Annotated in this window: 53 protein-coding genes, 3 tRNA genes and 2 pseudogenes (2 of these 58 cut by a window edge); 37 read left to right on the forward strand and 21 right to left on the reverse strand. The window is 59.6% G+C overall.

Annotated elements, in window-relative coordinates; genetic code table 11:
- Positions 1–278: the 3' portion of a 3-phosphoshikimate 1-carboxyvinyltransferase gene (aroA, locus tag AC0L37_RS07570; protein ID WP_282221551.1), read on the forward strand. Its footprint begins 1,000 nt before the window's first position; only the last 278 of its 1,278 coding nucleotides appear in the window; its start codon lies beyond the left edge, outside the window; the stop codon is at positions 276–278.
- 1 nt (position 279) lies between these two features.
- Here the strand turns inward: aroA and AC0L37_RS07575 are convergent, their stop codons facing one another.
- From AC0L37_RS07575 to parE, 3 genes are all read right to left on the reverse strand, one after another.
- Positions 280–1,350 carry a GGDEF domain-containing protein gene (locus AC0L37_RS07575; RefSeq protein WP_269368604.1) on the reverse strand — a complete coding sequence of 357 codons (1,071 nt, stop codon included), beginning with the start codon at positions 1,348–1,350 and terminating at the stop codon, positions 280–282.
- 151 nt (positions 1,351–1,501) lie between these two features.
- Complete coding sequence (locus tag AC0L37_RS07580) at positions 1,502–3,079, reverse strand: DEAD/DEAH box helicase (protein ID WP_282221550.1); 1,578 nt, start codon at positions 3,077–3,079, stop codon at positions 1,502–1,504.
- A gap of 363 nt (positions 3,080–3,442) precedes the next feature.
- On the reverse strand, positions 3,443–5,476 hold the full coding sequence (gene parE, locus AC0L37_RS07585; protein WP_282221549.1) for a DNA topoisomerase IV subunit B: 2,034 nt from the start codon (positions 5,474–5,476) through the stop codon (positions 3,443–3,445).
- A 215-nt stretch (positions 5,477–5,691) separates the two neighbouring features.
- Here parE and AC0L37_RS07590 point away from each other — a divergent pair, with 215 nt between their 5' ends.
- The 5 genes from AC0L37_RS07590 (at position 5,692) to AC0L37_RS07610 (ending at position 10,186) form a co-directional block, all read left to right on the forward strand.
- Positions 5,692–6,177 carry a hypothetical protein gene (locus tag AC0L37_RS07590; protein ID WP_282221548.1) on the forward strand — a complete coding sequence of 162 codons (486 nt, stop codon included), beginning with the start codon at positions 5,692–5,694 and terminating at the stop codon, positions 6,175–6,177.
- Between the two features lie 33 nt (positions 6,178–6,210).
- Positions 6,211–6,528, forward strand: a complete 318-nt coding sequence (locus AC0L37_RS07595; RefSeq protein ID WP_282221547.1) for a hypothetical protein — start codon at positions 6,211–6,213, stop codon at positions 6,526–6,528.
- A 571-nt stretch (positions 6,529–7,099) separates the two neighbouring features.
- Complete coding sequence (locus tag AC0L37_RS07600; protein WP_282221546.1) at positions 7,100–8,620, forward strand: ATP-binding cassette domain-containing protein; 1,521 nt, start codon at positions 7,100–7,102, stop codon at positions 8,618–8,620.
- Between the two features lie 191 nt (positions 8,621–8,811).
- Positions 8,812–9,387, forward strand: a complete 576-nt coding sequence (locus AC0L37_RS07605; RefSeq protein WP_282221545.1) for a PilZ domain-containing protein — start codon at positions 8,812–8,814, stop codon at positions 9,385–9,387.
- Between the two features lie 118 nt (positions 9,388–9,505).
- Positions 9,506–10,186, forward strand: coding sequence for a PilZ domain-containing protein (locus AC0L37_RS07610; protein WP_212657791.1), 681 nt, complete (start codon positions 9,506–9,508; stop codon positions 10,184–10,186).
- A gap of 16 nt (positions 10,187–10,202) precedes the next feature.
- Here AC0L37_RS07610 and AC0L37_RS07615 read toward each other — a convergent pair whose 3' ends face one another.
- The 3 genes from AC0L37_RS07615 to AC0L37_RS07625 form a co-directional block, all read right to left on the reverse strand.
- Positions 10,203–10,562, reverse strand: a complete 360-nt coding sequence (locus tag AC0L37_RS07615; protein ID WP_282221544.1) for a YciI family protein — start codon at positions 10,560–10,562, stop codon at positions 10,203–10,205.
- Between the two features lie 250 nt (positions 10,563–10,812).
- Complete coding sequence (gene glnA, locus AC0L37_RS07620; RefSeq protein ID WP_212657793.1) at positions 10,813–12,222, reverse strand: type I glutamate--ammonia ligase; 1,410 nt, start codon at positions 12,220–12,222, stop codon at positions 10,813–10,815.
- A 91-nt stretch (positions 12,223–12,313) separates the two neighbouring features.
- Entirely contained in the window at positions 12,314–12,652 is a 339-nt protein-coding gene (locus tag AC0L37_RS07625) for a P-II family nitrogen regulator (RefSeq protein WP_035079039.1), read from the reverse strand.
- 374 nt (positions 12,653–13,026) lie between these two features.
- On the opposite strand from AC0L37_RS07625, the gene AC0L37_RS07630 reads away from it, so the two are divergent.
- From AC0L37_RS07630 to AC0L37_RS07640, 3 genes are all read left to right on the forward strand, one after another.
- Positions 13,027–13,111: transfer RNA gene (locus AC0L37_RS07630), tRNA-Leu, on the forward strand.
- A gap of 48 nt (positions 13,112–13,159) precedes the next feature.
- Positions 13,160–14,539 (forward strand): trigger factor, encoded by a 1,380-nt coding sequence (gene tig / locus AC0L37_RS07635; RefSeq protein WP_212657794.1) that lies wholly within the window; start codon positions 13,160–13,162, stop codon positions 14,537–14,539.
- A 97-nt stretch (positions 14,540–14,636) separates the two neighbouring features.
- Positions 14,637–16,109, forward strand: a complete 1,473-nt coding sequence (locus AC0L37_RS07640; protein ID WP_282221543.1) for an NAD(P)H-hydrate epimerase — start codon at positions 14,637–14,639, stop codon at positions 16,107–16,109.
- Between the two features lie 20 nt (positions 16,110–16,129).
- On the opposite strand, the gene AC0L37_RS07645 is transcribed toward AC0L37_RS07640, so the two are convergent.
- Complete coding sequence (locus AC0L37_RS07645; RefSeq protein ID WP_282221542.1) at positions 16,130–17,386, reverse strand: cytochrome P450; 1,257 nt, start codon at positions 17,384–17,386, stop codon at positions 16,130–16,132.
- A gap of 130 nt (positions 17,387–17,516) precedes the next feature.
- Between AC0L37_RS07645 and AC0L37_RS07650 the strand changes: the two genes are divergently transcribed.
- Complete coding sequence (locus AC0L37_RS07650; RefSeq protein ID WP_269368593.1) at positions 17,517–17,747, forward strand: hypothetical protein; 231 nt, start codon at positions 17,517–17,519, stop codon at positions 17,745–17,747.
- Here the strand turns inward: AC0L37_RS07650 and AC0L37_RS07655 are convergent.
- Complete coding sequence (locus tag AC0L37_RS07655; RefSeq protein ID WP_269368592.1) at positions 17,744–18,133, reverse strand: hypothetical protein; 390 nt, start codon at positions 18,131–18,133, stop codon at positions 17,744–17,746. The two genes, AC0L37_RS07650 and AC0L37_RS07655, sit on opposite strands and share 4 nt — an antisense overlap.
- Before the next feature lie 123 nt (positions 18,134–18,256).
- Between AC0L37_RS07655 and AC0L37_RS07660 the strand changes: the two genes are divergently transcribed.
- From AC0L37_RS07660 to clpX, 3 genes are all read left to right on the forward strand, one after another.
- Positions 18,257–18,562, forward strand: a complete 306-nt coding sequence (locus AC0L37_RS07660) for a winged helix-turn-helix transcriptional regulator (RefSeq protein ID WP_282221541.1) — start codon at positions 18,257–18,259, stop codon at positions 18,560–18,562.
- Between the two features lie 220 nt (positions 18,563–18,782).
- Positions 18,783–19,412 carry an ATP-dependent Clp protease proteolytic subunit gene (locus tag AC0L37_RS07665; protein ID WP_212657800.1) on the forward strand — a complete coding sequence of 210 codons (630 nt, stop codon included), beginning with the start codon at positions 18,783–18,785 and terminating at the stop codon, positions 19,410–19,412.
- Between the two features lie 172 nt (positions 19,413–19,584).
- Positions 19,585–20,862, forward strand: a complete 1,278-nt coding sequence (gene clpX / locus AC0L37_RS07670; RefSeq protein ID WP_212657801.1) for an ATP-dependent Clp protease ATP-binding subunit ClpX — start codon at positions 19,585–19,587, stop codon at positions 20,860–20,862.
- 64 nt (positions 20,863–20,926) lie between these two features.
- On the opposite strand, the pseudogene AC0L37_RS07675 reads toward clpX, so the two are convergent.
- Positions 20,927–22,008 (reverse strand): annotated as a pseudogene (locus AC0L37_RS07675) (citrate synthase/methylcitrate synthase).
- An 83-nt stretch (positions 22,009–22,091) separates the two neighbouring features.
- On the opposite strand from AC0L37_RS07675, the gene AC0L37_RS07680 reads away from it, so the two are divergent.
- On the forward strand, positions 22,092–23,225 hold the full coding sequence (locus AC0L37_RS07680; protein WP_269368590.1) for a citrate/2-methylcitrate synthase: 1,134 nt from the start codon (positions 22,092–22,094) through the stop codon (positions 23,223–23,225).
- Between the two features lie 5 nt (positions 23,226–23,230).
- Here the strand turns inward: AC0L37_RS07680 and rocF are convergent, their stop codons facing one another.
- The gene (gene rocF / locus AC0L37_RS07685; protein WP_282221539.1) at positions 23,231–24,202 is read right to left on the reverse strand and encodes an arginase; all 972 of its coding nucleotides are present in this window, start codon (positions 24,200–24,202) and stop codon (positions 23,231–23,233) included.
- A 422-nt stretch (positions 24,203–24,624) separates the two neighbouring features.
- Between rocF and lon the strand changes: the two genes are divergently transcribed.
- The 5 genes from lon (at position 24,625) to AC0L37_RS07710 (ending at position 29,519) form a co-directional block, all read left to right on the forward strand.
- On the forward strand, positions 24,625–27,060 hold the full coding sequence (gene lon, locus AC0L37_RS07690) for an endopeptidase La (RefSeq protein WP_282221538.1): 2,436 nt from the start codon (positions 24,625–24,627) through the stop codon (positions 27,058–27,060).
- 174 nt (positions 27,061–27,234) lie between these two features.
- Positions 27,235–28,491, forward strand: coding sequence for a Tet(A)/Tet(B)/Tet(C) family tetracycline efflux MFS transporter (gene tet / locus AC0L37_RS07695; protein WP_473314964.1), 1,257 nt, complete (start codon positions 27,235–27,237; stop codon positions 28,489–28,491).
- 209 nt (positions 28,492–28,700) lie between these two features.
- Positions 28,701–28,973, forward strand: a complete 273-nt coding sequence (locus tag AC0L37_RS07700; protein ID WP_212657807.1) for an HU family DNA-binding protein — start codon at positions 28,701–28,703, stop codon at positions 28,971–28,973.
- 131 nt (positions 28,974–29,104) lie between these two features.
- Positions 29,105–29,180, forward strand: a tRNA-Val gene (locus tag AC0L37_RS07705).
- A 262-nt stretch (positions 29,181–29,442) separates the two neighbouring features.
- Positions 29,443–29,519: transfer RNA gene (locus tag AC0L37_RS07710), tRNA-Asp, on the forward strand.
- 392 nt (positions 29,520–29,911) lie between these two features.
- Here AC0L37_RS07710 and AC0L37_RS07715 read toward each other — a convergent pair.
- Positions 29,912–30,601: a DUF4386 family protein gene (locus tag AC0L37_RS07715; RefSeq protein WP_282221536.1), complete on the reverse strand. Its 690-nt coding sequence runs from the start codon at positions 30,599–30,601 to the stop codon at positions 29,912–29,914.
- Positions 30,602–30,730: 129 nt separating this feature from the next.
- On the opposite strand from AC0L37_RS07715, the gene AC0L37_RS07720 reads away from it, so the two are divergent.
- The gene (locus AC0L37_RS07720) at positions 30,731–31,762 is read left to right on the forward strand and encodes an AraC family transcriptional regulator (protein WP_282221535.1); all 1,032 of its coding nucleotides are present in this window, start codon (positions 30,731–30,733) and stop codon (positions 31,760–31,762) included.
- Positions 31,763–31,982: 220 nt separating this feature from the next.
- Here AC0L37_RS07720 and AC0L37_RS07725 read toward each other — a convergent pair whose 3' ends face one another.
- The 3 genes from AC0L37_RS07725 to AC0L37_RS07735 form a co-directional block, all read right to left on the reverse strand.
- A complete protein-coding gene (locus tag AC0L37_RS07725; protein ID WP_282221534.1) occupies positions 31,983–32,465 on the reverse strand; it encodes a DUF3237 domain-containing protein in 483 nt (160 codons plus the stop codon).
- Entirely contained in the window at positions 32,462–33,397 is a 936-nt protein-coding gene (locus AC0L37_RS07730) for an alpha/beta hydrolase (RefSeq protein WP_282221533.1), read from the reverse strand. Before AC0L37_RS07730 ends, AC0L37_RS07725 begins: the two co-directional genes overlap by 4 nt.
- A 371-nt stretch (positions 33,398–33,768) precedes the next feature.
- Complete coding sequence (locus AC0L37_RS07735) at positions 33,769–34,437, reverse strand: TetR/AcrR family transcriptional regulator (protein WP_348984707.1); 669 nt, start codon at positions 34,435–34,437, stop codon at positions 33,769–33,771.
- Positions 34,438–34,611: 174 nt separating this feature from the next.
- Between AC0L37_RS07735 and AC0L37_RS07740 the strand changes: the two genes are divergently transcribed.
- The 13 genes and pseudogenes from AC0L37_RS07740 to AC0L37_RS07800 all read left to right on the forward strand — a co-directional run bounded on the left by AC0L37_RS07740 (position 34,612) and on the right by AC0L37_RS07800 (position 46,097).
- Positions 34,612–35,517: a shikimate dehydrogenase gene (locus AC0L37_RS07740; RefSeq protein ID WP_345790749.1), complete on the forward strand. Its 906-nt coding sequence runs from the start codon at positions 34,612–34,614 to the stop codon at positions 35,515–35,517.
- Between the two features lie 66 nt (positions 35,518–35,583).
- The gene (dctP, locus tag AC0L37_RS07745) at positions 35,584–36,576 is read left to right on the forward strand and encodes a TRAP transporter substrate-binding protein DctP (protein WP_212657813.1); all 993 of its coding nucleotides are present in this window, start codon (positions 35,584–35,586) and stop codon (positions 36,574–36,576) included.
- A gap of 57 nt (positions 36,577–36,633) precedes the next feature.
- Complete coding sequence (locus AC0L37_RS07750) at positions 36,634–37,149, forward strand: TRAP transporter small permease (RefSeq protein WP_282221532.1); 516 nt, start codon at positions 36,634–36,636, stop codon at positions 37,147–37,149.
- The gene (locus AC0L37_RS07755; protein ID WP_269368580.1) at positions 37,142–38,437 is read left to right on the forward strand and encodes a TRAP transporter large permease; all 1,296 of its coding nucleotides are present in this window, start codon (positions 37,142–37,144) and stop codon (positions 38,435–38,437) included. The genes AC0L37_RS07750 and AC0L37_RS07755 overlap by 8 nt, the downstream gene beginning before the upstream one ends.
- Positions 38,438–38,448: 11 nt before the next feature.
- Positions 38,449–40,342: pseudogene (locus tag AC0L37_RS07760) on the forward strand (bifunctional sugar phosphate isomerase/epimerase/4-hydroxyphenylpyruvate dioxygenase family protein).
- A gap of 160 nt (positions 40,343–40,502) precedes the next feature.
- Positions 40,503–40,976, forward strand: coding sequence for a MarR family winged helix-turn-helix transcriptional regulator (locus AC0L37_RS07765; RefSeq protein ID WP_269368578.1), 474 nt, complete (start codon positions 40,503–40,505; stop codon positions 40,974–40,976).
- 128 nt (positions 40,977–41,104) lie between these two features.
- Complete coding sequence (locus AC0L37_RS07770; protein WP_282221531.1) at positions 41,105–42,100, forward strand: HlyD family secretion protein; 996 nt, start codon at positions 41,105–41,107, stop codon at positions 42,098–42,100.
- 48 nt (positions 42,101–42,148) lie between these two features.
- The gene (locus tag AC0L37_RS07775; protein WP_348984706.1) at positions 42,149–43,432 is read left to right on the forward strand and encodes a DHA2 family efflux MFS transporter permease subunit; all 1,284 of its coding nucleotides are present in this window, start codon (positions 42,149–42,151) and stop codon (positions 43,430–43,432) included.
- A complete protein-coding gene (locus AC0L37_RS07780) occupies positions 43,360–43,722 on the forward strand; it encodes a hypothetical protein (RefSeq protein WP_348984705.1) in 363 nt (120 codons plus the stop codon). Before AC0L37_RS07775 ends, AC0L37_RS07780 begins: the two co-directional genes overlap by 73 nt.
- Positions 43,723–43,767: 45 nt before the next feature.
- Positions 43,768–43,956 carry a CoA transferase gene (locus AC0L37_RS07785; protein ID WP_282221530.1) on the forward strand — a complete coding sequence of 63 codons (189 nt, stop codon included), beginning with the start codon at positions 43,768–43,770 and terminating at the stop codon, positions 43,954–43,956.
- A gap of 279 nt (positions 43,957–44,235) precedes the next feature.
- Complete coding sequence (locus AC0L37_RS07790) at positions 44,236–45,714, forward strand: sensor histidine kinase (protein WP_473314984.1); 1,479 nt, start codon at positions 44,236–44,238, stop codon at positions 45,712–45,714.
- A 6-nt stretch (positions 45,715–45,720) separates the two neighbouring features.
- On the forward strand, positions 45,721–45,918 hold the full coding sequence (locus tag AC0L37_RS07795; protein WP_282221528.1) for a response regulator: 198 nt from the start codon (positions 45,721–45,723) through the stop codon (positions 45,916–45,918).
- Positions 45,903–46,097 (forward strand): hypothetical protein, encoded by a 195-nt coding sequence (locus tag AC0L37_RS07800; protein WP_282223004.1) that lies wholly within the window; start codon positions 45,903–45,905, stop codon positions 46,095–46,097. Before AC0L37_RS07795 ends, AC0L37_RS07800 begins: the two co-directional genes overlap by 16 nt.
- Before the next feature lie 92 nt (positions 46,098–46,189).
- On the opposite strand, the gene AC0L37_RS07805 is transcribed toward AC0L37_RS07800, so the two are convergent.
- Positions 46,190–47,011, reverse strand: coding sequence for a hypothetical protein (locus AC0L37_RS07805; RefSeq protein ID WP_282221527.1), 822 nt, complete (start codon positions 47,009–47,011; stop codon positions 46,190–46,192).
- A 168-nt stretch (positions 47,012–47,179) separates the two neighbouring features.
- On the opposite strand from AC0L37_RS07805, the gene AC0L37_RS07810 reads away from it, so the two are divergent.
- Together AC0L37_RS07810 and AC0L37_RS07815 are read left to right on the forward strand one after the other, a co-directional pair.
- The gene (locus AC0L37_RS07810) at positions 47,180–48,763 is read left to right on the forward strand and encodes a hypothetical protein (RefSeq protein ID WP_282221526.1); all 1,584 of its coding nucleotides are present in this window, start codon (positions 47,180–47,182) and stop codon (positions 48,761–48,763) included.
- A 320-nt stretch (positions 48,764–49,083) separates the two neighbouring features.
- Positions 49,084–49,701 carry a hypothetical protein gene (locus tag AC0L37_RS07815; protein WP_282221525.1) on the forward strand — a complete coding sequence of 206 codons (618 nt, stop codon included), beginning with the start codon at positions 49,084–49,086 and terminating at the stop codon, positions 49,699–49,701.
- Between the two features lie 13 nt (positions 49,702–49,714).
- Here AC0L37_RS07815 and AC0L37_RS07820 read toward each other — a convergent pair whose 3' ends face one another.
- Genes AC0L37_RS07820 through AC0L37_RS07830 form a run of 3 tightly spaced genes read right to left on the reverse strand, consistent with a single transcriptional unit; the run spans position 49,715 to position 52,423 of the window.
- On the reverse strand, positions 49,715–49,948 hold the full coding sequence (locus AC0L37_RS07820; RefSeq protein WP_282221524.1) for a response regulator transcription factor: 234 nt from the start codon (positions 49,946–49,948) through the stop codon (positions 49,715–49,717).
- A complete protein-coding gene (locus AC0L37_RS07825; RefSeq protein ID WP_282221523.1) occupies positions 49,917–50,351 on the reverse strand; it encodes a response regulator in 435 nt (144 codons plus the stop codon). Before AC0L37_RS07825 ends, AC0L37_RS07820 begins: the two co-directional genes overlap by 32 nt.
- Positions 50,348–52,423, reverse strand: coding sequence for a sensor histidine kinase (locus tag AC0L37_RS07830; protein ID WP_282221522.1), 2,076 nt, complete (start codon positions 52,421–52,423; stop codon positions 50,348–50,350). The genes AC0L37_RS07825 and AC0L37_RS07830 overlap by 4 nt, the downstream gene beginning before the upstream one ends.
- A gap of 282 nt (positions 52,424–52,705) precedes the next feature.
- Between AC0L37_RS07830 and AC0L37_RS07835 the strand changes: the two genes are divergently transcribed.
- Positions 52,706–53,134 (forward strand): YbjN domain-containing protein, encoded by a 429-nt coding sequence (locus AC0L37_RS07835; RefSeq protein WP_282221521.1) that lies wholly within the window; start codon positions 52,706–52,708, stop codon positions 53,132–53,134.
- Between the two features lie 168 nt (positions 53,135–53,302).
- A complete protein-coding gene (locus tag AC0L37_RS07840) occupies positions 53,303–53,569 on the forward strand; it encodes a hypothetical protein (protein ID WP_282221520.1) in 267 nt (88 codons plus the stop codon).
- A 297-nt stretch (positions 53,570–53,866) separates the two neighbouring features.
- Here AC0L37_RS07840 and AC0L37_RS07845 read toward each other — a convergent pair whose 3' ends face one another.
- From AC0L37_RS07845 to AC0L37_RS07855, 3 genes are all read right to left on the reverse strand, one after another.
- Positions 53,867–54,844, reverse strand: coding sequence for a Gfo/Idh/MocA family protein (locus AC0L37_RS07845; protein ID WP_282221519.1), 978 nt, complete (start codon positions 54,842–54,844; stop codon positions 53,867–53,869).
- A 188-nt stretch (positions 54,845–55,032) separates the two neighbouring features.
- Positions 55,033–56,271: an MFS transporter gene (locus AC0L37_RS07850; RefSeq protein ID WP_282221518.1), complete on the reverse strand. Its 1,239-nt coding sequence runs from the start codon at positions 56,269–56,271 to the stop codon at positions 55,033–55,035.
- Between the two features lie 104 nt (positions 56,272–56,375).
- Positions 56,376–56,392: the end of a GreA/GreB family elongation factor gene (locus tag AC0L37_RS07855; protein WP_282221517.1), read on the reverse strand. It continues 430 nt past the right edge of the window; only the last 17 of its 447 coding nucleotides appear in the window; the start codon falls outside the window, past its right edge; it ends in the stop codon at positions 56,376–56,378.

Below are 56,392 nucleotides of genomic sequence, written 5' to 3' on the forward strand. Positions count from 1 at the left end.
CGACGGAGCTGTCGCGCATTCTGCCGGGGCTGGGGATCGAGGAGGGCGATGATCTGCTGGTCGCGTCCGATCCCGACCTCGCCAGCAAGCTGGCGGACCGCAACAGCCGGGTGAAAATCGAGACCTATCATGATCACCGGATTGCCATGAGCTTCGCCCTGGCGGGGCTGCGTGTGCCCGGGATCGTCATCCTGGACCCCGCATGCACGGGCAAGACCTATCCGGCCTATTGGGACATGCTGGCGGGTCTTGGTGTGCAACTGACGGCGGCAGACTAGATCAGGCCGCCGAGGCCTTGCCTTTGCCGGTCGCGGGAATGGCGTTGACCAGTTCCTGTTCGTTGATCACCCGGTTGCGGCCTGCATGCTTGGCGGCGTACAGGCAGCGATCGGCGCGTTCGATCAGCGAGGCGGCCGTGTCTGAGCGCCGGAACGTGGCGACACCGAACGAGGCGGTGATGCGACCAAGCTTCTCATTGGTGGAGCGCTTGAGCAGTTCCTTGGCCTGAATGGCCCGGCGGATGTTCTCGGCTGTGGTGATGGCGCCTTCGATATCGGTGAACGGCAATACGGCAACGAACTCCTCGCCACCGTAGCGCGCGGCAAGATCCTTGCCCCTGATATTGGACTTCAACGTCATGGCGACGAGGCGCAGCACCTGGTCGCCGGTCTGGTGACCATAGGTGTCGTTAAAGTTCTTGAAGTGATCGATATCAACCAGCATCAGGCTCAAAGGCTCTTTGCTGCTGCTGGCTTCGGCGATCGCAGTATCGAGGCCTTCGTCAAAGCTCTTGCGATTGGCTATCTTGGTGAGCGGGTCGAGCATGGACTCGCGGCGCACATCGTCCAGATCGCGCTGCAGGGCGGCGATATCGTCGCGCGAATCCTGCAGTTTCTGTTCCAGAGACCGGTTGGTTTCCTGCATCATGCGGGTTTCAGCCAGCAGTTTGGCGGAAAGCGCCTTGATTGCTGCAGCGGAAATCTCGCGTTCCAGGTCGCCACCGGCGGACTGCAACGAGCCAGAATAGGCATTGGCCGTGGTCATGGCGCTGTCGATGGCGTCGTGCACGGCCTCGATGCGGTCGTGCATGCGCTTGGAGACAGCAGTCATGCGGTCGTTGACGTTGGATTTGAGGAATTCGTTGTAGAGCGCCTCGGCAAGTCCCTCGGTCGGGGACCCGCCATTGCGAAACATTTCGTTGATGCGGCTGTTCAACGTCGGGTTTACACCCGTGGCATAGGTATACAGCAGTTCATAAAACTGAGGGTAGGGCGGAATGCCGCTACGCTTCAGCAGTTCAAATGCTGAGTTGGCGTAACCAAGTGCCCGTTTGAATTCCTGATCCGACAACTCTTCCCTCTTGCGCCGTGGTGCCGCAACCGGTAGCGCCAAAGCAAGCGCCCCCCGAGTCATTGTCGATAACTACCTCAATGCCCCTAATAAACACAACAGCACTGGGTCAATAAAACCCAATAACTGCGCAGTCTTGCGTATAGATAGACTAGGGGTCGATGCGCGCAGAGCGAAGCAGGAAGGCTGGAATAGGACCGTCATTGCCAAAAGGCGAACTGCTGTCGGTCACGGTTTCAGTCTCGCGCTTTTCAGCAGGACGCCGATTGCGACCCCGTGTGGGGCGGGACTCGGCGGCTTCCTCTGCCTTGGCTTCCTGTGCCGGAGCCGGTTCGGAAGCTGCCTCGACGGCCTTGGGCTCGGCAGCTTCGGCGGGCGGCCGGGTGCGCGAACCACCGCGGCGCGAACGCGCTGGACGGGTTTCGGAGGTATCGGTTTCGCTGGCTTCCGGTGCAGCTGCCGGCGTGGTGGCTGCGGCTTCAGATGCGGCCGCTTCGGCCTGTGCGCGGGTACGTGGGCCGCCCCGGCGTGTACGGGCCGGACGGGCAGGGCGATCCTCGGTTGCATCGGCGGATGCAGCGGGCGCTGCCGGGCGCTTGCCGGCATCATCGAGATACTCGATGGGTTTTTCGATCAGCTTGAGGATGGCGTCCAGGTGCTTGCTGTCGGCAGGACCAACCAGCGTATAGGCAACACCCGAGCGACCGGCACGACCGGTACGACCGATGCGGTGCACATAGTCTTCGGCGTGCACGGGCACGTCGAAATTGAAGACGTGGCTCACGGCCGGAATATCGAGACCGCGGGCCGCAACGTCGCTGGCCACCAGAAGGGTCAAACGATCGTTCTTGAACGCATCAAGCGTTTCGGTGCGGCTCTTCTGGTCCATATCGCCGTGCAGGGCGCCAGCGCTGAAACCATGGCGCTCCAGCGAGCGGGCCAGGGTGGCCACATCGCGCTTGCGATTGCAGAAGATGATGGCATTGGTCAGACCGTCGGCAGCCTTGATGCGATCGCGCAAAGCGGCGCGCTTTTCATCGGGCTTGGAGCCAACACGGATCAGTTTCTGATCAATGGTGTCAGCGGTCGAGCTCTGGCGCGAGGCCTGAATCTGAACCGGGTCCTTGAGGAATTTCTTGGTCAGCCGCTCGATCTCTTTGGACATGGTGGCCGAGAACAGCATGGTCTGACGGCGTGGCGGCAGGCGGCCACAGATCTTTTCGATGTCGTCGATAAAGCCCATGTCGAGCATGCGGTCGGCTTCGTCGATCACCAGGATCTCGACGCCGTTGAGCATGATCTTGCCCCGCTCGATCTGGTCAAGCAGGCGCCCGGGCGTTGCGATCAGCACGTCCACGCCACGATCGAGCTTCTTGTTCTGCTCTTCGAAGGAAACGCCGCCAATGATCAGGGCCATCGAGATGCGATGGTTCTTGCCGTATTTCTCAAAGTTCTCGGCAACCTGCGCAGCGAGTTCGCGCGTCGGCTCCAGAATAAGCGTACGGGGCATGCGGGCACGGGCACGGCCGTTTTCGAGCAGCGTCAGCATGGGCAGAACGAACGAAGCCGTCTTGCCGGTGCCGGTCTGAGCGATGCCGATAATGTCCTTTTTCTGAAGGACATGGGGAATAGCCTGAGCCTGGATTTCGGTCGGCTTGGTGTAGCCCGCCGCGGTGACCGCATCGGTTACTTTGGTTGATAGGCCGAGCTCGGAAAAATCGTCAGTCAAATTGGGTAATCCACGTGTGAGGCGAAGCCCGGGGCCAAGTCCAGTCCGAGACATTCGAACGGTGCGCCGGGATGGTCAGTTGTGGCGCGAAACCGCGGCTGCAAAAAGCATCCACAACTGGGATGGCCACCGAACGGGATGCACCTAGTGCAGGTACGACGGAGTGGCCCTGAGGCACTGTAGCAAAGGCGGGCACAGTCAATGTGACAGGCCGTCAAGCAGAATGCCCCAGCGGCGCGGACCATAGCGCAAAGGCCTTATCTGTCAACGGTCTTGCGCCGTTTAGCCTTAATAGGCGTTCCTTGCAGGTCAGTTGTTCTGGCGCCTGTCGCGAACCATGAGTGGGTCGCAACACTATTGACGCTAGATATCGAGGTCGGTGACGAAGGCAGCATTCTCCTGAATGAAGTCGAAGCGCGCTTCGGGTTTGGTCCCCATCAGACGATCCACGCTGACGCGGGTGGCGTCCAAATCATCGCGCACCTTTACCTGCAACAGTGTGCGGCTTTTGACCGACATGGTGGTTTCGCGCAGATGGGCGAATGGCATCTCGCCCAGGCCCTTGAAGCGGGTGGTGTCGATCTTGCCCTTGCCGGTGAACTCGGTGGCCATCAGTTCGGCCCGGTGCTCATCATCGCGGGCATAAAGGGTCTTGCCGCCCTGGCTGATGCGATAGAGCGGCGGCATGGCCAGGAACAGGTGACCGCCATCAATGAGCTTTGGCATCTCCTGGAAGAAGAAGGTCATCAGCAGGGCTGCAATATGGGCGCCGTCGACGTCGGCATCGGTCATGATGATGATCTTGTCGTAGCGCAGGTCTTCCTCGCGATAGCGATCGCGGGTGCCACAGCCCAGCGCCTGGATCATGTCGGAAATCAACTGGCTGGCCGCCATCTTCTCGCGACTGGCGCCGGCGACATTGAGGATCTTGCCGCGCAGCGGCAGCACGGCCTGGCTGGCGCGGCTGCGGGCCTGCTTGGCGCTGCCACCAGCCGAGTCACCCTCGACGATGAACAGTTCAGCGCCCTGGGCGGCCGTCTGTGTGCAATCGGCCAGCTTGCCGGGCAGGCGCAGCTTGCGCGTGGCGCTGGCGCGATCGATCTCTTTTTCCTTGCGGCGGCGCAGCCGTTCCTCGGCGCGCTCCACGGCCCAGTCGAGCAGTTTGCCCGCCTGGTTGGGGGAGGCGGCGAGCCAATGATCAAAAGCGTCGCGCACGGCGCTGTCGACAATGCGGGTGGCTTCGCCAGAGGCCAGCTTGTCCTTGGTCTGGCCGACAAATTCGGGTTCACGCACAAACACCGAGAGCATGGTGTTGCAGTGGGCGAAGATGTCTTCGGCGGTCAGATTGGCGGCCGCCTTGTTCTTGGTGAGTTCGGCATAGCCCTTGAGGCCGCGCAGCAGGGCCGTCCGCAGACCTGCTTCATGGGTGCCGCCATCGCGGGTTGGCACGGTGTTGCAGTAGGATGACATGCCGCCATCGCCCAGCGTCCAGGAGATGGCCCATTCGACCGCGCCGTGCGTGCCAGGCTTGCCGTGGCTGCCGGCGAACAGATCATCGACGATGCGGGTCTCGCCCTCGATGCGGGCAAGCATGAAGTCCTTGAGGCCATTGGGATAATGGAACACGGCCTTGGCGGGAGCGTCGTCGGATGCCAGTTCCTCGTCGCAGCTCCAGCGCAGCTCGACACCGGCAAACAGATAGGCCTTGGCCCGGGTCATGCGGAACAGACGGGCTGCCGAGAAGTGGGCGGCGTCGCCGAAAATCTGGGCGTCGGGATGGAAGCGGGTGGTGGTGCCGCGACGGTTATTGACCCGACCAACGGTTTCCAGCGCCGTCACGGGTTTGCCACGCGAATAGCTCTGGCGATAGAGCATCTGGTCGCGGGCGACCTCGACTGTGAGGTCGTCAGAGAGCGCGTTGACCACCGAGACGCCGACGCCGTGCAGGCCGCCGGAGGTTTCATAGGCCTTGGAGTCGAACTTGCCGCCGGCATGGAGCTTGGTCAGCACCAGTTCCAGGGTGGAAATTTCGGGCTGCTTGGGATGCGGTTCGACGGGGATGCCGCGGCCGTTATCGGTCACCGTGACATAACCATCGGTGCCCAGATGCACCTCAATGCGGGTGGCGTGGCCGGCAATGGCCTCGTCCATGGAGTTGTCGATGACTTCGGCAAACAGGTGGTGCAGCGCGTTGGTGTCGGTCCCGCCAATATACATGCCGGGGCGCCGACGAACGGGCTCAAGTCCTTCAAGGACTTCAATATCGGAGGCCGAGTAAGAGCCCGCCGCAGCCGCCGCGCTTGGCGTTTTGGCTGCAGGTGTGGCAGGCTGAGGCTGGCTGACTTGCGGCTGAGTTGAGGGTTCAGCTGCGCCGAAAAGATCTTCTGCTTGCGACATGCACGTTCCGTCTCTCGTGCCCGAATCAGGCGTTTTCGAGTTCTATCATATAAGAGGGCCTTGCCGGCGCGGGGCACGCCAGAGCCGGACACAACTGGTTTCCCCACAAAGCTGAACCCGCGATGAATGAGCGGTTCCGGGGCGGTTCAAGGGGATGGAACTAGACCGGGATCAATCACGTCAATGCGTCAGACACCTTGAAAGGAATTTTCCACATGGCTTTTACTGCCGCCGCCTTCAAGACCATCACCCGTAGCGCGCTTGTCGCCGCTGTATTGGGCGCATCCAGTCTGGTGGCTGCGCCGGCATTTGCCGAGAGCAGTTTCACGCTGCGCATCGAGGGTGGTCAGGGCCAGGCCCAGGATCAGCGCTATGACCGGCACAATAGCTGGAATGGCAATCCCGGCTATCGCATGCGCTGCCTGACCAATCGCGAAGTTGTGCGGGGTGTTTCGGCCTATGGCTATGGCCAGGTGGATATTGTGGGCGAATATGCGGGTGATCGCCTGGAATTGCGGGCCGTCAAAGGCAACTGGCTCTATGGCATGCGCATTGACAAGTGCACGGGGCAGGTCGACCGCCTGCAACGGATTGGACGGGCCTATAGTGGCTATGATGGTGGTCGTCACGACGATGGCGGCTATCGCAGCCACAGTCGCAGTGGCGGCGGGTTTCAGTTCCAGTTCAATTTCGGCAATTGATAAAAGCAGCGGGGGCGCAGCAAGGAGACGATCATGGCCAAATTTACGGCTGTGCTGATGATGGCTTTGGCATTAGGGGCGGGCGCTGCAGCGCCGGCCCAGGCGCAAAGCTTTGGGATATTCTTCGGAGATGAAGCCTCCGACTTCTATCCCGAGCGCATAACCTGCCTCAACGATTACCAGATCCGGCAGGAAGTTGCCGATTTGGGGTACACAAATATCTATCTCAATGTCCCCAACGAGAAACACATCCAGGTGCGCGCCACCAAGGGTGACTGGGTCTATCTGCTTGATTTCAATTACTGTTCTGCCCAGATCGAGCGACGCGCCCGGCTGCGCCCGGCTGGCTGATGGCCGCTTTGGGACAAAACCGTCCCGGAATCGGGCGGCAGATTTACGTTCCGTTTGCTTCTTGAAAGCACTTTCTTAAAGGCGCGCTGATAGACCAATCGTCATACGGTTTTTTGTTTGGAGTATCCGTATGCGAGCCGATCGGGATCTCAGTTCTGCGTATCAGAATCCGAATGGTTCGGTTGCTATCGGTGTTTGGCCGCAAGCCGGGTTTTCCAGTATTGCGTACCGGCTGGCCAATCTCTCTGTCCCGCGTATTGGGGCACTTATAATGGTATCAGCGCTCTTTTACCTGGTCTGATCGGCGGCGAATTGATTTTCGCGGCCGGCTTGGCTATTGTCGCTCTGTTCAAACCACTCAGACGACAGGAGGGCTGCATGATCGTTTTTAGGCATCACCGTCAGCGTGGCCCCGTCTTCGCCCTGCGGCTTCGACTGCAGGGCTGATCAGGACCTGGTTCGGACGCACTAACGTATCCCCCATTCTGGTTTGCCCTTCGTGGCGGTCATTGACGACCGTCTAACGGCATTTAGGCGCCCCATGTGCGGCGCCCACCAGTGAGATAACGAAATGGGTTCGATCAGCCTCCGCAATGCTGGCCTAGTGGCCACAGAAATACTCTTCTCCAATCTGAGCTTCGTCATTGGCGATGGCGACCGTGTCGGCCTTGTGGCTGGCAATGGGCGCGGCAAGACAAGCCTTCTACGCGCCATGGCCGGGCAGGGCGCGTTGAGCGAGGGCGATGTCGTGTGCTCGCGCGGTCTGCGGGTGGGCTATGTCGAGCAGGATATGCCGGCAACCAGCATGGGGCTGACGCTATACGAGATGGTGCAGGCAGCGCTGCCTGAGAGCGAGCGGGAAACAGATAGTTGGCGGGTTGATGTGGTGCTCGACGAATTCGAGACGCCCGAGGCCATGCGCCATCGTCTGCTCCGTGAACTCAGTGGCGGGTGGCAGCGCATTGCGTTGATCGCGCAGTGCTGGGTACTGCAGCCCGACGCGTTATTGCTTGACGAGCCGACCAATCATCTCGATCTGGGCAAGCTGTTTCAACTCGAGAACTGGATCAACCAGGCCGCACGCAATATTCCCGTGGTCATTGCCAGCCATGACCGGGAGTTTCTGGACGCCACGACAACGCGCACATTGTTTCTGCGTCCGGAAGCCCCAGCCATGTTTGCCTTGCCCTATAGCCAGGCCCGACTGGCACTGGCGGAACTTGATGAAGCTGCCGAAGCCAAGCGCGAACGAGACCTCAAGGAGGTCAGCAAGCTGCGCAAGCAGGCAGCCAAGCTGACCAATATCGGGATCAATTCAGGCAGCGACCTGCTGGTGGTGAAGTCCAAATATCTGCGCGAGCGGGCCCAGAAAATCGAAAGCGCGGTGCGGTCGGTCCACAAGGAACGTAGTGGTGACATCCGGCTAGGCAATAGTGGCGCACAAGCCAAGGTGATGCTGGCATTTGAGGATGTCACGGTAAACACGCCGAGCGACGAAAAGCTGTTCCGTATCGACAAGCTGCACGTGTTTCAGGGTGACCGGCTGGTCATTCTGGGGCGCAACGGGACTGGCAAATCGCAGTTCATGGGATTGGTGCACCGCGCCATGACGGGGGCTGAAATGGCCGGGGTGCGAGTGAGCCCGCAGGTCGTGCCCGGATATATCGACCAAGCCATGAGCTTTCTGCCCAAGAAGGGGTCGCTGCTGGACTTTATTGCTGGCAATTATGATCAGGGCGACCAACGCAGCAAGAGCCTGCTGGCAACAGCGGGTTTTGCGCTGGAAAAGCAGGAACGGCCGATCAGTGAGTTGTCCTTTGGTCAGCGGGCACGGCTGGGGCTCCTGGCTCTGCGCCTTCAGGAACCGAATTTTTACCTGCTTGATGAGCCTACCAACCACGTTGATATCGCCGGACAGGAAAGACTGGAGGCCGAAATTCTGGCCCATGGCGCGACCTGCCTGTTGGTGTCGCATGACCGCAGTTTCGTACGGGGGCTGGGGGACCGTTTCCTGATCATCGAGAACAGACGACTGGTAGAGGTTGAAAGTCCGGAGCCGTTCTTTGCAGTAATGTCGCAAGAAGAAGGGTGAGTTATTTTATTTTGCTGTCAGTAATTTAGCGTCTCGATTGTGAATGGTTTGTTTATGAGTTCGCAAGCAATCTCTTGCCATAGCGCAGTGTGGGGGAAGACGTTGTGGCTGCAGAACAGATTACAGCTTTGAAAAAGCAAGGTCAGCACAACAATGTTCGCTATGTAGGCGCAGTGACCGGGCGTTATATATTGTCCGGGCGGCCAGTGACGTCGGGTGAAGGCGCTGCGGTGCTGGCGTGTCGGCTCTGTTCTGTTTCGCCGGTGCAGGCTGTCATCGTCGCGCCGGTGCTGGCCCAACTTGCTGAGCCGGTTGTCGCGCACTTCCAAGACTTCGGCATGTTGCGTGGGTCAGTGGTGCGCAAACTGGCCAGTGGCTTTGTGATCGATCTGGAGCTCGAAGACGACGGTCGGGCGCGACTGGCAGCAAAAATCCGCTGGAAGAAGATCATTGTCAGTCGGCATACGCCGGACAAACGTGAGTTCAAGCGTGTCCTGCCGCGCCATCCCCGTACAGTAATGACGCTGGGCGATGGCAGTACGTCGCCGTGCTTTGTCATTGATATTTCGCAGTCTGGGGTCGCGGTATCGGCCAGTCTGGTACCCGGAATAGGCACGCCCGTGGCCATCGGCGCGCTGCTGGGGCGGGTTGTGCGTCACCTCGAAATAGGGTTTGCGGTGGCGTTTCTGACAGTGCAGCCTTTGGAGCTGCTGGAAAAGCTGATGGCGCCCAAAGCAACCAGAACGATGTCTGCGGTGGCTGCTTAGCTACATCCTTATCTTTCCCGGATAAGAAGTCTTAAGGAACGGTCCCTACATTTATATTCGTATTGCGTACGAATGCCAAAACTCAGCTCTTATTGCGAGCGGATGGGAGAGGGACCCCATGTCAGTGAGCGTTGATTGCGGTGAATTGTCACCGCGGACCAGTTATGATTGGCACGATGTCCGTTTTATCGGTGCCGTGGCCGGTCGGTACGCCCTGTCGGATCGCAAGCGTCCAGGTGCCAACAAAGCTCCCGTCTATGCGTGTCGCCTGTGTTCGGTTTCCACACGTACCGCTGTTGTGGTGGGGCCGGTGGTGGGCGAAGAGGGGGAGGTCGTCACCGCACATTTTGATGCTTTCGGCATATTGCGTGGCCGCATCAACCGGCAGCTCCCGTCCGGTTTCGTCATGGATCTGATGTTGAATACGGCGGCGCGGGAGAAGCTGGGCCGCAAAATCGTCTGGCAGAAGAAGCGCGTTTACGAGCAGGTGGAAGATCGTCGCGAACACAAACGCATCCAGTTGCGTGACCCGCGCACCATCATTTCGCTCGGCGACGGATCCCGGATACCCTGCTTCGTGATTGACGTGTCCAAATCCGGTATCGCGCTGTCGGCGCAGCACGCGCCCGAGATCGGCACGCCGCTGGCGGTGGGCAAGCTGGTTGGCCGGGTGGTGCGCTATCTCGATGTCGGCTTTGCCGTCAAATTCCTGCAGTTGCAGGAACTCGAAGATATCGAGGCGCTGGTGGTGCCGCCTGAAATCGCGCCGCTTGCTGATAGTGAGCGCGCGGGGCGCTAGCACCGCGCCAACTGCGCTATTGCATGATCTGGCGGACTTCGACTGTGCCTTCCCATCCCGGCCAGAACTGCTTGTGCAACTCCAGAAACCGGCAGGCCCAGTCGATTGCTGCTTGGCGACTGTCCACGTCATAGACCGCGTAGCCGCCCACCCATTCCTTGGTTTCAGCAAACGGCCCGTCGATCACAACAACCGTGTTGTCAGCCAGTCTGACGGTGGCGCCGTGCTCTATTGGGAGCAGGCCGCCCTGTTCCACCAAGGCGCCGTCGGCGGCGGCCTCCATGCCGAGCGCCATGATCGCGTTCATCAGTTCGGCAGGCGGCGGTGAGGTGGTCTTGCTCGTCGATGATGTCTTGACCAGCGTCATGAATTTCATGGTGTGCTCCAAATATCAGGTTTGAAAGCGCGGATGCTTTCCGCGGTTCGTACTGTCTCGACGAGCGAGCGCTGCGCATTTCGACACGCCCTACGGTGGTCTGGAAGAAAATCCAGTTAAGGGAACGCAAATGGCTTTCAAAACGCCCGAGCCAGCGTGGATGGATGGCATTTGGAAGGCTGGCAATTGCGTCCAGACAAAAGAAAGGGCGCCTCGCGGCGCCCCTTCCCAAATTCTGCACCGTTTCGGCTTATGCCGAGTAGTACATTTCGAACTCGACCGGATGAGGGGTCTGCTCGTACTTGATTACTTCGGCCATCTTGAGCTCGATGTAGGCATCGATCTGATCGTTGTCGAACACGCCGCCAGCGGTCAGGAATTCGCGATCCTTGTCGAGGCTTTCCAGCGCTTCGCGCAGCGAGCCGGAAACGGTCGGGATTTCCATCAGTTCCTGGCGTGGGAGCTCGTAGAGATCCTTGTCCATTGGATCGCCGGGGTGGATCTTGTTCTTGATGCCATCGAGGCCAGCCATGAGCATGGCCGAGAAGGCCAGGTATGGGTTTGCCAGTGGATCGGGGAAACGGATCTCGACGCGCTTGGCCTTGGGCGACTGGCCAAAGGGGATGCGGCAGGAAGCGGAACGGTTGCGAGCCGAGTAGGCCAGCAGCACGGGGGCTTCGAAACCGGGCACAAGGCGCTTGTAGCTGTTGGTGGATGGGTTCGAGAAGGCGTTGATCGCCTTGGCGTGCTTGATGATGCCGCCGATGTAGTACAGCGCTTCCATCGACAGACCGGCATACTGATCGCCAGCAAAGAGCGGCTTGCCGTCCTTCCAGATCGACTGGTGGCAGTGCATGCCCGAGCCGTTGTCACCAAAGACTGGCTTTGGCATGAAGGTCACGGTCTTGCCATAGGCATTGGCAACCTGGTGGATGACATACTTGTAGATCTGTACGTCGTCGGCAGCCTTGATCATCGGCGCAAACTTGATGCCGAGTTCGTGCTGGGCCGAGGCCACTTCATGGTGGTGCTTTTCAACGACCACGCCCATGTCGGCCATGGCAGCGAGCATTTCGCCACGGATGTCCTGGGCGCTATCGAGCGGCGGCACGGGGAAGTAGCCCTTCTTGAGACCGATATGGTGACCGGTGTTACCGGACTCATAGGCGGTGTCGTTGTTGGACGGCAGTTCAGGGTGGTCGACTTCAAAGCCCACCTTGTAGGGGGTGTTGGAGTACCGCACGTCGTCGAACATGAAGAATTCTGGCTCTGCGCCGAACACTACGGAATCGCCAATGCCGGAAGCCTTGAGGTATTCCTCGGCCTTCTTGGCAGTGGTGCGTGGGTCGCGGCTGTAGGGCTGGTAGGTCAGCGGCTCGAGAATGTCGCAGTTGATGACCATGGTGGACGCGCCAAAGAAGGGGTCCATGTAAGCAGATGACGGATCGGGCATCAGAACCATGTCGGACTCGTTAATGGCCTTCCAGCCACCGATCGAGGAACCATCGAACATGGTGCCTTCCTCGAACAGATCCTCGTCAACGATCGAGCAATCGAGCGTGACGTGCTGCAGCTTGCCGCGCGGGTCGGTGAAGCGCAGGTCGAGATACTTGATGTTCTCGTCTTTGATACGCTTGAGGAGGTCGCTTGCGGTGGTCATTCGGTATTCCCCTGTCTAATTAGGAACTTTTGTTATTGGCACGGCTGGACGCGTGCGGGGTGAACTACCCCGCCCAATGGGTTCGAAAACCCTAAAGCGCGTCGTCCCCGAATTCTCCGGTACGGATACGGATGGCTTGCTCGATCGAATAAACAAAGATCTTGCCGTCGCCGATACGTCCTGTCTGGGCTGCGTTGCGGATGGCTTCGATGGCCTTTTCGGCGAGTTCATCGGGGCACACGACCTCGACTTTCACCTTGGGCAGGAAGTCCACGACATATTCAGCGCCGCGATAAAGTTCGGTATGGCCCTTCTGGCGACCAAAGCCCTTGGCTTCGGTCACAGTGATGCCCTGGAGGCCTACTTCCTGCAGTGCCTCTTTGACTTCGTCGAGCTTGAACGGCTTTACGATAGCCTCGATCTTCTTCATTTGAGCCTCCACGGGTCTTTCTGGGCGGATACCGCATAGTCGTATGCACGGGGTGTGCCAGCTCGATTTGGCAACCGAAAAGGCAATTGGTACAACGCTTTACGTCAGTATGGCGGCGGTATTGCCTGCGCCACCACGGGTGTCTATGCCTAATTGTTGTGCAGTATGGGTGTATTTTGTGCGGAATGTCGATGTCTGTCAGTCTGGTTCTGCCTCGACGCCGCTACATTGGGCAAACTGCCGGCCAAAGCCAAGCGGCAAGTAGGGTCAGGGAGCAGAACCGCCCAGCAATCGGCGCAAATAGAGCAGCAAGGCTTTGACTGGCTTTCCGTCTTCATATAGATGCAACGCCAACCCGGCCAACGGGTCCTTTAGCGGGTGTGGCGGAACTGGTAGACGCACTGGATTTAGGTTCCAGCGCCGCAAGGCGTGGAGGTTCGAGTCCTCTCACCCGCACCAAATTTGGGATCTGGCCCTCCAGAGACAATGATCACGGGATTGAACCGAATGCAGGTTACCGAAACCCTCAATGAAGGTCTGAAGCGCAAGTTGAGCGTTACCATTCCGGCCGCCGACTTGAACGAGCGCCTCGGTGCCAAGCTCGAAGAGCTTAAGGGCCAGGCCAACATCAAGGGCTTCCGTCCGGGCAAAGTGCCAATGGCGCACATCAAGAAGATGTTCGGCCGTTCGGCCATGTCCGAAGTGATGACCGACGCGATCAACAACACCGTCACCGAGACGCTGGACAAGCGCGAAGAGCGCGCTGCCGCCCAGCCAAAGGTTGATCTGCCCGACGATCAGGCCGTGATCAACGAAGTGCTCGAAGGCAAGGCCGATCTGGCATTTGAAGTCGAATATGAAGTCCTGCCACCGGTCGAACTGATGGACCTCAAGGGCGTGCCGCTGACCAAGCCGGTCATCGATATCGCTGAAGACGAAATCGATGCCGAAGTGAACCGCGTGTTCGCGCAGAACCGTGGCTACACCGACAAGGGCGACGGCGCCGTTGTTGAGAATGGCGACCGTCTGGGTCTGTCGTTTGTCGGCAAGATCGACGGCAAGGAATTCGATGGCGGCAAGTCCGACCATGCGCACCTGACCGTTGGTTCGAACGAATTCATCCCGGGCTTTGAAGAGCAGCTGATCGGTTTCAAGAAGGGCGAGACCCGCGAAATCGAAGTGACCTTCCCCAAGGATTACCAGAGCGACGAACTGGCCGGCAAGAAGGCGACCTTCGAGGTCACCGTGCTGCATGTCGATGGTCCGAACACTGGCGAGCTGGACGATGAGTTCGCCAAGCGTCTGGGCGTTGAGAACGTTCAGGCACTGCGCGATGCCGTCAAGGGTCAGATGGAATCGGCGCTGGCGTCGATGAGCCGTCAGCACATGAAGCGTCAGGTGCTCGATGCGCTTGATGATGGCCACAAGTTCGACGTTCCAGCCCAGCTGGTTGAAGCCGAATTCGCCACCATCTGGCAGCGGGTCGAGCATGAAGTGCAGAGCCATGGCAAGTCCTTCGAGGATGAAGGCACCACCGAGGAAGCTGCACGCGAACAGTACCGCACCATTGCCGAGCGCCGCGTGCGTCTGGGCCTGGTGGTTGCCGAAATCGGCAACAAGAACGACGTGAACGTGACCGAAGAAGAGCATCAGCAGGCACTGATCGCCGAAGTGCGCCGCTTCCAGGGCCAGGAACAGCAGGTTTATGACTACTACCGTCAGAACCCGCAGGCGCTGGCTGGTCTGCGTGCCCCCGTCTTTGAGAACAAGGTCGTCGACTTTGTCATCGAGCAGGGCAAGATCACCGACAAGAAGATGACCCGTGAAGAGCTGGCCAAGCTGATCCAGGCCGACGAGGACGAGGTTCCGGCAGAACATCACCACTAAGGTGCGCTGACCGCCAAATTTAAAGCCGCCCAGAAATGGGCGGCTTTTTTGTTTGTGGTGTAGAACAGGCCGACGATTCCCCGCCCTGCGAGTTCCCATGACCTCTTCGAGCGCCGATATTCTCCTGACCCCGCGACAAATGGGCGAGGCCGACCGGCTGGCCGCGCAGGCTGGTAGCAAGTCCCTCAAGCTGATGGAAGCGGCGGGTCGGGCGGTCGCCGAAGCGGTCACAGAGCACTATTATCAACGTTCGGTGCTGGTTCTGTGCGGACCGGGCAATAATGGCGGCGACGGTTTTGTGGTTGCGCGATTGCTCAAGCACAAGGGTTGGCCGGTACAACTCCGGTTGATCGGCGATCCGGCGGCGCTCAAGGGCGACGCGGCGGCGATGGCCAAGCAATGGGCCGGGCGGCTGGTGGCACCGACCGCCAAAGATGTGGACGAGGCCGATCTGATCATTGATGGCCTGCTGGGCGCCGGGCTGGACCGCGATATCGATGGTGCGTTTGCCGAGATCATCGCGGCAGTCAATGCCAGTTCGCGGCCGGTTGTCAGCATCGATGTGCCCTCGGGGCTGGATGGCGCGACCGGTCTGGAGCGTGGCCCGACAATGGATGCGGCGCTGACCGTGACGTTCTTCCGGCTCAAGCCGGGGCATTTGCTGCTGCCCGGCCGTGAGCTGTGCGGCGAAGTGGTGCTGGCCGATATTGGCATCCCGTCGGCCGTCCTTGATACGATCGGGGCGGAGACATGGCAGAACTCGCCGACGCTGTGGTCGGTCCCGGTGGCCAGCAATGATGGCAACAAGTTTGATCGCGGCCACTGCGTGGTAGTTTCCGGCGGCCCGCTACAGACAGGGGCAGCCCGGCTGTCGGCCATGGCAGCGTTTCGCGTTGGCGCGGGCGTTGTCTCGCTGACCGGGTCTGAGGCCGCGCTGCAGGTGCATGCGCAGCATGTCACCGCCGTGATGCTCAAGCCGGCCGCTGACAGCGCGGCGCTGGCGGACCTGTTGACCGACAAGCGGATGAATGCGGTGGTGATCGGGCCGGCGGCCGGCGTTGGCCCGCACACGCGTGACAATGTGCTGGCCGTCCTGCGCTCGGGCGCGGCTGCAGTGCTGGATGCGGACGCCCTGACCAGCTTTTCCGATGATTTCCAGACGCTGGCCGAGGCCATCAAGGCCCGGGAGCGCCCCGTGGTGCTCACGCCGCATGCGGGCGAATTTGCGCGGCTGTTCGGCGATGTGCCGGGCGGCAAGCTGGAGCAGGCGCGCGCTGCTGCCGAGCATTCAGGCGCGATCATTGTGCTCAAGGGCAGCGATACGGTGATTGCCAGCCCCGATGGCCGCGCTGCCATCAATGCCAATGCGCCGGCCTGGTTGGGCACGGCGGGGTCTGGCGATGTGCTGGCGGGCATGGTTGCCGGATTGATGGGGCAGGGCATGGCGGGCTGGGAAGCGGCGTGTGCCGGTGTCTGGCTGCATGCCGAGGCCGCCAACCGTTTCGGCGGCCCCGGACTGATCAGCGAAGATCTACCGTTGCTGGTGCCAGGGGTGCTGGCGAGCCTTTAATAGCGCAGGGCCAGGGGAGCTCAGTCCCACCGCACCATGAGCTTTTGCAGGCCGTGGAACGGATAGACGTCATTGTATTGAGGCGGCTCGGCCAGACGCAGGCGGGGCAGGCGTTCGAACAGGGTGCTGAGCGCTATCTGCAGTTCGATGCGGGCCAGCGGGGCGCCGATGCAGAAGTGGATGCCGGCGCCGAAGCTGACATTGGCGCCGTCGGTGCGGAAGGGATCGAAGCTACTGGCATTGGCGAAACGGGCGGGGTCGCGATTGGCAGCGCCCATCAACATGCCGACGACATCGCCTTTGCGCAGGGCAATGCCATTATAGTCCATGTCACTGAGCGTATAGCGGGTGAACAGATGCAGCGGCGCGTCAAAGCGCAGGCATTCCTCAACTGTGGCAGCCGTCTGGGCGTCGCTGGTAAACAGGGTGGCGGGGTCCAGTCCACTCTCGAGAATCGATTTGACGCCATTGCCGGTCGTGTGGACGGTTGCCTCGTGCCCGGCATTGAGCAGCAGGATGGCCGTTGAGAGCACTTCTTCGTCGCTCAGCCGCTCGCCATTCTGTTCGGCGGTGATCATGTGCGTGAGCAGGTCTTCGCGGGGCTGCTTGCGGCGCTCGGCGATCACGCCGCGCAGATAATCGGTGAATTCAGCGGCCGCAGCATTGGCGTCGAGCTCGACTTCCCGGGTGACGCCGAACATGTACATGGCAACCATGCGGTTGGACCAGGCCAGCAGCTGCGGCGCGCTTTCGGCGGGTAGTCCGATCATTTCGGCAATGATGATGGCGGGGATCGGGGCTGCAAAGGCCTTGATCAGGTCAACGCTATCCTGATCTTGGAAGGCGTCGATCATCTCATTGGCGAGCTTGAGGATGCGCGGACGCAATTGCTCGACATGGCGTGAGACAAAGGCGCGGTTGACCAGCGTGCGCAGGCGGGTATGGCCGGGCGGTTCAAGGTTGAGCAGCGAATATTGCTCGGTGAGATCGAAGTCGGCCGTGTGCGCCTGGGGCTGTGGCATGCCGATTTCTTCGCGCGTGGCCACGTGCAGGATTTCGCGGCCGAAGCGCTTGTCGCGGAGCAGGGCGCTGACATCCTTGAAACTGGCAAAGCACCAGTGACCATACTGATCCCAGAACGCCGGTGCACTGACCGCGTGCAGTTGCTGATAGAAGCCATAGGGGTTCTGCACGAACTCAGGGGCCTGTGGGTCGGCGCTGATACGCGCAGTTTCGGGGACGTTGGTATAGGGGGTAAGTTGAACGATGGCGGCCATGCAGAGGGGTAACCGATGCTAGAAAAATACTGGTCCGACATTAGAAGGTCGGCACTGCAATGCAATCGGCGGGTTGCCCTTGCTGGAAAAATCGCTAGTTGAATGCCAACGAGCCATGGAGTGCCGACACGTGAGCGACCTGACCCTGAACCAAGCCATCGACAATATCTACGCGTCGATCAAGAATGATAACGACGAGCTGGACAGCCACATTGCCGCGCTCAAGGCTGCCATGGCGCGCGAAGGCGCCAAGGAAGCCGTGTTTGAGCCCGGCAAGCTGGCGCAGTCCAATCGGCAGGGCCGCAAGATCATGCAGTCCTACTTCAAGAAAAAGGGCGTGGCCGTCAGTTTCTCGGCCTAAGCCACTATCGGTGGCTGCTGGCGTCGCAAGGCGATCAGCAGCATACCACTGAACAGAATTGCGTTGAACATGGGGAAGCCCGACACCGCCAGCGGCAGCACGCCATTGGCGGTGTAAAACAGCCCTACGCCCAGATCGACGAGTTGAATGGCCAACATGGCCTGCAACCAGAGCGCGTCCACCTGCGGGCGGCGCGCCAGCACGATCAGCACCACGCCGAATGCCAGGAACCGCGCTGCCAGCATGCCGATGAGGTAAAAGCTGTCGCTTGGTGGTGTCGCCAGCCCCATGCTGGCGAGGAAGAACTCCGGCGCGAATAGCGTCAGGACGCCCAGCGCAAGCTGGGAGATGGCAATGAGCAGCAGAACAATGCGGAGATAGGTCATTTCAGATGCCTTTCGGTTGTTGATTGCCGAGAGGTAGTCGTTGCGCTATACAAAAGTAAGTAATTACAAAAAGTATAGCGCAAAATGATTGATCCCAACGCCGCATGTGAGCCGGAGTGTCCGGTGGCCGAGGCTGCCAGTGTGCTGGACGGCAAGTGGACCACGCTGATCTTCCGTGAATTGCTGGGTGGTACCAAGCGGTATAGCCAGCTGCAGCGCGCCATTGGTGGAATCAGCCCACGCATGCTGGCCATGCGGCTGGGTGATCTCGAAGCGCGGGGGATGGTGGACAAGACCATTTATCCCACGGTGCCGCCCAAGACCGAATATACGCTGACCACGCTGGGGCGCTCGGTGGAACCGGTGATTGCTGCAATGGCGCAGTTTGGTGTGCAATTGCAGCAACGTGCAATTAACCCCGCGCCGTGAGAATGGCCTGAGTGGTGCTCGGCCTATTGAAGCGCGCCGCAATGCCGCCTATCTCTGCCGGTATCGCGCAGTGAGGCGGTTTCGACCGTAGTTGCGCAGTCGCGCTGATTCGAATTGACACGATCGCCGGATCTGGAATTTCCGTTCCGGCGGCTACCGTGTCCCAACAAACGACAAATGCTAGCCTGGTCAGCGAACCGGCACAGCAAAGGGGCAATACATGCGGGATCCGCACGATATCTACATGAATACGCTCGTTCCGATGGTGGTTGAGCAGTCCAACCGCGGCGAACGCGCCTTCGACATCTATTCGCGTCTGCTGCGCGAGCGCATCATTTTCGTGACCGGCGTGGTCGAGGACAACATGGCGTCGCTGATCGTGGCGCAGCTGCTGTTCCTCGAATCAGAGAACCCGAAAAAAGAAATCGCGCTCTACATCAATTCGCCTGGCGGCGTTGTGACAGCTGGTTTGTCAATTTATGACACCATGCAGTTCATCCGTCCTGCCGTTGCCACCATGGTGATGGGCCAGGCTGCATCGATGGGCTCGCTGCTGCTGGCCGCTGGCGAAAAGGGCATGCGTACCTCGCTGCCAAATTCGCGCGTGATGGTTCACCAGCCTTCCGGCGGCTTCCAGGGGCAGGTCACCGACATCATGATTCATGCCAAGGAAGTCGAGGGCTTGAAGCGTCGTCTTAATCAGATTTATGAGAAGCACACCGGCCGCACTTACGAGGAAATCGAGAACGCTCTTGAGCGCGATCGCTTCCTTTCGCCGGAAGAAGCGCTGACCTTTGGTCTGATCGACAGCGTCCACGACAAGCGCGCGGTGCCTGACACTGCTGAGTAATTTGTCCACGTTAAGCACAAAACCGTTGCGCCGTGGACTGTGATCCACACGCGATTGCACCAAGCCGGATCGATCTTTAGGATCGGTTCGGCTTAGACTTTCTTTAGGCTCAGGTATTACCGTCAGGGAAATGCCTGGTTTTGGGGGCGCTCTGCCCCCGGGAGTGACAAAGATGTCCAAAGAGACAACGAACGGCGAAACCTCTAAGAACACGCTTTATTGCTCGTTCTGCGGGAAATCCCAGCACGAGGTTCGCAAGCTGATCGCCGGTCCGACCGTTTTCATCTGTGATGAATGCGTCGAGCTGTGCATGGACATCATCCGCGAAGAGAACAAGACCAGTATGGTCAAGTCCTCCGAGGGCGTGCCGACACCGGCAGATATCTGCAAGGTGCTCGATGATTACGTTATCGGTCAGTTCCGCGCCAAGCGGGTACTCTCCGTGGCTGTCCACAATCACTACAAGCGTCTGCACCATGCGTCCAAGAACCAGGACGTTGAGCTTTCCAAGTCCAACATTCTGCTGATCGGTCCGACCGGTTCGGGCAAGACCCTGCTGGCGCAGACACTGGCGCGCATCCTTGATGTGCCCTTCACCATGGCTGATGCCACCACGCTGACCGAAGCCGGCTATGTCGGCGAGGACGTGGAAAACATCATCCTCAAGCTGCTTCAGGCCGCCGACTACAATGTCGACAAGGCTCAGCGCGGCATCGTCTACATCGACGAAGTCGACAAGATCAGCCGCAAGTCGGACAATCCGTCGATAACCCGCGACGTTTCGGGTGAAGGCGTGCAGCAGGCGCTGCTCAAGATCATGGAAGGCACCGTTGCTTCGGTGCCGCCACAGGGTGGCCGCAAGCATCCACAGCAGGAATTCCTGCAGGTGGATACGACCAATATCCTGTTCATCGTCGGCGGTGCGTTTGCGGGTCTGGAAAAGATCATCTCGGCGCGCGGCGAGGGGTCGGGCATCGGCTTCTCGGCCGTGGTCAAGGATCCCAATGATCGTCGTGTTGGCCAGATCTTGGCTGACGTTGCTCCCGAAGATCTGGTCCGTTTCGGCCTGATCCCGGAATTCATCGGCCGTCTGCCGGTGCTGGCAACGCTGGAAGATCTCGATATCGCCGCCCTGATCGAAATCCTGACTTCGCCCAAGAATGCTCTGGTGCGTCAGTATCAGCGCCTGTTCCAGATGGAAGAGGTCGAACTGACGTTCAAGGACGAGGCGCTGCAGGCGATTGCCGAAAAGGCAATCGAACGCAAGACCGGTGCACGTGGTCTGCGCTCGATCATGGAAGGCATTCTGCTCGATACCATGTACGACCTGCCTTCGCTTGAAGGTGTGGAAGAAGTGGTGATCAGCGCCGAAGTGGTGAACGGCAAGGACGTGCGTCCGCTGTACATCTACTCCGAGCGCAAGAAGGAAGAAGTGCCCGCAGGGGCATAAGCCTTCCCGCGACTGAAATTGAGAACGCCGGGCCCCTGGGTCCGGCGTTCTTGTTTGTGCACTGTCAGGCGGCGGCTTGTGGCTGCGGGCCGATATATAGCGATCTGGGGCGGATGAGCCGGCCGGTCTCGGCTTGTTCGCGGGCATGGGCAATCCAGCCGCCAACCCGACCCATGGCAAAGACGCCGGTGAAAGCCTGACGCGGGAAGCCGAGCGCCTCGAGCAGCAGGGCGGTATAGAATTCGACATTGGTGTCGAGTGGCCGGTCCGGCTTTTTGGCCTTGAGTTGGTCCAGTGCAGTGCGCTCCACGGCCTCGGCCAACGCCAGGCGGGCCGGGTCGATGGCGCCGGCGCCGGCGAGCAGGCGCACGGCAGATTTCAGCGCATCGGCACGCGGGTCGCGGACGCGATAGACACGATGGCCAAAGCCCATCAGCCGCTCGCCGCGCGCCAGTTCCGCGGCGATCCAGTTGGGTGCATTGTCGGGCGTGGCCGCAGCGTCGAGCATGTCGAGCACAGGGCCGGGGGCGCCGCCATGCAGCGGGCCCTTGAGCGCACTGAGGGCGGCCAGCACGGATGAGGTCAGTCCCGCCCGGGTCGAGGCCACCACACGGGCCGCAAAGGTTGATGCATTGAGGCCGTGATCGGCGACCGTCACCAGATAGCGATCAAGGGCTGCAGTCTGCTCGGGGCTCGGGATGTCGCCGGTCATCATGCGCAGCGTGTCAGCAGCGTGGCTGCTGGCAGGCTGGGGGCTATCGCAGATTTGCCTGCCTTGAGCCGGAGGAGGGCGGGGATGAAGACCGCCGGGGCCGCAACCAGGCGAAGGGCGGCGGACAGATCATCTCCATCATCAAGGCGAGCGAGCAGGGCTCGCATGGCATCGACCGGTGGCAGTGTCAGAAGGGTCGGATCGACGGCTGTCAGGTGGTCGAATATCTCTGCACGGGCTGCGCCAAGTGCTGCGGGCAGAGAGGGTGTTTGCGGGAAGAAACCGGCAAACAGCAGGGCCAGTACATTCTCATAGCGATCGTTCGTAACCAGATCATCAAGCGAGCTACCGCGGATGATCAGGCGACCATTCTTGCCGTCAACATCAGACAGCACGGTGCTGGCTGCGACGACGTCTTCAAGACCTGCGTTCATCTTGTTCTCCTGTGGTTGTTGCTGGCCAAACTAGGAGAGTTTAAGTTGACGTCAATCTTGACCAATTGGATCAATGTGACGCGATGGACTGGCTGAACACCAACGAAGCTCTGACGCTGCTGGGAACCCAGCCGCAGACCCTGTACGCCAATGTCAGCCGTGGCCGGATCAAGGCCAAGCGCGACCCCAATGACAGCCGCAAGAGCCTGTATCGCGGCGACGATGTGCGGCGACTGGCCAAGCGGGCTGCGGGGCGGCGGCGTCAGGAAACAGTGGCTGCCGAAGCAATCCGCTGGGGCGAGCCCGTCATGCCATCCAGCCTGTCGACCATTGAAGAGGGACGACTGCTCTATCGCGGGCAGGATGCTGTCGAGTTGTCCGAGCGCGCCACACTGGAGCAGGTGGCGGCCCTGTTGTGGGAGGTTGACGGTTTCCAGTTGCCGACCCGCCCGCGTGGCGTGGCGCCATCCCTGCAGGCGGCGTTTGTGGCCATGGCTGAGCGCGCTGCCATCGATGCGCCCAGCATTGGACGATCCGAAGCGATTTTGCGCAGTGAGGCGATTTCGGTCCTGGCGACGCTGGCCAGTAGTCTGGTGGGCGGGCGATCGGCAACCGATCCGTTACATGTTGCGCTGGCGATCTCCTGGGATCGGGCAGGGGCGGCTGACATTATTCGCAGAGCGCTGGTGCTGCTGGCGGATCACGAACTCAATGCCTCAACCTTCGCGACCCGGGTGACGGTGTCGACGGGGGCTGCACTATCCGCTGGTGTGCTGTCGGGGCTGGCGACGCTGAGTGGTCCGCTGCATGGCGGTGCGGGCAAGGCTGCACAGGCGCTGGGGGCAGAAGCCAAGGCCATCGGGGCCGAGGCGGCCGTCTTGGCGCGGCTGGGGCAAGGCGTGCCCTTGCCCGCTTTTGGGCACCAGCTCTATCCCGACGGTGACATCCGAGCGGCGGCGCTATTCGGGCGCTTTACGCCGCCTGAACATTTTGCGGCATTGCATGCCGCCGCCACCAAGATCACGGGCGAACGGGCCAATATCGACTTTGCCCTGGCGGCCTTGACCGAAGCGTATGATCTGCCCAGCGACGCGCCACTGGTACTGTTTTCGCTGGCGCGCTGTGTCGGCTGGCTGGCGCACGGGCTGGAGCAGGCGACCAGCGGCCAGTTGATCCGGCCCCGGGCGCACTACGTTGCGGTTGCGGGCGACCGCTAGCGGTTTCAGATGCCGCGCGTGGTGGCTTCTATGCCCAGGCGTCGGCTCTGCCGCGGCATGATCTGACGGCCGAACAGGCTGGCGGTCAGATCGACCAGCAGACGTGCGCTCATGCCGCCATTGTCGAGATAGGGGTTGAGTTCAACGATATCGAGCGAGCCCATGGTGCCGCTATCGTGGATCATTTCCATGACCAGATGGGCCTCGCGGAAGCTGAGGCCGCCGGCAACGGGGGTGCCAGCGCCGGGGGCAATGCCGGGATCGATCACGTCAACATCAAGGCTGACATGGAGGTGCCCATCGGCCTGTTCGACCTTGGCCAGCACGTCGCGCATCAGCGCCACAACGCCGCTCTCATCGATGCGCCGCATATCGATCACATCGACGCCGCGGTCCTCGAGAAGTTGACGTTCGGGACGGTCAATAGAACGCGCACCAAAGACAGTGACATTGCGCGGGTCGACACTACCGCGCCAGTCGCCGGAATACTCCGGCCCGAAATCGGGTTCGCCGCATAGCAGGGCCAGCGGCATGCCGTGAATATTGCCGGTTTCGGAGGTGGCTGGGGTGTTGAAGTCACCATGCGCATCAACCCAGAGCACGAAAAGGGGCTTGTTGATGGCTGCGCAGTGTTTGGCGACGCCAGACAATGTGCCCATTGAGAGGCTGTGGTCGCCGCCGATGAACACGGGCAGGCGCTGTTCCTGCAAGGTTTCAAGAGCCAACTGGCTGCTGCGGGCGGCCAGTGCCAGCACTTCGGCCTTGCGACTGTCCGGTGTCTGCCAGGCTGGGCTTTCGGTCGCGCCGCCCAATTCGATATCGCCGCGTTCGGCCACGGTGTGCCCAAGATCGGCGAGAACATCCGCAAGTCCGGCAATGCGCATCGCCTCGGGGCCCATGATGCAGCCGCGCCGGGATGCGCCGGCGTCGCAGGGGATGCCGATCAGATCGATAGCGGTGTTGGCCGTTTGGCTCATGAGATTTCCTGAAAATGGCGGCGGGTGCGGCGTGCGTGATGGAAGACGAGAGTATGCAGGCTTAGGGCGACAAGGCAAAAGCGCATTTGCGCCGTTAACCGCTTTGGTGGCGATAGGGGTGCACAAAGCCGTCAACGCGCTTGATCGGTTCGGCTGGCCTCCCCAATTATCCCGTCATGGGAACAAGATATTCGGACTTGTTCGCATCCGCTTTGCAGCCAAGGCACATGGGTGTTTCCGGGCTGGCATGCATATCTTGTGTGCATGGGCGCATTAACTGTCGGTTTTCCGCCAAGGTTGACTTGCAGCGGGCTTAGGCGGACCTATTTATTAACCGGAATCAGCCCAATCTTAAGGTTTGGAGCTGTCTACTAAGGGCGCGCACCAATCCTTCCTCCCGCGCGCCCCGGAAAGGATACGAGATGACGGACGTCAATCCCACAGGCGGCGAAACCAGCCGGGATCGCGTTTACCCAGTTCTTCCGCTGCGCGATATCGTCGTTTTCCCCGGCATGATTGTGCCGCTATTCGTGGGCCGCGAGAAATCGGTCAAAGCGCTTGAAGACGTCATGCGCGACGATAAGCACATTCTTGTCGTGACCCAGAAGAATGCGCAGGACGATGATCCGGCTCCCGATCAGATTTACGACACCGGTACCATTGCGACCGTGCTGCAGCTGCTCAAGCTGCCCGACGGCACCGTAAAGGTTCTGGTCGAAGGTCTGCATCGCGCAACCATTGATCGCTATCTGCAGACGGAAGAGTATTTTGAGGCCGAGGCATCAATTCTGCCCGAGCCCGAAGAGGACGCGGTCGAGATCGAGGCGCTGTCGCGCTCGGCGCTGACCGAGTTCGAGAGCTATGTGAAGCTGAACAAGAAGATTTCGGCTGAAGTCGTGGCTGCCGTCGGGCAGATCGAAAACCACTCCAAGCTGGCCGATACCATTGCCAGCCATCTGGTGATCAAGATCCACGAGAAGGAAGATCTGCTTTCGAGCATTTCGGTCATTGACCGCTTCCAGAAGATTCTTGGTCTGATGGAAGGCGAGATCGGCGTCCTGCAGGTAGAAAAGCGCATCCGGAGCCGCGTCAAGCGGCAGATGGAGAAGACCCAGCGCGAGTATTATCTCAACGAGCAGATGAAGGCGATCCAGAAGGAACTGGGTGACGGCGAAGAGGGCTCCAACGAGATCGCCGAGATCGAGGAGCGCATCGCCAAGACCCGCCTGAGCAAGGAAGCCAAGCAGAAGGCCGAGGCCGAGCTGAAAAAGCTCAAGGCCATGAGCCCGATGTCGGCCGAAGCCACTGTGGTCCGCAACTATCTCGATACCCTGCTCGGTCTGCCCTGGGGCAAGAAGAGCAAGGTCAAGCGCGACCTGGTGCTGGCCGAGAAGGTTCTCGACGAGGACCACTATGGTCTTGAAAAGGTCAAGGAACGCATTCTCGAGTATCTGGCCGTGCAGGGTCGTACAGGCTCGCTGAAGGGTCCGATCCTGTGCCTTGTCGGCCCTCCGGGCGTTGGCAAGACCTCACTGGGCAAATCGATTGCCAAGGCGACTGGTCGTGCCTTCGTGCGCATGGCGCTGGGCGGCGTGCGGGACGAAGCCGAGATCCGTGGCCATCGCCGGACCTATATCGGGTCCATGCCTGGCAAGGTGATCCAGTCGCTCAAGAAAGTCGGCAAGTCCAATCCGCTCTTCCTGCTCGATGAAATCGACAAGATGGGTCAGGATTTCCGTGGTGATCCGTCGTCGGCACTGCTTGAAGTGCTCGATCCGGAACAGAACCACACCTTTGCCGATCACTATCTCGAAGTCGATTATGACCTCAGCGATGTGATGTTCGTGACCACCTCGAACACGTTGAACATTCCCGGCCCGCTGATGGACCGCATGGAGATCATTCGCCTGTCCGGTTACACCGAGCAGGAGAAGCACGCGATCGCCAAACAGCACCTGATTCCGGAAACACTGAAGGAAAACGGTCTGGCCCATGGCGAGTTCGAGCTGAGCAACGAGATGCTAACCGCCTTGATCCAGCGCTACACCCGCGAAGCGGGCGTGCGTAACCTCAAGCGTGAAATCAGCAAGCTGATGCGCAAGGCGGTGGCCGAGATCGTCAAGACGAAGGTCAAGACGATCGTCATCGACGAAGAGAAGCTGACGAAATATCTGGGCGCTGACATCTACAAGCATGGCGAAATCGAAGCCGAGGCTCAGGTCGGCCTCGTAACCGGTCTGGCATGGACATCGGTGGGCGGCGAGTTGCTGACCATTGAAGGCGTGATGACGCCGGGCAAGGGTCGGATGACCGTGACCGGCAACATCAAGGAAGTGATGAAGGAATCGCTGACGGCGGCCACGGCATATGTGCGGTCCAAGTCGATCGATTTCGGTATCAAGCCGCCCATGTTCGATACGCGTGACATTCACGTGCATCTGCCAGAAGGCGCTACGCCCAAGGATGGCCCATCGGCTGGTATCGGCCTGGCGACCGCTATCGTTTCGGTGATGACGGGTATTGCCGTGCGCAATGATGTGGCCATGACTGGCGAGATCACCCTGCGTGGTCGCGTGCTGCCGATTGGTGGCCTGAAGGAGAAGCTGCTCGCGGCGCTCCGTGGTGGCATCAAGACGGTGCTGATCCCTGAAGAGAATGTGCGTGATCTCGCCGAGATCCCGGACATCGTCAAGGATGGCATGGAGATCATTCCGGTCAGCCGGATGGATCAGGTCATCGAGCACGCCCTTGTCAGCAAGCCAGAAGCCATTGAATGGGACTTTGAAGCTGCTGCTGCCGAGGCGGCACGCAAGCCGGCCGCCCCTGCAGATGATGCAGCATCGGGTCTGCCGCACTAGGCTGGACTGGATTATAGAACCGACGGCGGCCCCTCGGGGCCGCCGTTTTTGTTTGGGGGGACAGAACCGGGAAGTGATGCCACGCCGGTTGTGGATCATCCCTGCGCCCGGAGGCCTCAATCGGGCAGGGCACCTCAGCTTCGACAAAGGCGCAGGAACGGCCTTGTCAGCCAGATGTGTGGCGTACATCTATGTTGGGCGGGGCCATGTGGGCCCTTGAGGGACTGGGCCGTGAACAAGGCGCTGATCGTGATTCTGGCGGCGGTTCTGCTTGATGCGGTGGGCATCGGCCTGATTTTTCCGATTCTGCCTGCGTTGTTGCGCGATGTCGGCCACATCAGCGAGATCGCCACTCTGCTGGGCATCATGCTGGCGCTGTATTCGGCTTGCCAGTTCCTGTTCTCGCCCGTGCTAGGCGTATTGAGCGACCGGTTTGGGCGTCGGCCGGTATTGCTGGTGTCACTGGCGGGGGCGGCCCTGGACTATCTGGTCATGGCGGTCGCGCCCGAGTTGTGGATGCTGGTCCTGGGACGGGCCATTTCGGGTATGACCGGCGCCAATATGGCGGTGGCGACAGCCTATATCACCGACATATCGAGCGAAGAGGAACGGGCCAAGCGGTTTGGACTGTTCCACGCCATGTTCGGTATCGGCTTCATCATCGGGCCCGTGCTGGGCGGGGTGTTGGGTGATTACTGGGTGCGGGCGCCGTTCATAGCGGCGGCAGTTCTCAATGGCCTGAACTTTGCGCTGGCGCTGTTTGTGTTGCCAGAATCCCGGGCAGGGCAGCGCGACGCCAAGTTTGATCTTGATGCTCTCAATCCCTTCAAGCCGCTGAAATGGGCGCTGAGCTTTGCGGCGCTGATTCCCTTGATCGCGATCTTTGTGATTCTGAATTTTGTCGGCAGCATGTATGGCACGCTATGGGCGCTTTTCGCCGAGGACAGCTTTGCCTGGAACGGCATGATGATTGGCTTGTCGCTGGGGGCCTATGGCTTGTTCCATGCAGGGGCGCAGGCATTTCTCACCGGTCCGGCCGTCGCCTGGCTGGGCGAGCGCTGGGCGCTGATCGTGGGGATGATGTGCGAGATGGCCGCGCTGGCGGTGCTTGGACTGGCGACGCAAGGCTGGGTGGTGTTTGCCATCATGCCTTTGTTTGCCCTTGGCGGTATAGGCATGCCGGCGCTGCAGTCTCTGATTACGACCCAGGTCGGGGCGGACAAGCAGGGACAATTGCAGGGTGTACTGGCCAGTCTGGTCAGTCTGGCCGCAGTGTTCGGCCCGCTGTTCTTCAGTTTTGCCTATTTTGGCATTCGCGACTCGTGGCCGGGGCTAATCTGGATCATCGGGGCCGCGATCTATTTGCTGGCCTTGCCGCTTATGCTGGGTATCCGTCGCCGGGTGATTGTCCAGCCCAAGCGCAGTGGATAACGCCAAAAACCAGCGGAAAAGCCCGGAAAACCAGCGCAAACCAACAATGCGGACTTGTAGAGGTGCTGTTTCCGGTCCATTAACAGCGTTGCACCGTTCGGCCTCGCGAGAAGCCCGGAAATCCTTGCGTTTCACTCAGAATCGACCAAGGGTTGCCGAGTTTTAACCTTTGCCAGCGAGGGCGGGCAATTTCACTCTGAGGAAACGCAATGAACAAGAACGATCTGGTTGGCGTTGTCGCCGACAAAGCGACGATTACCAAGGCACAGGCCGCTGAGGCTGTGGACGCAGTGTTCGCCGCAATCACCGACACCCTGAAGGCTGGCGACGAAGTCCGCCTCGTCGGTTTCGGCACTTTCGCTGTTTCGCAGCGCAAGGCTTCGACCGGCCGCAATCCGGCCACTGGCGCCGAGATTCAGATCCCGGCCTCCAATCAGGCCAAGTTCAAGCCCGGTAAGGGCCTGAAGGACGCGATCAACTAAGATCAGTCCTTCAGACTGGTACAGTTACCGGCCCCGTGCGTTTTCCGCCGGGGCCGTTTCATTTGGTGGTTGACGATAGCGGGCAGGGACCTTAATCAGAGCCACCTTGCTTTGGTTGTGACCGACCATGCGGGCGATTAGCTCAGTTGGTAGAGCGCTTCGTTTACACCGAAGATGTCGGCGGTTCGAGCCCGTCATCGCCCACCATTTCCCCTGCCTCCCTCATGCACCGGTCCGGTGCACAATCCGGGTTCTCAACATCGCGATATGCGGCGCGAGACGGCGGGGTGAGCGGATTTGATACTTCACTTCAAGAAATATGCGGTAGCGCCTGTTTTTGTGGATGATTTCCACAGCGTCGCGCTTATTTTTGAAAATGTCGCATCATTCTGAATTTGGTCGCTTGACTTGATCGGAGGGGGTCGGTAAACGAACCCCACGTTGCGCGGACGACTTGGTCGCCGCCGCTGCGGGAGTAGCTCAGTTGGTTAGAGCGCCGGCCTGTCACGCCGGAGGTCGCGGGTTCGAGCCCCGTCTCTCGCGCCACCCTTTTTCAGGGTCTGCGTGTTTTCTAGATAGAGTTTCAACTTTTGAGTTGGTCGAGTTTCAACTATTGAACTCGCTTAGTTCATCACTTGGTATTTGTGGGCGATTCGTCGCGCGTGCTCTGCGGCGTGTACAGCGACGATATTCACTGGCATTTAGACCTTTTGCAGTTCTCGGTTCTGGTCAGTCGAGTTGCCCATCTTGGCCGCCAGCATTCGACTGATGCGTCCCCCGCGTTTACCTCAACTGCTTCCGTTCGGCGCCTGTTCATCAGGCGGCGCTTCTCGAGTGGTCCAAAAAGTTCGAGGCGTGTTGCTGCGAAATCGCTAGCCAACCCCACAGCTTGGGGAGCTGCACTCGGTTTGCGCACAGAAAAGACACTTGCTGGAGCCTTAGGCTTTCCTGTTCAGCAACACGAACCCGACCCAAACGAACCAGGCAATGTAGCCAAGTCCGAACACAGAGCCCGCTGTGTCATTCAGCGCGGGAATGAGGGTCAAGAGGCCGGACACTCCAATCACGAGGCTGAAACAGCCAAGGGGTTTCGGCATCAGTGCGGTGCGCAGCATGGCAGCACCGACAACCATGGCCCAAACGGCGCCGGCGATCTCATTACCGCCGCCAAGACCGTTTTCAACGCCCGAGAAGATTTGCCACATCAGCACGGCGCCCTCGGGGTCGGAAGCGTATTGGGTAGCGACGACTTCCTTGCCGACATTGGCGACCATTCCCGCTCCGACCACGAGGGTGGCCCAAAGCGCACCGAAAACCTGAACGACGCTAGAGAGCGTCGGCGCGTGCGGCTTGAAGATATCGGCGAGCGCGACCGCCAGCAGGGCAACCAGGAAGCCGTTGACCACATAGATGATCGTGTACCAGCTGGTCATGAGTGTCTGTTCGTTGATCACGAAGGAGACGACGGAGGCGGGATCGGCATCCGCCATACCGTAACCGGATCCGGCGAGGACTGTGAGGAGGAGAATGAAACCAAAAATATAGGTGGCAGCGGCACCAAATCCGGCCGCAGCGCCCCATTTTTGAAGTGAAAACATGTCTGCACCCTTTGTATTTTGGGCGGCCAAATCACCGTTCCCATGTTGGAATGGTGGGGGTATAGGCGACGCCTCTCCAGAGGAGCATGACCGTTGGTTTCAAGTCGTTGGCCTTGGGCGTCATGTTGGTTAAGGTCCATCCCAAACGAGGATGATCAGATGAAACGCGCAACCGTTGCCGCAGGATTAGTCCGCTCGCTTGCTGCATACGCGACACGCTCGGGATTGCACCAGCCGGACATCCTTGGAGAGGTTGGATTGACCGAGGCTGAGCTACGCGATCAGGACAACCGCATCGGCTTTGACACCTACCTGAAACTCATTGATGTGCTCATCTCTCAAACAGGTGAGCCGGCTTTGCTGGCAAAGCACGCCGTTGAGACGCAACTTGAGAAAATCAGTGTCGTCGGGTTGATCGTTGGCTCCGCCGCCTCCCTGCCCGATGCGATGCAGCAGCTGAACCGCTACGCTACTCTCATGGTGGATATCGACATTATGGAAAGTGGCCCGCGGTTCAGCGTGTCGCAGGACGGCAGCGAAGTCTGGATCATCGACAACAGGCCCGATCCGAACCGAAGCCCTGCGTTGACCGAGGCTGCATTCGGACGGTTCATCGGCGAGTTCAGGCGCAACCTTCCCGAGCATCCTTTCGCCGTGCGAATTGAAATGACCCATGCCAAACCGGCGCATGCGGACGAACTTGAGCAATTGTTGCAATGCCCCATCACTTTTGGACGCACGCGCAATGCGATGCAGATCGCACCAGAATGGCTCTCGCGCCCTTTCGAGAACACGTCCCGGTACGTGTTCGGCATTTTTTCCGAGAAGGCGGACGCCCTGCTCCAGGACCTGGCAAGAGAAGATAGTATCCGTGCACGCGTGGAAGCTGGACTGATGCCTGGCCTTCACAAGGGCGAAGCCTCGATTGACGCGATCGCTTCCGAACTCGGTATGAGCCGGCCGACACTCTATCGCCGCCTCAAGCAGGAAGGCACGACGTTTGCCGAGGTTGCCGATGAATTGAGATGCCGCATGGCATCTGACTATCTCTCCGCCCGCAAGGTCTCCGTCAATGAAGCGGCTTATCTGGTGGGTTTTTCGGAGGCTTCCTCGTTTGTGCGTGCCTTCCGTCGCTGGACCGGGCAAACCCCGACCGAATATCGCGATCAATTGCTCGCGGCTTCGGCCTGATTGACGGCAAGCGACAATAGAACTTCCCCGCACCACGGTGCTGCGTCGTTAATGGCGCTCGGCGCTTATCGATTGTGCCTTATCTCAACATGTGCCCAGAACTGACCGCTTTCGGGAAATCGCGAAGGCATACCGATAGGCTGGAATGGGGTGCAAAGCAGAATGGTAGTGTCAGGGGGTGGCATTTTGGCAGCTCTAGGAATTAACGAATTTCATGCCCTTACCGAACTGCGTAGACAGCGATTGTTATGCCCTCAGAACTGGGCGCAATGGACGACAAGAAGACGGTGTCGCGCAGCCAGTGGTGAGGTCCATCGGGCGCGTCAAAGCGCGGCGTCGCGAAAAAATAGTACTCCGAGGGGTCAACGGGCTGACCCTGGCGCAGGCGCGCGAGCACCTCGGGCGAGGAGACGCGAAGGCCCTGGTTCTGTACGAATATCAGCGTGCCATCGTCGGCACGCATGGAGTAGTTGGCAGAAATTTCCGATGTTCCATCAGGGCGGATCAGGGGCCAGTCAGAGCCGCCGGGCAGGATCGTGCCCTGCAGGCGCGGCCCCTCGACCCGGCCGGACAGAATGGGAATGTGCAGCCTCTCGCCCTGAGCATGTCGACCCGCGCTGATGGGCTGGCCAATCGTCGCACTGATGGTGAAGGCATAGTCCAGCGTGGGCAGGCTGGGCTTGCTGGGCGGGGCGGAGGTCATGGACGGGAATTGATGCGGTCCAGCCAGGCGCACATCGCGCTCAGGCTGGTGCGGCTGGCTTCGCAATATTCCATGGCGCGCAGGTAGCCGTGAATGAGCCCTTCACCGGTGTCCACCGTCACGGCGACACCGGAGTCCTGCAGCTTTTTGGCGTAATCCAGCCCGTCATCGCGCAGCGGGTCGTTCTGCGCCACGGCGATATAGGCAGGCGGCAGGTCAGCGTGATTGTCGGCCAGCATGGGTGCCGCCATCGGGTTGCGCAGATCGGCCGGGTTGGGGCAGTACATAGCATTGACCGCCGGCATGCCGGCGACGCTGAGCAGAGGCGCTGTGGCGTTCTCGACATAGGCGGGGCGCTGCATCTCGAAATCGACAGCAGGATAAACCAGCAATTGCCCGCTCAGGGCAATGTCGCCGCCGCGGAAGAACAGGGCGAGGCTGGCAGCCAGATTGGCCCCGGCACTGTCGCCGCCGACGGCGATCCGGGCTGGGTCAATGGACAGCTTTTCCGCATTGGCGGCAACCCAGCGCACCACGTCCTGACACTGGGTAATGGCGGCAGGGAAGGGGTGTTCGGGGGCCAGAGCGTAGTCGACACTGATGACGGTCTGCCGGTTGGCGGCTGCGATCCGGCTGGTGATATCCCAATGGGTCTCGGGGCTGCCCTGCATCCAGGCCCCACCATGCATGTAGATCAGGCAAGGCTGGGTGGAATCGTTGCCATGGCGGAACACGCGCACCCGCACATCGCCCGCCGCGCTGGGGATCCAGTGTTCGGCATCGGTCTCTACTCCCTGCGGCGTGGGCAGACGCATGTCCCGGGCAATGACTTCAAACAGAGCGCGGCGATCAGCCGGCTTGGCCCCTGCGGGAAGCTGTTTCCATTTTTCGTTCCAGACAGCCAGAAACGGTTCCAATTGTGGGTTCAGCACGGCTCTTCCTCCCAGTTACACGCGTCGAGCGGCATTTTAGCTTAACGTACTAACCAGTTCGTACATGTCAATGGGGCGTGCGGGAGGGTTGGTGTGGATATTTCGAGGCGGGATGGGTGCGGGGGTCAAGGAAAGGGGGACGCTGCCAGAGCAAAGGCCCTGGGATAGGCAGGTCGTGCAGCTGTGCGAGGGCTTCACGACCCGGCAAGATCGGTCGCGCGGTTTGTGCCGATAATTCGGGGGTGGAGTCGCGGGCCACGCCGCGTGCCGAGGGGGTGTGGCGACGTTGGTTGGCGATACCGCAATAGGCGAGCCTGCGCCGATCACCTTGCCGGTGCGGTCGGGTCGATCAGGGTGCGATTGCGGCCAGTTCAGTGGGCTCGATGACGAAGCGGAGAATCATCGCCACGACCTGGTTGCGCAACCGGGCCTGTTCGCGGTCTCCCTCCATGGCACGCATCAAAGATGCGACTGAACGTGGCGCGGTTGGAGACATTGAAGAAGCAGAGCGCGCTGATGTGCCAGTGCAGGTCGAGCGGCTCGATTCCCTTACGGAAGACGCCTGCTTCCACGCCGCGCTGGTAGATGCGCTTGAGATTGTCGATGGCGGTGGCATTGAGCTGCTGAATGGTCACCGAGCGCTCGAGGAACATGCCGTTATGGATGTTCTCGATCATCACCATGCGAATGAAATCGGGATGACTGTTGTGGTGCTCGAAGGTGAATTCGACCAGGCGGCGCAGTGCGTCAGTGGGGCTGAGGTGATCAAGGTTGAGCTCGACCTCGCCGCTGCGCACCACGCGGTAGGCCTCTTCCAGACAACGCAGGTACAGGCCGTCCTTGTCGTCGAAATAATAGTAGATCATGCGCTTGGAGGCATTGGTCTTGGCGGCGATCTCGTCGATCCGGGCACCGGACAGACCATTGTCTGCAAATTCGCGCATGGCGACTTCAATGATGTTGCGTTTGGTCCCTTCCGGGTCTTGTGCACGGGTTTTGGCGGTCGCCTTTTTCCCGGTTTTACTAACGATTTCGCTCATGAAGCCCACCACAAATTGCCGCCCCGTTGCATCGCCGTTGACTAAACTAACCAGTTCGTACAAAGTGCATGCAACGTGTTTACCCTTGTTAACCGCCGCGACGACAAAAGCAAAGGCGGAGCAGGTGTGCAGATCGCCCCCAGAGGTTGGGGTGGCGGTCTTGGGGAGGTTTTCGTGCAGTTGACTCAGTCTGTCAGCGCTGATGTAGGCGAGGCCGTGCCGGCTCAGAACGGTCCGTCGGTGCTCGTTGGTCTGGTGGGTCGCAACATCCAGCGGTCGCGCACGCCGCGTATGCATGAGGTCGAGGGCGCGCGGCACGGCATGCGCTATACCTATCAGCTTATCGATGCCGCCATGGCCGGTGACAGCGCGCTCGGCATTGCCCAGATCCTGGAGGCGGCAGCGTTGTTCGGCTTCGCGGGGCTGAACATCACCTATCCTTACAAACAGGCGATCATGCCACATCTCGACGAGATCGATGATGGTGCTGCGCGTGTCGGGGCGGTCAATACGGTAGTGCTCCGCAAGGGCAAGTCGCGTGGCTACAACACAGATCTGTGGGGTTTTGGGCAGGGCTTTGACCTTGAGATGGGCGATGCACCGCGCCAGACAGTTGTGCAACTGGGTGCTGGTGGCGCCGGTTCGGCGGTGGCCAATGCCCTTGTGGGCTGCGGTGTGGGTGAGTTGCTCATTGCCGATCTGGATCATGCGCGTGCCACAGCGCTTGTGGCGCGGTTGAATGGCAAGGGCGCCAATGCGGCGGCGCTATCGCTCGAGAGCATCGGGACGCGGCGGTTCGATGGCATCGTCAACGCCACCCCGATCGGTATGGATGCCACGCCGGGCATGCCGGTGGACCGCTCGGTGCTGCGCCCCGACATCTGGGTGGCCGATATCATCTATTTTCCATTGGAAACCGAGCTGCTGGCAAGCGCCCGGGCCCTGGGGTGCAGAACCCTGTCGGGCGCTTCAATGGCTGTTTTTCAAGCCGTGAAGGCGTTTGAACTGTTCACGGGCAGGCCTGCTGATGCAGATGCCATGCGCGCGACATTCGACGGCTTCGAGACAAGAGTTCCATAGCCCAGTACGGGTGGAGGAAAATGCCCGGATCCGCTGGACCGGGACGGATGCAAAAGGGAGGAACCAATGCGTTCAATCGTCGACAACAAGACCATCATGACCGGACTAGCTGCTCTGGCCATCAGCATGCTTTCGACTGCCAGCTTTGCGCAGGACAAGGTCGAGCTGATCTATTCCGACACCGTTGCTGAATCGGATATCCGCAGCGAATTGCTGCGCACCGAATTCGGTGGTTGCCTGGGTGACGGTTTTGACTTCAAGCCCTATTTCGGTGCGACCCTGTTCAAGCAGGGCACCGAATTGACCGCCATGCAGCGCGGCAATCTCGATATGGCCGGCCTGGCAATCTATGACTTCCAGAATCAGGTGCCTGCCACCGGCATTCTGGGCGCTGCCTATCTTTATCGCGACTATGATCACCTGCGTGCTGTCACCCATTCAGACGTTCTGAACGAGCTTTGGGGCGAAGTGGAAAGCGCAACGGGCGTCAAGGTTCTGGCCAATCCCTATATTGGGACGCGGCACGTCAACCTGCGTGGCGACAAGAAGATCATGACGCCCGAGGACATGGCCGGCGTCAAGCTGCGCATGCCGGGCGGCGAAGGCTGGCAGTTCGTGGGCGAGGCGCTGGGCGCCAACCCGACACCAATGGCGTTCACCGAAGTCTATACCGGCCTGCAGACCGGCGCGATCGATGGTCAGGACAATCCCCTGCCAGCCGACAAGTCGATGAAATTCTATGAAGTCACCGACCAGATCGTGCTGACCGGTCATCTGATCGCCAACAACCAGTTCTCGATCTCGATGTCCAAGTGGGACAGCATGAACGCAGAGCAGCAGGGCAAGGTGCAGGAATGCGCGTTCAACTTCGAGGCGGCGCTGGACAAGGAAACGCTGGCACAGGAGGCGGTGCTTGTCGATTTCTTCAAGGGCGAAGGGCTGGACGTTTACGAGCCTAACAAGACAGCCTTCCGCGACCACGTTCTGGACATGTACGTCAATTCGGACTTCTCCAAGGACTGGCCAGCAGGTCTGCTGGACAAGATCAACGCCCTCTAGGGCGGGCCAGAAGCGACCCGGGCATTCCGGGTCGCTTCACTTCCGGGGAGGATGACCATGAGCCACCTAGCCTTGCTGTGGGGCAGACTGCACCGGATAGCGGAAGCGCTGATCGTGCTGCTGCTCGCCAGCATGTTCGCGAGCTTTCTGATCCAGATCGTGTTTCGCTACTTTCTGAACCTGCCGCTGGGCTGGACGGTGGAATTCGTCACCATTGCCTGGTTGTGGGGGATTCTGTTCGGCTATGCGTTTGTGCTGCGCGACGATGAGGTCATCCGCCTGGATATTGTCTATCTGGCCGTGCCGACACCGGCGCAGCGCGCCATGGACTTTCTCTCCTCTGCGGTGGTTGCAGGCATCCTGGTGTGGTCGCTGCCGCAGATCTACAACTACATCTCCTTCATGAAGATCGAGCGGACGGCCTTTCTCAAGATCCGCTTCGATCATCTGTTCGCCATTTACATCCCCTTCGTCCTGGCCGTTGTGGCGCGCAGTCTGCGGACCTGCTGGCGTGCCCTGAAAGGGCAGGGATATGGGCCAACCGCCAGCAGCGAGGCTGCCGAGAATGTTTGATCCTTTCGTCTGGGCGCTCGTGCTGATCGTCGGGCTGTCGCTGTTCGGCTATTCAATCGGCATCGCCATGCTGGTGGGGTCAATCGTGTTTCTGGCGGGGCGCGGCTTTGACACCTCCATTGCCTCCGAAACGCTGCTGCAGGGCCTGTTCAACAGCTACACGCTACTCTCAATTCCCCTGTTCATTCTGGCTGCCGACATCATGAATGCCGGTTCGCTGGCGGATCGCCTGCTGCGCTTTTCCCAGGCGGTGGTGGGCCGGTTCCGTGGCGGGCTGGGTCATGTGAATGTGTTTTCCAGCCTGATCTTTTCGGGCATGTCCGGCTCGGCCATCGCTGATGCCGTGGGCATGGGCCGCATCATCATCAACATGATGACCAAGAACGGGCAGTACAGCCCAGCCTATGCCGCAGCGATCACTGCTGCATCGGCCACGATCGGACCGATCATTCCGCCGTCCATTCCGATGGTGCTTTATGCGCTGGTCTCGGACACCTCGATCGGCTTCCTGTTTGCGGCCGGTATTCTGCCTGGCCTGCTGATGGGCGTGGTGCTGATGGTGATGAATGGCCTGATTGCCAAGCGACGCGGTTTTCCGCGCGATGAAGTGGTGCCCCTCAAGGCTCTGCCGGGCGTCACCTTCCGGGCGATCCCGGCGCTGCTGTTGCCGGTGATCCTGCTCGGGGGCATCTATGGTGGCATCATGACGCCGACCGAAGCGGCAGCGGTGGCGGCGGCCTATGCGCTGGTGATCTCGGTTGTGGTCTATCGTTCAGTTTCGGCGGGGCAGTTCTATACGACGCTGCTCAACAGTGCGCGCTCGACCGCTGCGGTGGGTATTCTGATCGCAGGGGCTCTGGCGTTCAATTACGTGATTACCCGTCAGGACGTGCCGGCGAGCCTAGCCATGTTCATTCAGCAATTTGACCTGTCGCCAGTGGGCTTCCTGATTGCCATCAATCTGTTGATGCTGGCGTTGGGCTGTGTGCTGGAGGGCGGCGCGATCCTGCTGATCATCGTGCCGATTTTCATCCCGACCGCCCAGGCAATGGGTATTGATCTGGTGCACTTCGGTGTCGTGGTGGTGGTCAATGCCATGCTCGGGCTGATCACGCCTCCCTATGGCCTGCTGTTGTTCGTGGTTGCCAACATTACCGGGCAACCCGTCGGGCGCATCATTCGGGAACTGCTGCCCTTTCTGGGCGCCCTGTTCATCGCCTTGGGGATCATCACCTTCGTTCCCGACTTCGTTTTGTTCCTGCCACGCCTGCTTGGATATCGCGGCTGAGGAGAACTGCCATGAAAACCGGCATTGCCACCGTATCGATCAGCGGCGATTTGCGCGAAAAGCTCAGCGCCATCGCCAATGCCGGGTTCGACGGGATCGAGATCTTCGAGAATGATTTTCTAGCCTTTGAAAGCAGCCCGGCCGATGTGGGCAAGATGGTGCGCGATCACGGGCTGGAAATTCAATTGTTTCAGCCGTTTCGTGATTTTGAGGGCATGCCTGAACCGGCCCGGAGCCGGGTGTTTGACCGGGCCGAACGCAAGTTTGACCTGATGGAACAGCTGGGCGCCGATCTCGTGTTGATCTGTTCAAATGTGTCGCCAATGGCGCTGGGCGGGATCGACCGCGCAGCCGCCGATTTTGCCGAGCTGGGTGAGCGCGCGGCCAAGCGCGGGCTGCGCGTGGGCTATGAGGCCCTGGCCTGGGGCCGGCACATCAATGATCACCGCGATGCCTGGGAGATCGTGCGGCGCGCCAATCACCCCAATGTGGGCCTGATTCTGGACAGCTTTCATACGCTGTCGCGCGGCATTGCGGTGGATCTCGATCCGCTCGATCCCAGCAGACAAGATATTTTTTGTGCAGTTGGCCGATGCGCCCCTGATCGATATGGACCTGCTCTATTGGAGCCGGCATTTCCGCAATATGCCAGGACAGGGGGATCTTGATGTCACCGGTTTTACGCGAGCCGTGCTGGCAACAGGCTATAGCGATGTATTTTCGCTCGAAATCTTCAATGACCAGTTTCGCGGAGGCTCACCGGCATCGATTGCGCTGGATGGCAAGCGCAGCCTGAGCAATTTGATGGATGCCGTGCAGCGGGTCGACGGGCCGGTTGCAGCGCTGGCTGAGTTGTTGCCTCAACCGGCACAGGTGGAAGGCGTGGCCTTTGTCGAATTTGCCGTGGGCGAGGCGGAGTCAGACGATCTGGTGGCGATCCTGAGCACGCTGGGGTTTCGGCATGCCGCCCGGCACCGTGCCAAGGACATCGATGTATGGCAGCAGGGGGAGATCCGCATCCTGCTCAACCGGGACCGCGAAGGTTTCGCGCACTCTTCCTATATCGTGCATGGGGCGGGGGTGTGTGACATCGGCCTGAGGCTGGACAATTCGACAGAGGCGCTGGAGCGGGCCAAGGCGCTGGGCGCCAAGGTGTTCGAACCGGCCCCCGGACCGGGTGAGCTGGCGATCCCCGCCATTCGCGGGCTGGGCGGCAGCATACTGCACTTCATTGACGGATCGGTCCCGCTCACGGACGTGTGGGAGCTCGAGTTCGAGGCGGTCGATGCGCAGTCTCTAGTCGAGGAAGCAGGTCTGACCCGGGTAGATCACATTGCCCAGACCATGGACGCAAGCGAGATGCTGACCTGGCAGTTATTCTACAATTCGCTGTTTGCTACGCGCAAAACGCCAACGCTGGATGTCGTGGATCCCGCGGGACTGGTGCGCAGTCTGGCGATCGAAAACAGCGATGGCTCGTTCCGCTTCACGCTGAACGGCGCTGAGAACCAGCGGACCCTGGCGGGGCATTTCATCGCCGAGGGTTTTGGGTCTGCTGCCCAGCATATTGCGCTGCAAAGCAATGACATCTTTGCCACGCTTGCGGTTCTCAAGGCGCGCGGCTTCGTGCCGCTGGCGATCTCGCCCAATTACTATGATGATCTGGCCGCCCGGTTCGGGCTTGACGATGGATTTCTCGAGCAGTTGTCCGCCAGCGGTGTGCTCTATGACCGCGATGAGGGTGGCGAGTTCTACCAGGTCTATAGTCAGACCTATGCTGAAGGCTTCTTCTTTGAGATCGTGGAGCGGCGCGGCGGCTATAATGGCTATGGCGCCGCCAATGCGCCCTTCCGCATAGCCGCGCAGAAGCGTCAACTCAGACTGCCATCAATGCCCCGCCACTAGAACTTGGCCAATGGCGGGGCCGACATAGAGACAAGTTCACTTGCTAACCAGGCCTGCCTAGAGTGGGCTGGGGCTGCCCTACGGGGGGCAACGTCGATTGACAAGGTGCTGGGTACAACATAAGCGTGCATATTATAAGTGCACTTACGGAAAACTCTGCATGGATGCCACCGACCCATGGAAACCGTCCATTGGTACCTTGTTGCACGAGGTCACGCGGCTGTTACGCCGGCGGTTTGAAGAGGAAGCGAAACGACACGGCCTGACGCTGGCGCAATGGCGAGCCATGGTCACCATTCACAAGCAGGATGGCATTACTCAGGTGGCATTGGCCGCATATATCGACTGCGATGCCATGACGTTGAGTGGCATTCTTGACCGTCTGGACAAGCGCGGTCTGATCGAGCGTATCGTGCATCCCGATGACAGTCGCGCCAAGCAGACCCGGCTGACGCCCGCCGGTCAGTCGCTAATGGCCCAGTCACAGGATGTCGCGGCGCAGGTCTTTTCCCAAGCGCTAGAGGGGCTGGACGAGCAGGCGCGCCAGGCACTGACCGAAAGCTTGATGCGCATCCGCACCAATCTCTCCAGCCAAGAACCCAGCATTGTCGAAATCGGAAAGCCTGCTGAATGAACACCCGCGCTCCCGCTTCAGGGGAAGACATCTCAAAAACCGCGCCTGACGCTGTGGCTCCCGCTAATAAAGCAACACAGAGCAATGCGCCGTCCCAAAAGGGTGGCGGCCCACGGCGACTGATCCTGATGGCCGTCATCCCGCTCATGATCATTGGCACAGGAGCCTGGTTCTGGCTCACCGGCGGGCGCTTCGAAGAAACCGACAACGCTTATGTTCAGCAATCCAAGCTATCAATCAGTGCGGATGTGTCCGGTCGTGTTGCCGAGGTGCTCGTCCATGACAACCAGATCGTAAATGCAGGCGATATGCTGTTCTCCATTGATCCGCAGCCATTTTCGATTGCGTTGAGTCAGGCCAATGCAGCGCTGGCTTCAGCTCGGGTCAATGTCGAGCAGCTCAAGATCGCCTATGGCACCGCACAGGCGCAACTCCACGCCAGTCTGGACACGCTGACAATTCGTCAGGCCGCGTTTGACCGCAAGAATGCCTTGGTGACACAGGGGCTAACCGCCGATGCCTCACTCGATGATTCCAAGTTGGCAGTACAGCAGGCGCAGAGCGCTGTGGACTTGGGCCAGCAGCAGGTCGCAGCAGCCATTGCGGCGCTTGCGGGTGACCCAGCGATTGCAACAGATGCCCATCCTGCTGTCCTGGCAGCATTGGCGTCGGTCGAACAGGCTGGACGCAATCTGAATAAGGCGTCTGTGGTCGCCCCGGCGAGTGGGATTATTTCAAATGTCTCGAGCCTCAATGTCGGCCAGTTCATCGCCGCAGGCGCAATGATCGCGGCGTTGGTTGAAACCGACGACACCTGGATCCAAGCCAATTTCAAGGAGACCCAGCTGGCTGAGCTGAAAGTTGGTCAACCGGTCGAAATCCATGTCGATGCCTATCCAGATGTTCTGCACGGCACGCTGGACAGCTTTGGCGCGGCGACAGGGTCTGAATTTGCCCTGATCCCGGCGCAGAACGCCACCGGCAATTGGGTCAAGGTAGTGCAGCGCGTGCCGGTGCGTATTGTATTGTCTGAACGGGCTTCAGTTGTCTTGCGCACCGGGATGAGCGCCAAGGTCACGGTCGATACTGGGCGCTCCACGATCGACAGATTCCGGGGCCAGTAGCGGCGGCTCGGGCAGGGCGCTGGCACTAACTGACATTTGGAGGCCGATATGGCCCGCACGACCGCGCAGACAGAGTCAGCGCCAACACTTGTGGTCAAGAACAAGGGGCTGCTGACGGCTGCGCTGATGCTTGCGACCATCATGCAGGTGCTCGACACCACGATCGCCAATGTTGCCCTGCCCCATATGGCGGCCTCGCTGGGCGCCGCCCAGAACGAGATCACCTGGGTTCTGACCTCCTATATCGTGGCGGCGGCAATCGCGACGCCCCTGACGGGTTGGCTGGCCGATCGGCTGGGACAGAAACGCCTGTTTCTGATTGCCGTGATTGGCTTTACCGTTGCGTCGGCTCTGTGCGGCATTGCCACCAATCTCCCTGAAATGGTGGTCTTTCGCCTGATTCAGGGGTTGTTCGGCGCTGTCATTGCGCCGCTGGCACAGACTGTCCTGCTCAACATCAATCCGCGGGAAAAGATCGGTCAGGCCATGGCCATTTACGGCATGGGTATAATGGTCGCGCCGATCATCGGTCCCACATTAGGGGGCTGGCTGACCGAGAGCTTTGACTGGCGCTGGGTCTTCTTGATCAACCTGCCCGTCGGCATTGCTGCGGTCTTTATGCTGTGGGCCTTCATGCCAGCCACTGAAATCACAAAGCGCCGCTTCGACTTCTTCGGGTTTGGGATGCTCGCTATCAGTGTTGGTGCCCTGCAGCTCATGCTCGACCGCGGCGCTGACAATTTCTGGTTCGCCTCAACCGAGACTTGGGTTGAACTGGGACTGGTGGTTTCGGGGCTGTGGGTCTTTGTGGTCCATTGTCTGACGGCCGAAAATCCCTTCATTGATGTTCGCATCTTCAAGGACCTCAACTTCATGCTGGCGTCAGTGATGATGTTTGTCGTGGGGATCACGCTGTTTTCAGGCTTGGCGCTGCTGCCCCCGTTGCTGCAGACCCTGATGGGCTATCCCGTCATCTTCTCGAGCGTCATGATGGCGCCGCGCGGGGTGGCGACACTACTCTCGATGGTGGTAGTTGGAAGATTGAGCGGTAAGGTCGATCCTCGCATCATGATGCTCTTCGGCACGGGCTGCATGGCCTATTCGCTTTATGGCATGACCAGCTTCAACCTGCAGATGGATTATTGGCCGGTGGTGACCACGGGCGTGCTGCAAGGGTTTGGCATGGGCTTTCTATTTGTACCGCTTTCGACAATGGCGTTTTCGACAATCGCGCCGCGGTTCCGGGGGATGCCACATCAATGTTCGCTCTGGTGCGCAATATGGGGCAGGGGGTCGGGATTTCGCTGGTCACCGCCGTGCTGGCCAGCATGATGCAGGTCAATCACGCCGAGCTGGCGGCCAGACTGACGGCTACCTCGCAGAATGTGGTCAATCAAATGCCGGGCCTGCTCACCGCTAGCCCACAGATCACCGCCATCGTCAATGGCATGGTCACCCAGCAGGCGGCCATGCTGAGCTATCTGGACGACTTCTGGCTTATGCTGATGCTAAGCTTGGCCGTCATCCCGCTGATCCTGCTCATGCGCGGGCCGAAAAGCCCAGACCGCGAACTGACAGATGCAGAAAAAGCTCTGGAGCGCGCCCACGCCATGGGAGACTGACTGGTGCGCCGACCAAGCCCGTGAAAGGGCAGGTCAAGAGGGTAGATGATCGACTTGTCTCTGCTCGAACCCATATTCTCCGTGCTGAGGCCGGACGCTGCCATCTTCCGCCACACGGGGAACGTCAAAGAGCGCATAGGCTCGGCCTCCAATACGTCCTGTCCGCGCAATATCCATGTCTGCCGGGACGGCATATATCTGGCGCTCTCCGGCTCCATCCAAGGCGGAAGCTAAACAGGGCGCGTTTTCCATTGAAGGAAAGATGATCGATGCACCAATAGTGGCCTGGGCTCGTGCCATTGTAATGCGTGCCAATGCTAAATGACCGAATGTCGGGGTTGGTTTAGCTGCCGTGAGCAGGTGTCAGGGGCAATTTGCGTGTCAGGATGAGCATTTCTCTATCGGACAGCCTCGAGCGCGCACATTGGCGTTGCGGCACGGCGCTTGCTGGACGCGCCTACGGCAGTCTGGTCTAACCGACTTCGAAAAGATCTCTGCGAGTTGGGAATTACTATGTCGGACCAGAACGACGCATACGGTTTTCTCGCCGGCGGCGGAGAAATGGGCGCCCTTATGCGTGCTTATGACTGGCAAGGGTCAGCTCTAGGCGCTCCTGATGGCTGGCCGCAGAGCCTGCGTCTGGCCATTCGACTAATGCTGCATAGTCGCCAGCCCATGTTTATCTGGTGGGGCTCCGATCTTATCCAATTCTACAATGATGCCTATAGGGAGACCATGGGCCCCGCCATGCATCCGGCTGCATTGGGTGCCAAGGGGAGAGAATGCTGGGCCGACATCTGGTCTATTATCGGACCGCAGATCGACTATGTAATGTTGGGCCGCGGTTCGACCTGGCAGGATGACCAGTTGGTGCCGATCAATCGGCATGGCCAGCCTGAAAGCGTGTGGTGGACCTATGGCTACTCACCAATAGACTTTGAAGGTGCCGTCGGCGGTGTTCTGGTTGTTTGCAGCGATGTCAGCGACAAGCATCGTTATACCCAAGAGCTGCAGTCCCGTACGGAGAGACTGGGCCAGCTGTTTGAGCAGGCACCAGGGTTTATCGCCATACTGCGCGGACCGAACCATGTCTTTGAGCTGACAAATGCGTCCTATCGCAAGCTGACCGGGCGGGACGAAGCAAGTCTCATTGGCAAGCCGGTACGCGATGCTGTTCCTGACGCCGGAGGGCAGGGGTTCTTTGAACTGCTTGATCAGGTCTATCAGACTGGTGAACCATTTGTCGGCCGCCGCGTACCCATTGAGTTGCAGCCTGACGAGAAGACTGAAGCCGAAACGTTCTACCTCGACTTCATCTACCAGGCGATCCGGGAGTCTGACGGGACAATCAGCGGCATCTTCGTGGAAGGGCAGGATGTATCAGACCATGTGCTGGCCGAAGAGCGGCTGACCCTGATAAACGGCGAGTTGCAGCATCGGGTCAAGAATACGCTGGCAATGGTGCAGGCCATTGCCAACCAGACGCTGAAACCGGTAACCGATCGCGAACCGGTTGAAACCTTCGAAAAGCGCCTGTTTGCCCTGAGTCGGGCGCATGACACGCTTGTGCAGGAAAACTGGTCGCAGGCCGATATTCGTATTGCCACCAGTTCTAGCCTGAGTGCGTTTGGGGTGGCCGACCGCGTTGCCGTCAAGGGCCCAAGTGTTGAGCTCGGCCCAAATGCCATTTTGTCGCTATCGATGATCTTGCACGAGTTGACGACCAATGCGGTCAAATATGGAGCACTCTCGGTCGAACGCGGTCACGTATCGATCACATGGGAGGTTGTAGAAAAGGAGGATGGTCCGTTTCTGCAATTTGATTGGCAGGAGCGTGAAGGGCCCACCGTTGTCAAACCGGAGCATCGCGGGTTTGGCTCGAAGCTGATTAGCCGCGGGATCGATGGAACCGGCGAGGTCGCCCTGGATTATGCTCCGTCAGGGTTTGCTGCGCATTTCACAGCACCACTGAGCGCACTAACGCGAGTGTAGTCTGAAATGGTCTTTCAACGCCGTAATCCGGTTGTGCTTGTCGTTGAAGACGAAGCCATGATCCTGCTCGATACGGTGGACATGCTCGAGAATGCAGGGGTGACAGCCATTGAAGCGGCCAATGCGGCCAAGCACTGTCCATCCTTGAGGATCAGTCTGGCGTCGACGTGGTATTCACTGACATCGATATGCCCGGAGACATGAACGGCTTGGCGCTGGCAGCCGAGATCCGATCGCGCTGGCCGGCAATTCCCGTTATTCTCACATCGGGCCACATGAAGCCGGAATTGCATCAACTGCCGCCTGAGACGTCATTTTTTAGCAAGCCCTACAACCAGCGCGAACTGCTCACCAAAATATCGGGATTGATCTCCTCCGGGTAGCCAGAGGGATCTCGAATTCTGGCACGCAAGCCCTTGTGCTGTTAGTGCGAGTTCAAAGCGCCGACCCAGCCAGCGCTTTAAACACATCGCAATCAGTCCCGATCGCGAATAGCTTCGGTCAGCATCTGGCTTAGTCCGGTACCACATTTGCCGTCCTGGACGGGGAAAGTAACACGACGCAGTAGCTCGAAGCCTGGTTGATCCTCCTCCTGCTCAAAGGTGATGGCCACCGTGCGGCTATAGAGTTGGGAATAGTAGCGGGCGCGTGCTTCAAGCAGGATATCGGCGTGAAGAATACACAGCTCGATGGCCGCGCGATCAAGATCAGGGGGGATATCGGCAAGTCCGGCATCAACAGCATAGGTGAGCGAAAGCTGGCCTGGCGTCAGGCCAGGCTCTGCCCAGCGCAGGGTTGCCTTGATCGCCGCGCTGAGGTCTGGCGCCAGATTGTCCAGCCCGACGCCCAACGGCTTGGGCGTACATGGAGCGCCGTCGGCAATGTCAAAGACCATCTCGTGAAAGCGCGTCAAAGTCATGTTTGCTGGAACGTCATCATCCCGCCTGGATGGGGTGAAATCCCAGCGAACGCGGACTGCGCTGATATCCTGCTCCTGTAGAGCTTCTGCGCTATTTGCCACGAGGTTGCCGCACAGTGGCTGGACCATTCTGGCATAGTGATCGGATGGGACTTCGCCAAAGGGTTCCGGATCGAAATTTGGCACGGCGCGCACGATAACCGTCTTATAGCCATCGGGATCAGTCTCGATGAGATAGTCGGTGATCGTCAGCGAGGTGCCATTACCGAGGATTATACTCTCGTCCTGCGCCAAGGCCGTCGAGACGCTGCTGAGTAGCAATGCCAACGTACAGCACAGGGCGGTCGAGATGAACGATGTCAGATACGCCTTGAACACGGAAAAACTCTCCAGGACCTGTGACCAGTCGCGGGCAGAAAAGTCCCCGCTTCCGGATAGTCTAGGTCCGTTGTGCGTATTCAGGCTCTCCCCTGTTCGGGGGATGGCGAGCTAGGCCATCGGCTCAATACCATTGCATTTGGCGTGGTTGAGCAGGGCGAAAAGACAATGCAGCACAGGATCCGGCGCGGGGCTGCCACCACCATTGTGACGTCATTGATGTTGCTTGGTGCATTCGTATCACCTGTGCTGGCAGGCACAGCTTCATTCGTGACGCTGCACTATTCGGCCGATCGCTTCGTGCCACAATTCCATTTTGATGGGCCTGTCATCGAGGGTGATGCGAAGGCTCTAGCCGCTCTGATCGACAGTTTCGTCGACTGTGAACCAGAACTGCTAGACATCAGAGGTAGCAATTGTGCGATTGTCACGCTGAACAGCCCGGGTGGTGACTATATTGAAGGCTTACGGCTGGCCGCCTTGATGCGCGAGCGGGCAATTGGGACTGTGGTTGAAGACACTGCTCAATGCTACTCGGCCTGTGCGTTCGCTTTCCTAGGCGGCTCAGGCTACGCCCGCCAGCAGGGCATTGGCGCCTATATCGACCGGATGATCGAGCCCGGCGGGATCCTGGGCTTCCACGCGCCGTATTTTGCTTCGGACGCGCTTGACGGGCTGGTGGCTGACTTCGGCATGGACGATGTTCTGGGTGCCAGCCGCGACGACATTGCGCTGATGATACAGCAACTGGTCCAGTGGAACGTCAACGCGAACGCATTGAGCTATATTGCGAGCATGGGGCCCTCGCAGACCTACGACATTGTCGAAGGTGAGGACTACGCCATGCTGTGGGCGCAACTGCCGCCAGCGCCGCTCTACTATTGGAACAGCAATACCGCGGATGCGCTGCGTAATGCCTGCATTAATCTACTTGCCTACCACCTCGATAGCTGGCCTTCCGATGTGGTCGAGAAGGTCGCGCCGGCCCCTGAGACAAATCTGGCCAACAATGAGCAGGGCCAATCGTTGAGCGGTTTTCGCCTGACCACACATAGTCCACTAGAGCCCAGTTATTGCGCGTTGCCGCATGAGCAGTTTGACCTCAACGGCGACATTGATCTGGCGCTACTCACCGCCCCTGGCGTCTCCGGCGCAGCACGACCACTGGTCTCGCTGTTCAGCCGCGGCGACGGTTGGTCCACCATGGGCACTGGCGGCGACCCTGTGCGCCGACATCTGCAAAAGGGCAGCATGAGCCAGCTATTCGTACCGATCAGAGGGGCCGTGGAGAGCGATTTCGTCAAGTTCATGGATTATCTGCCGCTACGCAAATTCGCCCGGTTCAACGCCTATAGCATGATTGACGACACGGTTGAGTTTCCGGCCTCCCCGCTTCCCATGTCGGTACTGGGTGAGAACGCCAATGCGCGCGTGATGAGCTATGGTCATCAGCAGATCGTTGTCCAGGCAGGCAGTCAGTTGCTCTACACCACGGCGAGACAAGAACACGCGAACCGAACTGATGTCGACGTCACCCTGACAACCGATTTTGAGAATGGGTATGTTGTGGGGGGCTATTATTTCTCGGGTCGGCCATATCTCTGGGTTGGCCTTAAGGGCGAGAACGGTGCCGCGGTGGTGGTGCGCATCGAGACGCCGGAGATGCCGCAAGACATGACCGCTGCGCTGATCGAACAGGAAGAGATCGCCTGCAGCTTTTCGTTGCACGGACATGGGCTTGATTGCTCATGAGACGACGTCAAAGCGGTAAGACGGGGTAGCTGAATGGGTAGCCTGATGCCGATATTTTTCGTCGTCCAAGGAGGCGTATTTCTGGCGTGGACCATACTCGCCTTCCGCTTTCTGTTCGCTTTGCGTGCCGACGCCGTCTCAGCGTCGGGGCGAACACTGCCCAGCATGGCGACGCAGTTGAGAGCGTTTTGTGGCGGGATGGTTGAGCCCCGCTACCGTGGTCAACGCGCTCGTCTCGTGCTTCTGACGACCGTGCTGGTACTTATGTCCGCAATGTCATTCGTATTCTTCGCCTGATCACCAAACCGAGGTCTGTTGCCATGCTGCCCCATGTTGTTCATAGCGTTTTGGTTGTTGCGCTCGGGTGGATCATGGGAGCAATTTCTACATTGGCGCATCCACCCATTACGTCATGTCCAGCAGATCAGGCGGTCTACCGACTGCAAACCGAGGATGGCCCGCTTGAGATCGGCTTTATTCCCGCAGTCAGTTTCATTTCAGCGGCTTCCGACCTCTACCTCTACCTGACCACGACGCAACGGACCTATTGGTTTAGTTTTTCGGTGTCGAACGGTTATAGCGGCATGACGCTGCATCCGGTTAGTGACCCTGCGGAAGCATCAAACGCCGGCAGGGAGGGTGGTGCGCGCGAGCTACTCGCAGACTATTTCGCAGCAGACCCGGACGCAGCAGAGCAAGAGGTCTGGGCATCGTTGCGCTTCTACTCGCTCGACAGTGATCTGACTTTCAAGTTCGAGCCTCCACTTTCCGGCGAGCCTGCTCCCGCCTATGTGATGATGCCCGAGATCGGCCTGACGCTCTGGTATGAGCCGCAGGTATTGACCGAGGACCCCGGGGCGGACCGTGACCCCATTCCGCGTGGCATATTTGAACTGACCGAGTGCCTGCCAGCGCCACGCGCCAAGGTACGCCTATGAACCTGTTGATCTGTCAGGTCAGACCAAGTCGGTTGGCGTGCACTGCGGCTTCAGCCCGTGTGGAGATGCCAAGCTTGCGATAGATGGCCTTGATGTGGGTGGCGATGGTTGTCTCCGCCAGTCCCAGCGCCTGGGCGACATCGGCGTTGCGTAGCCCCTTGGCAATCAGGGAAAGCACCTCGAGTTCACGCGCCGTCAGCTTCTCTGTATCGCTCTCAATAGGACCCGTGCGTTGAAAATGTTCCATGATCTCGCCGGGCGATGGTGGGCGAGAGAGCGGGCATGCCTTGCTCGAGTTGCACAAGTTGACGCTGGATCAGCGTGCTTGGCTGGCCTTTGAGCAAGTATCCTTGGGCTCCTGCGGACAGTGCGGCAACAATATGCGCATCTTCTCCGAGCACGGTGGTGACCACACAGATGGTATCGGGTGTCTGCTTTCGAATGCGGCGGATTACATCCAGCCCCGACCCGTCGGGTAGTCCCAGATCGATCAGTGCCATGTCCCAGCTCTGCTCGTCGACCCTGGCAACCGCGCCCGCAACGGTTTGTGCGGTGCTGATGGCCGATTGGGGGAAAGCCTCCCGTGCGATGCCGGTGAGCCATTCCCGCGCCTCGGCGACATCCTCTACGATCAGCAGATTGTTGATCACGCTATGCTTCCTTCCAGCAGTGGCATGCGGGCATGAATGCGTGTGCCGCTGGCGCCGGTGATCGACAACGAGCCGCCTTCGCCTAGCACACGGGAGGATATGTTCTCGAGACCGTGGCCGGGCTTGGGACCTGCATCAGCAAAGCCTATGCCGTCGTCCGAAATTGTCAGTGAGATTTCGTTATTTTTCTCAATGATTTCTATAGACAGCTGTTCGGCATTAGCGTGCCGGATGGCGTTGCTGGCGCCCTCCCGTACGATAGAGCGTAATGTATGGGCCAAGCGGGCGCTTACACCGATGGCGGGCGAACCAGACGAGCGCCAGTTCAACTTTAGCCCGGCCAATGCGAGACGCTCATTGGTTTCGTATCGCAACTCAGCCAGCACCTCGTCGAGCGCCATGCCATCACCCTGCACATTGCTGATGATATCACGCAGGTCGGCCAACGTTTCACTCACGATGGCATCCTTGCGCTGCACATCGGGTGTATGAAGTGTGCGCAGCAACTGGGCACCGATATTGTCGTGCAAGTCACGGGCGATCCGGGTTCGCTCTTTGCGGACACCCTGCTCATGAGCGTCGCTGCTATTGAGCGCGTGAGCAACCAAATCAACGAGATCCTGTGCTCGGCCGACATCATGCATTGAGAACAGCCGTCGCCCCCCAGCGGCGAACTGCAGGACGAGTGGCGGCAAGGTGGAGTGCCCGGGAACAACCAACCCCTGTCCATCATCGATAAGTGCGGCATATGCGGCTGGGGTGGTCGGCTGAATTGTCAAAGGGTTAAAGGTTTCGACCAGCAGAGCCTGCCATTTGGCGGACTGTCGCTCGGGTACCCGCTCCAAGCCGATCTCAACAAGTTGCGGGAAGCCCTGCTTGGTCAAGCCAGGACGTTTGTCGAACCAGCCACCGATTGCATTGCGGAGTGGCAGATACACCAGACCCAGCACCAGCAAGGCTATGCCAAACGCGGGAACCCGTTCAACAGCAACGCCGTAAATCAGAAACGCGTCGAGGGCGACCAGCAGAATTGCACCAACCAGGTAGGAGCCAAGACGGAACGCCCAGGCGCCCAGATCGAACAGTCGATAGCGCGCTACGCCAAGGGCCAGTCCGGCGTAAAAAAGCAAGACAATGCCGAAAGCGTGGGCTTGGGAAATCTGCGGTTCGAGCCCGATCAGCAGAGGGACTGCAATGGCCACCACAAAAACGATGCTGCCTGCCATGATGGATAGCCCAAACCAGCCCAGAGCGGCGCGGGCGACGGGATCGCGGCGGGTCAGCGATAGTTGAATCGCGACTAACCCGGCGATGACCAGAAGTTGCACAATGATCGTGGTATAGCTGCCGATGCTGGGCGTTGGTGCAATCTGGGCAATCCCGATCCATGGGGCCAGTCCCGATACGACCCAGACCGCAACAAGCACCGCATTGGGTGCAATGCGTCTGGGATAGACGCTCAACAGGCAGATGATCGCTGCGCCCCAACTGACCGAACCGGCTTGATTAAGTGCCGTCAACGTCACCAGCTGTTCAGCGGGGAGAGCCAATTCCCGAGTGCCGTAGATCGCCGCTGATACCGCCGCCGCCATCAGCCCAACGCCAGAGACAGCCAAGAAGAACGGACCTGCTTCGCGCCGCCTCAACGCCCAGACCCAGCCGCCCAGTGCCATACCCGCAAAGCCGACAAAGATTTGCAGCCAGAACTCGAATGGCAGGGCCCATGCGGGTCGACCTGCTTGAGGCGCGACGTAGACGCGGTGCGTGCCTTCAGTAGCGCTTGTGACGTCAAGCCAGATCCGGTTCTCACTTATGATGTCGACGAGCGCAGACTGCTGGCGCCGGAAGGCGTTGAGCTCGGCATAAGACCCCAGCGTGTCGGGTTCTTCAACGATGTCTGTGGCATTAACAGAGATGCCGGTTGTGGTGTCTGAGCCGATCGCGTTCAGCCGCTCGCCGCCTTTCAACTCCGGCTCGAAGTCGTTGCGTTGCGCCTGGGCGATAACGATGCTGCCGTCATCTCCTGGTGACAGTATTACCCCAATCCAGGGTTGGTTGACGGCAAACGCCAATGCGCCCGCTGAAGCGAGGACCGACAAGCCCAGAAGCAAGACAAGCCAGAAAAAAGCTGGTGTTCGGATTTTTGCTTCTCCCCCGGGCGTCGTAGTCTAACGCGTTTCTCGCATTGCCCCACTCCTCTGAACGGGGGATGCCATAGAAGCAGGCAAGTGCCTAGTTTTGCTACCAGTATTTTGAGGAGCTTGGGAGCCAAGGTGTCCGCGTACGGTCGCAAACTGCGTCATAGGTCCGGTGTATGGCAAACGGGTAAGGTAATCCTTCTTGCGAGCCTGGCCGTGGTGCTGGCCGCTTTCCTGCTCTGGCCCAAAGTGCAAGCGCGTGAAGCGAGCAATGTTGATACCATCATGCAGATTGCTCAGGTATTTGGCACCGCTCGGCTGGACCGTGACAGCAACAGTTCTCCACGCATCAGCGCTGAGCTGGATGGCTTCGCCTACACCATAACCTTTTTCGACTGTGGGCCATCAGATACCTGCAGCAGTGCGCAGTTTGTGACCCATTTCAACGTGATGGCTGACCAGGCCAAACTCGATCAATGGAATGGCCAGACTGCCGGGCCGCGTGCGTATTTTGATGCTATGGGCGGCACCAGCCTGGCTCAGACCACGCAACTGGATGATGCCCCTGGACCGGCCATTGTCATGGGGATGATCGGCAACTGGGGCAATGCAGTGTTCGACTTTGCCGCGCTTATCGACCCATAGGAGAAGTCCCCTGAGACCTTGGATACTCGCCACAGCAACGCTGATCGGCGTTGCTGCCAGCACCCCAACTCAGGCCCAATTTCCCGTGAGGGTATCGCGGAGATTCCCAATGGCGTGTCGACGCCTTTTGCGGGCAGGTGGTCGGTCGGCTTTCCTGAGGGGGACGGCATGATCAATGGTGAGCCGCTCGTCACCTGCGATAGGCCGGTGCAGTTGTTAGCGGTCGGCAACAACGCCCTGAGTTATTTCGCACCCAATGGCAACGAAATTCTGTTTGAACTGACGACATTCTCGGGGCGCACTGCCTGGTTTCCGCCAGCAGGCGAGAGCCTCGTGGCCGTATGGACGTCCCCGGACGAGTTCTACAGCTATTCAGTCGCACTGACTAATGGTCGGGCTCGCTGGGATGAACCGCATGTCTACCGCCGGTGTTAGTCGCGCTTCTTTGGTCGTCGTTCCGGCTTGGACTCAAATGGGTGAACCCAGTCTGTTGGCCGGATTGCTCTGCACATTGATAGGCTGCCCAAACACGGCATGCATTGTTCTCAACGCCCGCGGAACCTGACCTGTCTGGTGATATTCGCATCGTGGTCGCCTCAGGAAGGTAGATCACCGACTTGTCTGGACGACCCACACCGTAGCGCAGCGGGTCGAGATCTCTGGTTGAGGGCCGCTTTTTTATCCTGTCCTGCTAGTGCCAGACAAACTCTCAAAGCCGTCGCAGCCTCGCGACTATTCGGGATAGATAACCCCGATTTGCGCTCGAATGTTGTCAAGAGCAGCCATGATGGCGACGCTCTGGGCGATCGGCATTATCGGGCTTGACCGTTCGCCGTCCGCCACCAGACGTTCCAGTTCGGCAGCCTGGAACTGCATGCCACGACCCTGTACGTTGGAGGTGTATTCCTCGATCAGCTGACTGCTCGTATCGTAAACTCGAAACGTGGTCGGCATGTACCAGGTGCGATCGATTTCGATATAGCCTCGGGTTCCGCAAATCTCGGCGCGATTGGGGCCTGGGGCATCGCTGGCAGCAATGAAGCTCATGGTGGCGCCGTTGGCATAGCGCAGGATACCGGTGACCTCGGCGTCGGCACCAGTAGGCCGCAGGTGTCCTGTGGCCTGGATCGTCTGAGGCTCGCCAAGAATGTCGAAGGCGAAAGACACAGGATACACGCCCAGATCAAGCAGTGCGCCGCCGCCCAGTTCCAGGGCATTCAGTCGATGGGCAGGATCCGCTGTCAGGCTCTGTGTATGAGTGGCCAGCATGGTGCGGACCTCGCCAATAACGCCGTCCGCCAGCATTTCACGCAGTCGGATCATGTGCGGAAAAAATCGGGTCCACATAGCTTCCAGAACGACGACGTCGTGAGCCTCTCCAAGTTCAAGCAACCGTTGCGCTTCGGCAGCATTGAGGGTGAGCGGCTTTTCGATCAGCACGTGCTTGCCGGCGTTGATAGCAATCTCAGCGGCGATTATGTGACTCGGGTTCGCGGTCGCGATATAAATTGCATCGACTGTAGGGTCCTTCGCCAAAGCCTCATAACTGCCATGAGCGTGCGGCAGTCCGAATTCGGCGGCGAATGCTGCTGCCCGTTCGGCTGATCGGGAGCCTATGGCACTCACCGCGCGTCCCGACAGTTGCAGGTCAGATACGAAGCGCCGTGCAATATTGCCCGCCGCCAGAATGCCCCAGCGTAATTTGGTCATTATCGTTCTCCTGAAGCATGCAGTGGTGCCTGTTGACGTCGCGGTACGGGAAGGGCGCCATTGCGGTGAGCCCGCATGAACGTCAGACGTCGGCGGTTGATTTAAGTTTACCCCGAGCGAAGCAGTCCAGCCAAATGGCTGTCCTTCTACATAGACTGGCAGTGAGGCATCTACGTCACTGGCACAGACTATTGTCCGGGCTGTCGCGCTTCAGTTATCTTCCCCAGTTTTTGCGTGGGCGCTGCAGTTTCGATATTGGGCAGCAGAATGGTCAGGAAGCCGAGCAGCAGCAGCAATGGGCAGGCATTGAAGACGTATTCAATGCCGATCTGGTCGGCAACTGCTCCCAGCAGCGCTGCACCCAATGCGCCAATGCCAAACGCAAAGCCGAACACAAAACCGGCCACCATCCCCACTTTGCGGGGCAGCAGTTCCTGGGCATAGACCACAATGGCAGAGAATGCGGACGACAGGATCAACCCCACCATGATGCTCATCACTGCGGTCCCAAACAGGTTCATGTGCGGCAGCAGAAGCGCAAAGGGGAGGGCACCAAGGATCGAACCCCAAATCACCTTGATACGGCCAACTTTATCGCCGATCGGGCCGCCGAAGAATGTGCCCACCGCGATGGCCGCGAGGAATGCGAACAGGTAGCCCTGGGCCTCACGAACCGGGAGGGCAAACTTCTCGATCAGGAAGAAGGCGTAGTAGGTCTTGAAGGTCTCAATGTAGACATACTTGCTCAGCAACAGGGAGCCGACGACGGCGAAGGCGATGACCAATTGACGCTGTGCGACGGGGGATCGTGCTGGCATTGTGGCGCCAGACTTCTTGATTGAAATCTGGTGATTGGCATACCACCGCGCTACATGCGTCAGCACGATAGCGCCGACCACAGCGAGCAAACCGAACCATACCGTGCTGATCTGCCCGAGAGGCAGAACGATCAACGCCGCGGCCAGTGGGCCAAGGGCAGTGCCGGTATTGCCGCCAACCTGGAAGCTGGACTGGGCAAAGCCCAGTCGTCCACCCGAGGCCAGCCGCGCAATGCGGGATGCCTCGGGGTGAAACAGCGCCGAGCCGACACCCATCACTGCTGCCGCGACCAGCAAAAGCAGGAACGAGCTCGCCGTCGCCAGCAGCACGATACCCGCTGCAACGATCACCAGCGACACTGCAAGCAGATATGGTTTTGGCTTTACGTCGCCATATAGCCCCATCGCCGGTTGCAGCAGGCTGGCAGTAATCTGTTGCGCCAGCGTCAGCAGACCGAGCTGGAAATAGTCCAGATCGTAGTTGGCCTTGAGGAGTGGATAGAGCGCAGGCAGCAAGAATTGCAGTAGATCATTGATCAGGTGCGCGCCGCTAACCATGAAGATGATCGCGTAGGAAGGGCGGATGGCTTTGTTGGCAGCGGTGGACATTTCAATTCCGTGCAAAGAAGGGCCATGAGGCCAGTGTGATGAAAATGAACGAGTGAAAATCGGCAGAAAAGAGTGTAAAATCAGCGACGTAAGTCAGCTGCCGGCTAGGTACCGTGCAGCT

The sequence above is a fragment of the Devosia sp. J2-20 genome (genome assembly GCF_055808475.1).

What these genes read in the sequence shown, in the direction of transcription:
- parE (WP_282221549.1), bottom strand. Translation starts at nt 5,476, where the DNA reads ATGTCGCAAGCAGAAGATCTTTTCGGCGCAGCTGAACCCTCAACTCAG.
- AC0L37_RS07590 (WP_282221548.1), top strand. Translation starts at nt 5,692, where the DNA reads ATGGCTTTTACTGCCGCCGCCTTCAAGACCATCACCCGTAGCGCGCTT.
- AC0L37_RS07595 (WP_282221547.1), top strand. Translation starts at nt 6,211, where the DNA reads ATGGCCAAATTTACGGCTGTGCTGATGATGGCTTTGGCATTAGGGGCG.
- AC0L37_RS07600 (WP_282221546.1), top strand. Translation starts at nt 7,100, where the DNA reads ATGGGTTCGATCAGCCTCCGCAATGCTGGCCTAGTGGCCACAGAAATA.
- AC0L37_RS07610 (WP_212657791.1), top strand. Translation starts at nt 9,506, where the DNA reads ATGTCAGTGAGCGTTGATTGCGGTGAATTGTCACCGCGGACCAGTTAT.
- AC0L37_RS07615 (WP_282221544.1), bottom strand. Translation starts at nt 10,562, where the DNA reads ATGAAATTCATGACGCTGGTCAAGACATCATCGACGAGCAAGACCACC.
- glnA (WP_212657793.1), bottom strand. Translation starts at nt 12,222, where the DNA reads ATGACCACCGCAAGCGACCTCCTCAAGCGTATCAAAGACGAGAACATC.
- AC0L37_RS07625 (WP_035079039.1), bottom strand. Translation starts at nt 12,652, where the DNA reads ATGAAGAAGATCGAGGCTATCGTAAAGCCGTTCAAGCTCGACGAAGTC.
- tig (WP_212657794.1), top strand. Translation starts at nt 13,160, where the DNA reads ATGCAGGTTACCGAAACCCTCAATGAAGGTCTGAAGCGCAAGTTGAGC.
- AC0L37_RS07640 (WP_282221543.1), top strand. Translation starts at nt 14,637, where the DNA reads ATGACCTCTTCGAGCGCCGATATTCTCCTGACCCCGCGACAAATGGGC.
- AC0L37_RS07645 (WP_282221542.1), bottom strand. Translation starts at nt 17,386, where the DNA reads ATGGCCGCCATCGTTCAACTTACCCCCTATACCAACGTCCCCGAAACT.
- AC0L37_RS07655 (WP_269368592.1), bottom strand. Translation starts at nt 18,133, where the DNA reads ATGACCTATCTCCGCATTGTTCTGCTGCTCATTGCCATCTCCCAGCTT.
- AC0L37_RS07665 (WP_212657800.1), top strand. Translation starts at nt 18,783, where the DNA reads ATGCGGGATCCGCACGATATCTACATGAATACGCTCGTTCCGATGGTG.
- clpX (WP_212657801.1), top strand. Translation starts at nt 19,585, where the DNA reads ATGTCCAAAGAGACAACGAACGGCGAAACCTCTAAGAACACGCTTTAT.
- AC0L37_RS07680 (WP_269368590.1), top strand. Translation starts at nt 22,092, where the DNA reads ATGGACTGGCTGAACACCAACGAAGCTCTGACGCTGCTGGGAACCCAG.
- rocF (WP_282221539.1), bottom strand. Translation starts at nt 24,202, where the DNA reads ATGAGCCAAACGGCCAACACCGCTATCGATCTGATCGGCATCCCCTGC.
- lon (WP_282221538.1), top strand. Translation starts at nt 24,625, where the DNA reads ATGACGGACGTCAATCCCACAGGCGGCGAAACCAGCCGGGATCGCGTT.
- tet (WP_473314964.1), top strand. Translation starts at nt 27,235, where the DNA reads ATGTGTGGCGTACATCTATGTTGGGCGGGGCCATGTGGGCCCTTGAGG.
- AC0L37_RS07700 (WP_212657807.1), top strand. Translation starts at nt 28,701, where the DNA reads ATGAACAAGAACGATCTGGTTGGCGTTGTCGCCGACAAAGCGACGATT.
- AC0L37_RS07720 (WP_282221535.1), top strand. Translation starts at nt 30,731, where the DNA reads ATGAAACGCGCAACCGTTGCCGCAGGATTAGTCCGCTCGCTTGCTGCA.
- AC0L37_RS07725 (WP_282221534.1), bottom strand. Translation starts at nt 32,465, where the DNA reads ATGACCTCCGCCCCGCCCAGCAAGCCCAGCCTGCCCACGCTGGACTAT.
- AC0L37_RS07735 (WP_348984707.1), bottom strand. Translation starts at nt 34,437, where the DNA reads ATGAGCGAAATCGTTAGTAAAACCGGGAAAAAGGCGACCGCCAAAACC.
- dctP (WP_212657813.1), top strand. Translation starts at nt 35,584, where the DNA reads ATGCGTTCAATCGTCGACAACAAGACCATCATGACCGGACTAGCTGCT.
- AC0L37_RS07750 (WP_282221532.1), top strand. Translation starts at nt 36,634, where the DNA reads ATGAGCCACCTAGCCTTGCTGTGGGGCAGACTGCACCGGATAGCGGAA.
- AC0L37_RS07755 (WP_269368580.1), top strand. Translation starts at nt 37,142, where the DNA reads ATGTTTGATCCTTTCGTCTGGGCGCTCGTGCTGATCGTCGGGCTGTCG.
- AC0L37_RS07765 (WP_269368578.1), top strand. Translation starts at nt 40,503, where the DNA reads ATGGATGCCACCGACCCATGGAAACCGTCCATTGGTACCTTGTTGCAC.
- AC0L37_RS07770 (WP_282221531.1), top strand. Translation starts at nt 41,105, where the DNA reads ATGGCCGTCATCCCGCTCATGATCATTGGCACAGGAGCCTGGTTCTGG.
- AC0L37_RS07775 (WP_348984706.1), top strand. Translation starts at nt 42,149, where the DNA reads ATGGCCCGCACGACCGCGCAGACAGAGTCAGCGCCAACACTTGTGGTC.
- AC0L37_RS07780 (WP_348984705.1), top strand. Translation starts at nt 43,360, where the DNA reads ATGTTCGCTCTGGTGCGCAATATGGGGCAGGGGGTCGGGATTTCGCTG.
- AC0L37_RS07785 (WP_282221530.1), top strand. Translation starts at nt 43,768, where the DNA reads ATGATCGACTTGTCTCTGCTCGAACCCATATTCTCCGTGCTGAGGCCG.
- AC0L37_RS07790 (WP_473314984.1), top strand. Translation starts at nt 44,236, where the DNA reads ATGTCGGACCAGAACGACGCATACGGTTTTCTCGCCGGCGGCGGAGAA.
- AC0L37_RS07795 (WP_282221528.1), top strand. Translation starts at nt 45,721, where the DNA reads ATGGTCTTTCAACGCCGTAATCCGGTTGTGCTTGTCGTTGAAGACGAA.
- AC0L37_RS07800 (WP_282223004.1), top strand. Translation starts at nt 45,903, where the DNA reads ATGCCCGGAGACATGAACGGCTTGGCGCTGGCAGCCGAGATCCGATCG.
- AC0L37_RS07810 (WP_282221526.1), top strand. Translation starts at nt 47,180, where the DNA reads ATGCAGCACAGGATCCGGCGCGGGGCTGCCACCACCATTGTGACGTCA.
- AC0L37_RS07815 (WP_282221525.1), top strand. Translation starts at nt 49,084, where the DNA reads ATGCTGCCCCATGTTGTTCATAGCGTTTTGGTTGTTGCGCTCGGGTGG.
- AC0L37_RS07820 (WP_282221524.1), bottom strand. Translation starts at nt 49,948, where the DNA reads ATGGAACATTTTCAACGCACGGGTCCTATTGAGAGCGATACAGAGAAG.
- AC0L37_RS07840 (WP_282221520.1), top strand. Translation starts at nt 53,303, where the DNA reads ATGATCAATGGTGAGCCGCTCGTCACCTGCGATAGGCCGGTGCAGTTG.
- AC0L37_RS07845 (WP_282221519.1), bottom strand. Translation starts at nt 54,844, where the DNA reads ATGACCAAATTACGCTGGGGCATTCTGGCGGCGGGCAATATTGCACGG.
- AC0L37_RS07850 (WP_282221518.1), bottom strand. Translation starts at nt 56,271, where the DNA reads ATGTCCACCGCTGCCAACAAAGCCATCCGCCCTTCCTACGCGATCATC.